The 57,671-nt window shown below is 63.7% G+C and carries 49 protein-coding genes and 1 pseudogene (1 of these 50 running past the window's edge); 26 read left to right on the top strand and 24 right to left on the bottom strand.

Annotated elements, in window-relative coordinates; translation table 11 throughout:
- Both H0241_RS32120 and H0241_RS32115 read right to left on the bottom strand, forming a co-directional pair.
- Nucleotides 1–285, bottom strand: partial view of an ACT domain-containing protein gene (locus H0241_RS32120; protein ID WP_181061778.1) — the 5' portion only. The gene continues 99 nt to the left of window position 1, outside the view; the window shows 285 of its 384 coding nt (coding positions 1–285); the start codon lies at nucleotides 283–285; its stop codon lies off the left edge, out of view.
- A gap of 28 nt (nucleotides 286–313) precedes the next feature.
- Nucleotides 314–778, bottom strand: coding sequence for a GNAT family N-acetyltransferase (locus H0241_RS32115; RefSeq protein ID WP_181061777.1), 465 nt, complete (start codon nucleotides 776–778; stop codon nucleotides 314–316).
- 359 nt (nucleotides 779–1,137) lie between these two features.
- Between H0241_RS32115 and H0241_RS32110 the strand changes: the two genes are divergently transcribed.
- The gene (locus H0241_RS32110; protein ID WP_181061775.1) at nucleotides 1,138–2,214 is read left to right on the top strand and encodes a YeiH family protein; all 1,077 of its coding nucleotides are present in this window, start codon (nucleotides 1,138–1,140) and stop codon (nucleotides 2,212–2,214) included.
- Here H0241_RS32110 and H0241_RS32105 read toward each other — a convergent pair.
- On the bottom strand, nucleotides 2,211–2,891 hold the full coding sequence (locus H0241_RS32105; protein WP_181061774.1) for a TetR/AcrR family transcriptional regulator: 681 nt from the start codon (nucleotides 2,889–2,891) through the stop codon (nucleotides 2,211–2,213). The genes H0241_RS32110 and H0241_RS32105 overlap by 4 nt on opposite strands.
- 85 nt (nucleotides 2,892–2,976) lie before the next feature.
- On the opposite strand from H0241_RS32105, the gene H0241_RS32100 reads away from it, so the two are divergent.
- Nucleotides 2,977–4,113, top strand: a complete 1,137-nt coding sequence (locus tag H0241_RS32100) for an FAD-dependent oxidoreductase (RefSeq protein WP_407941790.1) — start codon at nucleotides 2,977–2,979, stop codon at nucleotides 4,111–4,113.
- A 36-nt stretch (nucleotides 4,114–4,149) separates the two neighbouring features.
- Here the strand turns inward: H0241_RS32100 and H0241_RS32095 are convergent, their stop codons facing one another.
- Nucleotides 4,150–4,647 (bottom strand): GAF domain-containing protein, encoded by a 498-nt coding sequence (locus H0241_RS32095; RefSeq protein ID WP_181061771.1) that lies wholly within the window; start codon nucleotides 4,645–4,647, stop codon nucleotides 4,150–4,152.
- Nucleotides 4,648–4,828: 181 nt separating this feature from the next.
- Between H0241_RS32095 and H0241_RS32090 the strand changes: the two genes are divergently transcribed.
- The 6 genes from H0241_RS32090 to H0241_RS32065 all read left to right on the top strand — a co-directional run bounded on the left by H0241_RS32090 (nucleotide 4,829) and on the right by H0241_RS32065 (nucleotide 12,648).
- Nucleotides 4,829–5,725, top strand: coding sequence for a GlxA family transcriptional regulator (locus tag H0241_RS32090; protein ID WP_235984596.1), 897 nt, complete (start codon nucleotides 4,829–4,831; stop codon nucleotides 5,723–5,725).
- Between the two features lie 303 nt (nucleotides 5,726–6,028).
- On the top strand, nucleotides 6,029–7,333 hold the full coding sequence (locus H0241_RS32085) for a M24 family metallopeptidase (RefSeq protein WP_181061769.1): 1,305 nt from the start codon (nucleotides 6,029–6,031) through the stop codon (nucleotides 7,331–7,333).
- Nucleotides 7,334–8,011: an isochorismatase family protein gene (locus H0241_RS32080; protein WP_181061768.1), complete on the top strand. Its 678-nt coding sequence runs from the start codon at nucleotides 7,334–7,336 to the stop codon at nucleotides 8,009–8,011. It abuts the gene before it with no gap.
- A gap of 8 nt (nucleotides 8,012–8,019) precedes the next feature.
- Nucleotides 8,020–9,006, top strand: coding sequence for an alpha/beta hydrolase (locus H0241_RS32075; protein ID WP_181061767.1), 987 nt, complete (start codon nucleotides 8,020–8,022; stop codon nucleotides 9,004–9,006).
- Nucleotides 9,007–9,204: 198 nt separating this feature from the next.
- Entirely contained in the window at nucleotides 9,205–10,845 is a 1,641-nt protein-coding gene (locus H0241_RS32070) for an ABC transporter substrate-binding protein (protein WP_181061766.1), read from the top strand.
- A 117-nt stretch (nucleotides 10,846–10,962) separates the two neighbouring features.
- On the top strand, nucleotides 10,963–12,648 hold the full coding sequence (locus tag H0241_RS32065) for a tetratricopeptide repeat protein (protein WP_181061765.1): 1,686 nt from the start codon (nucleotides 10,963–10,965) through the stop codon (nucleotides 12,646–12,648).
- A 37-nt stretch (nucleotides 12,649–12,685) separates the two neighbouring features.
- Here H0241_RS32065 and H0241_RS32060 read toward each other — a convergent pair whose 3' ends face one another.
- Both H0241_RS32060 and H0241_RS32055 read right to left on the bottom strand, forming a co-directional pair.
- A complete protein-coding gene (locus tag H0241_RS32060; RefSeq protein ID WP_181061763.1) occupies nucleotides 12,686–13,558 on the bottom strand; it encodes a hypothetical protein in 873 nt (290 codons plus the stop codon).
- Between the two features lie 63 nt (nucleotides 13,559–13,621).
- Complete coding sequence (locus H0241_RS32055; protein WP_235984595.1) at nucleotides 13,622–14,302, bottom strand: hypothetical protein; 681 nt, start codon at nucleotides 14,300–14,302, stop codon at nucleotides 13,622–13,624.
- Nucleotides 14,303–14,330: 28 nt separating this feature from the next.
- Here H0241_RS32055 and H0241_RS32050 point away from each other — a divergent pair, with 28 nt between their 5' ends.
- From H0241_RS32050 to H0241_RS32010, 9 genes are read left to right on the top strand one after another with little or no spacing between them, the layout of a single operon-like run.
- The gene (locus H0241_RS32050) at nucleotides 14,331–14,558 is read left to right on the top strand and encodes a hypothetical protein (protein ID WP_181061783.1); all 228 of its coding nucleotides are present in this window, start codon (nucleotides 14,331–14,333) and stop codon (nucleotides 14,556–14,558) included.
- Nucleotides 14,555–15,187, top strand: a complete 633-nt coding sequence (locus H0241_RS32045) for a DUF4129 domain-containing protein (RefSeq protein ID WP_181061761.1) — start codon at nucleotides 14,555–14,557, stop codon at nucleotides 15,185–15,187. The genes H0241_RS32050 and H0241_RS32045 overlap by 4 nt, the downstream gene beginning before the upstream one ends.
- The gene (locus H0241_RS32040; RefSeq protein WP_181061760.1) at nucleotides 15,184–16,389 is read left to right on the top strand and encodes a DUF4350 domain-containing protein; all 1,206 of its coding nucleotides are present in this window, start codon (nucleotides 15,184–15,186) and stop codon (nucleotides 16,387–16,389) included. Before H0241_RS32045 ends, H0241_RS32040 begins: the two co-directional genes overlap by 4 nt.
- Complete coding sequence (locus tag H0241_RS32035; protein WP_181061759.1) at nucleotides 16,376–17,329, top strand: AAA family ATPase; 954 nt, start codon at nucleotides 16,376–16,378, stop codon at nucleotides 17,327–17,329. Before H0241_RS32040 ends, H0241_RS32035 begins: the two co-directional genes overlap by 14 nt.
- Nucleotides 17,326–18,636 carry a DUF58 domain-containing protein gene (locus H0241_RS32030; RefSeq protein ID WP_181061758.1) on the top strand — a complete coding sequence of 437 codons (1,311 nt, stop codon included), beginning with the start codon at nucleotides 17,326–17,328 and terminating at the stop codon, nucleotides 18,634–18,636. The genes H0241_RS32035 and H0241_RS32030 overlap by 4 nt, the downstream gene beginning before the upstream one ends.
- The gene (locus H0241_RS32025) at nucleotides 18,633–19,652 is read left to right on the top strand and encodes a stage II sporulation protein M (RefSeq protein WP_181061756.1); all 1,020 of its coding nucleotides are present in this window, start codon (nucleotides 18,633–18,635) and stop codon (nucleotides 19,650–19,652) included. The genes H0241_RS32030 and H0241_RS32025 overlap by 4 nt, the downstream gene beginning before the upstream one ends.
- Nucleotides 19,639–20,499 carry an RDD family protein gene (locus H0241_RS32020; RefSeq protein ID WP_181061755.1) on the top strand — a complete coding sequence of 287 codons (861 nt, stop codon included), beginning with the start codon at nucleotides 19,639–19,641 and terminating at the stop codon, nucleotides 20,497–20,499. The genes H0241_RS32025 and H0241_RS32020 overlap by 14 nt, the downstream gene beginning before the upstream one ends.
- A 26-nt stretch (nucleotides 20,500–20,525) precedes the next feature.
- Nucleotides 20,526–20,960, top strand: coding sequence for a hypothetical protein (locus tag H0241_RS32015; RefSeq protein ID WP_181061754.1), 435 nt, complete (start codon nucleotides 20,526–20,528; stop codon nucleotides 20,958–20,960).
- A gap of 54 nt (nucleotides 20,961–21,014) precedes the next feature.
- Complete coding sequence (locus H0241_RS32010) at nucleotides 21,015–21,254, top strand: hypothetical protein (RefSeq protein ID WP_210285152.1); 240 nt, start codon at nucleotides 21,015–21,017, stop codon at nucleotides 21,252–21,254.
- A 17-nt stretch (nucleotides 21,255–21,271) separates the two neighbouring features.
- Here the strand turns inward: H0241_RS32010 and H0241_RS32005 are convergent, their stop codons facing one another.
- On the bottom strand, nucleotides 21,272–21,958 hold the full coding sequence (locus tag H0241_RS32005) for a D-lyxose/D-mannose family sugar isomerase (protein ID WP_181061752.1): 687 nt from the start codon (nucleotides 21,956–21,958) through the stop codon (nucleotides 21,272–21,274).
- Nucleotides 21,959–22,100: 142 nt separating this feature from the next.
- On the opposite strand from H0241_RS32005, the gene H0241_RS32000 reads away from it, so the two are divergent.
- Nucleotides 22,101–23,159 (top strand): D-TA family PLP-dependent enzyme, encoded by a 1,059-nt coding sequence (locus tag H0241_RS32000; protein ID WP_181061751.1) that lies wholly within the window; start codon nucleotides 22,101–22,103, stop codon nucleotides 23,157–23,159.
- A 22-nt stretch (nucleotides 23,160–23,181) separates the two neighbouring features.
- On the opposite strand, the gene H0241_RS31995 is transcribed toward H0241_RS32000, so the two are convergent.
- From H0241_RS31995 to hutI, 8 genes are all read right to left on the bottom strand, one after another.
- The gene (locus H0241_RS31995) at nucleotides 23,182–23,934 is read right to left on the bottom strand and encodes a heme ABC transporter permease (RefSeq protein WP_181061750.1); all 753 of its coding nucleotides are present in this window, start codon (nucleotides 23,932–23,934) and stop codon (nucleotides 23,182–23,184) included.
- A 221-nt stretch (nucleotides 23,935–24,155) separates the two neighbouring features.
- Nucleotides 24,156–25,928 carry a glucan ABC transporter ATP-binding protein/ permease gene (locus H0241_RS31990; RefSeq protein WP_181061749.1) on the bottom strand — a complete coding sequence of 591 codons (1,773 nt, stop codon included), beginning with the start codon at nucleotides 25,926–25,928 and terminating at the stop codon, nucleotides 24,156–24,158.
- 343 nt (nucleotides 25,929–26,271) lie between these two features.
- Nucleotides 26,272–34,851: a GH36-type glycosyl hydrolase domain-containing protein gene (locus H0241_RS31985; protein WP_181061748.1), complete on the bottom strand. Its 8,580-nt coding sequence runs from the start codon at nucleotides 34,849–34,851 to the stop codon at nucleotides 26,272–26,274.
- A gap of 312 nt (nucleotides 34,852–35,163) precedes the next feature.
- Nucleotides 35,164–35,742, bottom strand: coding sequence for a HutD/Ves family protein (locus H0241_RS31980; protein WP_181061747.1), 579 nt, complete (start codon nucleotides 35,740–35,742; stop codon nucleotides 35,164–35,166).
- A gap of 12 nt (nucleotides 35,743–35,754) precedes the next feature.
- A complete protein-coding gene (hutU, locus tag H0241_RS31975; RefSeq protein WP_181061746.1) occupies nucleotides 35,755–37,425 on the bottom strand; it encodes a urocanate hydratase in 1,671 nt (556 codons plus the stop codon).
- Between the two features lie 28 nt (nucleotides 37,426–37,453).
- Nucleotides 37,454–38,266 (bottom strand): N-formylglutamate deformylase, encoded by an 813-nt coding sequence (hutG, locus tag H0241_RS31970; RefSeq protein WP_181061745.1) that lies wholly within the window; start codon nucleotides 38,264–38,266, stop codon nucleotides 37,454–37,456.
- Between the two features lie 3 nt (nucleotides 38,267–38,269).
- The gene (gene hutH / locus H0241_RS31965) at nucleotides 38,270–39,808 is read right to left on the bottom strand and encodes a histidine ammonia-lyase (protein WP_181061744.1); all 1,539 of its coding nucleotides are present in this window, start codon (nucleotides 39,806–39,808) and stop codon (nucleotides 38,270–38,272) included.
- Nucleotides 39,805–41,040, bottom strand: a complete 1,236-nt coding sequence (gene hutI, locus H0241_RS31960; protein ID WP_181061743.1) for an imidazolonepropionase — start codon at nucleotides 41,038–41,040, stop codon at nucleotides 39,805–39,807. Before hutI ends, hutH begins: the two co-directional genes overlap by 4 nt.
- 88 nt (nucleotides 41,041–41,128) lie before the next feature.
- Here hutI and H0241_RS31955 point away from each other — a divergent pair, with 88 nt between their 5' ends.
- Entirely contained in the window at nucleotides 41,129–42,481 is a 1,353-nt protein-coding gene (locus H0241_RS31955) for a formimidoylglutamate deiminase (RefSeq protein WP_181061742.1), read from the top strand.
- A complete protein-coding gene (gene hutC / locus H0241_RS31950) occupies nucleotides 42,478–43,218 on the top strand; it encodes a histidine utilization repressor (RefSeq protein ID WP_181061741.1) in 741 nt (246 codons plus the stop codon). Before H0241_RS31955 ends, hutC begins: the two co-directional genes overlap by 4 nt.
- A gap of 313 nt (nucleotides 43,219–43,531) precedes the next feature.
- Here the strand turns inward: hutC and H0241_RS31945 are convergent, their stop codons facing one another.
- Complete coding sequence (locus H0241_RS31945) at nucleotides 43,532–43,876, bottom strand: RidA family protein (RefSeq protein WP_142869644.1); 345 nt, start codon at nucleotides 43,874–43,876, stop codon at nucleotides 43,532–43,534.
- Nucleotides 43,877–44,118: 242 nt separating this feature from the next.
- Between H0241_RS31945 and zigA the strand changes: the two genes are divergently transcribed.
- From zigA to H0241_RS36510, 3 genes and pseudogenes are all read left to right on the top strand, one after another.
- Nucleotides 44,119–45,330: a zinc metallochaperone GTPase ZigA gene (gene zigA, locus H0241_RS31940; protein ID WP_181061740.1), complete on the top strand. Its 1,212-nt coding sequence runs from the start codon at nucleotides 44,119–44,121 to the stop codon at nucleotides 45,328–45,330.
- A 116-nt stretch (nucleotides 45,331–45,446) separates the two neighbouring features.
- Nucleotides 45,447–45,785 (top strand): TIGR01244 family sulfur transferase, encoded by a 339-nt coding sequence (locus tag H0241_RS31935; protein WP_181061739.1) that lies wholly within the window; start codon nucleotides 45,447–45,449, stop codon nucleotides 45,783–45,785.
- Nucleotides 45,786–45,833: 48 nt separating this feature from the next.
- Nucleotides 45,834–46,036, top strand: a pseudogene (locus tag H0241_RS36510) (precorrin-3B synthase); the annotation flags it as partial.
- On the opposite strand, the gene H0241_RS31930 reads toward H0241_RS36510, so the two are convergent.
- Nucleotides 46,011–46,478: an Lrp/AsnC family transcriptional regulator gene (locus H0241_RS31930; RefSeq protein ID WP_181061738.1), complete on the bottom strand. Its 468-nt coding sequence runs from the start codon at nucleotides 46,476–46,478 to the stop codon at nucleotides 46,011–46,013. The pseudogene H0241_RS36510 and the gene H0241_RS31930 overlap by 26 nt on opposite strands.
- 139 nt (nucleotides 46,479–46,617) lie before the next feature.
- On the opposite strand from H0241_RS31930, the gene hppD reads away from it, so the two are divergent.
- Nucleotides 46,618–47,733 (top strand): 4-hydroxyphenylpyruvate dioxygenase, encoded by a 1,116-nt coding sequence (gene hppD / locus H0241_RS31925; RefSeq protein ID WP_181061737.1) that lies wholly within the window; start codon nucleotides 46,618–46,620, stop codon nucleotides 47,731–47,733.
- Between the two features lie 77 nt (nucleotides 47,734–47,810).
- Here hppD and H0241_RS31920 read toward each other — a convergent pair whose 3' ends face one another.
- From H0241_RS31920 to hmgA, 5 genes are all read right to left on the bottom strand, one after another.
- Complete coding sequence (locus H0241_RS31920) at nucleotides 47,811–48,347, bottom strand: DinB family protein (RefSeq protein ID WP_181061736.1); 537 nt, start codon at nucleotides 48,345–48,347, stop codon at nucleotides 47,811–47,813.
- Nucleotides 48,344–48,640, bottom strand: coding sequence for a hypothetical protein (locus H0241_RS31915; RefSeq protein WP_181061735.1), 297 nt, complete (start codon nucleotides 48,638–48,640; stop codon nucleotides 48,344–48,346). Before H0241_RS31915 ends, H0241_RS31920 begins: the two co-directional genes overlap by 4 nt.
- Nucleotides 48,641–48,652: 12 nt before the next feature.
- A complete protein-coding gene (locus H0241_RS31910; RefSeq protein WP_181061734.1) occupies nucleotides 48,653–49,666 on the bottom strand; it encodes a fumarylacetoacetate hydrolase family protein in 1,014 nt (337 codons plus the stop codon).
- A gap of 390 nt (nucleotides 49,667–50,056) precedes the next feature.
- Nucleotides 50,057–50,914, bottom strand: coding sequence for an MBL fold metallo-hydrolase (locus H0241_RS31905; protein WP_181061782.1), 858 nt, complete (start codon nucleotides 50,912–50,914; stop codon nucleotides 50,057–50,059).
- A 10-nt stretch (nucleotides 50,915–50,924) separates the two neighbouring features.
- A complete protein-coding gene (hmgA, locus tag H0241_RS31900) occupies nucleotides 50,925–52,238 on the bottom strand; it encodes a homogentisate 1,2-dioxygenase (RefSeq protein WP_181061733.1) in 1,314 nt (437 codons plus the stop codon).
- Nucleotides 52,239–52,361: 123 nt separating this feature from the next.
- Here hmgA and H0241_RS31895 point away from each other — a divergent pair, with 123 nt between their 5' ends.
- The gene (locus H0241_RS31895; protein WP_181061732.1) at nucleotides 52,362–52,805 is read left to right on the top strand and encodes a MarR family winged helix-turn-helix transcriptional regulator; all 444 of its coding nucleotides are present in this window, start codon (nucleotides 52,362–52,364) and stop codon (nucleotides 52,803–52,805) included.
- A gap of 50 nt (nucleotides 52,806–52,855) precedes the next feature.
- On the opposite strand, the gene tdh is transcribed toward H0241_RS31895, so the two are convergent.
- Both tdh and H0241_RS31885 read right to left on the bottom strand, forming a co-directional pair.
- Entirely contained in the window at nucleotides 52,856–53,890 is a 1,035-nt protein-coding gene (tdh, locus tag H0241_RS31890) for an L-threonine 3-dehydrogenase (RefSeq protein WP_023672918.1), read from the bottom strand.
- Between the two features lie 45 nt (nucleotides 53,891–53,935).
- Complete coding sequence (locus tag H0241_RS31885) at nucleotides 53,936–55,123, bottom strand: glycine C-acetyltransferase (protein ID WP_181061731.1); 1,188 nt, start codon at nucleotides 55,121–55,123, stop codon at nucleotides 53,936–53,938.
- A gap of 312 nt (nucleotides 55,124–55,435) precedes the next feature.
- Between H0241_RS31885 and H0241_RS31880 the strand changes: the two genes are divergently transcribed.
- Nucleotides 55,436–57,502 carry a putative bifunctional diguanylate cyclase/phosphodiesterase gene (locus tag H0241_RS31880; protein WP_181061730.1) on the top strand — a complete coding sequence of 689 codons (2,067 nt, stop codon included), beginning with the start codon at nucleotides 55,436–55,438 and terminating at the stop codon, nucleotides 57,500–57,502.
- The last annotated feature ends 169 nt before the right edge of the window (nucleotides 57,503–57,671 follow it).

The raw sequence follows: 57,671 nt of genomic DNA, 5'->3' as shown, positions 1-57,671 counted from the left end.
GAAGATGCCCAGCTCGTTTTCCGACAGCGGCCGGATGACCGACAACACGATGCCGGTTTCGTCGAAAGCAAAGGGCCCCTGCAATTTGAAGGCGACCCAGTCGCCGTCGTGCTTGACCGTGCCCGGAACGCGATCCTGCAGGCACGTGATCGAAAGCTCGTCGTCGGTCCTGGTGATGCTGACGAAGCCCGGCCCGTCCGCCCAGCCGGGAATGCTGTCGCCGGCCCCGAGCCGCGAAATCGCGTACGGTCCGGGCAGTTGCTTCAATTTGACCCTGGCAGCCATCGTCGTATCCATGCCTCCGATTTGCCCGCTATCGCGTCAATCTCTTGCTCATATAGACGGTCACGCCGCCCATGAACGGCTCCTCCCGGTCGATCGTATAGCCATGCCTTTTGTACAACAACACATTGGCCGCGAAGGCGCCATTGGTCAGCAGGCGCAGCTCCGGGCGGCCTGCTTCGAGCGCCTTCTGCTCGGCCCGCTCCAGCAACAGCCGGCCAATGCCCCTGCCCTGCGCCTGCGGCGTGACGCAGACATTCTCGATCCAGAGGTGATCGTCCGTCGGCATGGTTTCGAGCATGCCGACCATGCGGTCGCCCTCGACGGCGAGATCGAATGGATGCTCAGCAACCGCCTTGTCGTAGTCGGCGCGCATCGGCAGCGGCTCGCGGCCGATCAGAGGCACCCATTTGGCATAAGCGGCGCGCACGATGTCCCCGATCGCGGCAGCGTCTGCGCGTTCGGCCGGCCGAAACCGGATGGAAGAATTGGTCATAGCGAGGCTCCAGACATGAAAACCCCGCCGGCAGATGTTGCGGCGGGGCGGGAAACGAACGAACCGGAAATTTTATTCGACCGGTCTTTGTCGTCGCGCAATCGCCTTGCCGCTCCGCATTGTGCAGAGGCGGCGTCGCTTGGCGATGGCGGGCGAGAAAACGAACATGACGCCACGCTGAAGCGGAAATCGCAGGGCGTCAAGCCGCGTCCCCGAGCCAGTGACGGTCTTTGCATGGCACAAACCCGATTGAGGCATCGCAATCGTTCGTAAAAATCGATCATTTCAACCAAAACAATTCGTTGGAAAGATTGGTTCTGGAATGGCATTCTCCCGGGGTACCTGCTTGGAGAATTGCATTGTCTTCCGCCACCCACATCGCGAACGACATTCCGAAAAGCCTGATACCGGCCGATCTGACCGCGAGCCGCAAGCGGCTCGATTCGGTGTGGAACGGCGTCATCCCCGGTATCGTGCTGGTGGCGATGATCACCGCCGTGGCCTTCTCGGCCCACAATGTCTCCGGCTTCGCGCTGTTCAGCCCGATGATCCTCGCCGTCGTCGCCGGCATGATCTATTCCAACGTGCTCGGCACGCCTGCCCACGCCAAGGCCGGCATCGCCTTCTCGCAAAAGCGCCTGCTGCGCTTTGCCATCGTGCTGCTCGGCTTCCAGCTGACGCTCGGCCAGGTCGTCTCGATCGGCGCCAGCGGCGTCGGCATCGTGGCGCTGACACTTGGCGCCACCTTCGTCTTCACCATCACGCTCGGCCGGCAGATCGGCGTCGACCGCAAGCTGGCGCAGCTGATTGCCGCCGGCACCTCGATCTGCGGCGCCTCGGCCATTGTCGCCACCAACATCGTCACCGATGCGCGCGACGAGGACGTCACCTACGCCGTTGCCTCGATCACGCTGTTCGGCACCGTCGCCATGCTCGGCTTCCCGCTGCTGGCGCCCGTGCTCGGCCTCGACCAGCACGCGTTCGGCCTGTGGGCCGGCGCCTCGATCCATGAGGTGGCGCAGGTCATCGGCGCCGGCTTCCAGAACGGCACCCAGTCCGGCGAGATCGCCACCGTCGCCAAGCTCACCCGCGTCGCCATGCTGGCGCCGATGGTCATCGCGCTCGGCCTGATGGCACGCCGCAAGACGAGCGGCGACCGGTCAAGCGATCAGTCGGCGGCGCGGCCGCCCATGCCGTGGTTCGTCGCCGCTTTCATCGCCGTCGTGGCGCTGAACAGCCTGGTCACCGTACCAGCCGAAGTGAAGTCGGCGATGGCGCTCACCACCACCATGATGCTGACCATGGGGCTCGCCGCCATGGGCCTGCAGGCCAACATTTCGCAGCTGCGCTCACGCGGCCTGCGACCGCTGGCGCTCGCCTTCTCGGCCTTCCTGTTCATCGGCTGCTTCAGCCTGATGCTGGTGAAGTTCGCCTAATTCTTATCGGCGGTCCCTGCGCCGGCCAGGATGAGGTCGATGCCCGCGAGGAATTGCGCGCGGTCGTCGTGATCGCGAAACCGTGACGCCATCTTGTGCAGGAACGGAAAGCCGGCGGGGTCGCGTTGCGTCCACCGTGCAATGATCGTTGCCAGGAACGCCGCACGATCCGTGCCGGGCGGCAGGAGGCGAGCGTTCGTGGCGTTCGCGGCGTTCTGCCCGGCGCAGCCCAAGATGTAATGCACCAAAGCGGACGCGACGTCTAACTGCGCCTGTTCAGCCACGCCGAGCGCATCGAGCTGGCTGCCGATGCTTTCGAAGATCTCACCCACCGCGGATTGCCACGGCGCGCGTGACAGCTGCGCGCCCGCCCAGGGGTGCGCCTCGATCGCGTCGAACAAGCCCAGCGCAATAGCCCGGATCGCCTCCCGCGGCTTCGCTTCGCGAACCAGCATGACACGGGCGATGACATCGTCGGTGGCCATCGCGAGCAGCTCGTTCTTGTCGGTGACGTGCCAGTAGATCGCCCCGGCCCCGGTTGCCAGGCGCGCCGCAAGCGCGCGGAAGGTCAGGGCGCCCTCGCCGCCCTTGTCGAGGATCTCGATCGCGGCCTCGACGATCCGCTCCTTCGAGAGCGCGTCCGTGCGCCGTTCTGTTCGTTGAGTCGTTTTTGCCATGGGCTCATCTTGACATTTATGGAACGACGTTCCAATTAGCGCGAATGGAACATCGTTCCAATCAATATTTCAGAGAAAGATGACGATGTCACCAGTCACCATCATCGGTGCGGGCCTGGGCGGCCTCACCCTCGCCCGCGTCCTCCACGTCCACGGCATAGCAGCGACGATCTATGAGGCGGAGCCCTCGGCCGAGGCCCGCACGCAAGGCGGACAGCTCGATATCCACGCAGACAGCGGACAGCTTGCGCTCGCCGCGGCCGGCCTCACCGACGCATTCCGCGCCATAATCCACCAGGGCGGCCAGGCGTCGCGCGTGCTCGACAAGCACGGTGCGGTGCTGCTCGACGAGCCCGACGACGGGACTGGCGGGCGTCCGGAAGTCCTGCGCGGTGATCTCAGGCGCATTCTCATCGACTCCTTGCCGGCGCAGACGATCCAGTGGGGAAAGAAGCTCACAACTGTCGCGTCGCTTGGCGCTAGCCGACACGAGCTGACATTCGCCGACGGATCGAGCGCGAGCACCGACCTCCTCGTCGGCGCGGACGGCGCCTGGTCGAAGGTCCGGGCGCTGCTGTCGGATGCCATGCCCGACTATACCGGCACCTCGTTTGTCGAAACCTATCTCCATGACGCCGACGAGAGGCACCCAGCGGCGGCCGAAGCGATGGGCGGCGGCGCGCTTTTCGCACTCGCCCCTGGTCAAGGCATATTCGGGCACCGCGAGGCGGGAGCCGTGCTCCACACCTATGTGGCACTCACCCGCTCCGCCGAATGGTTCGCCGGCATCGACTTCACCGACGCGGCGGCCACGAAGGCGCGGGTGGCAGCCGAATTCGACGGCTGGGCGCCGGCGCTCACCGCGCTGATCACCGATGGCGAAACCCCACCGGTGCTGCGCACGATCAACACGCTGCCGACCGATCATCGATGGGAGCGCGTGCCCGGTGTGACGCTGCTCGGCGATGCCGCCCATCTGGCGCCGCCGGCCGGCGAAGGCGCGAACCTGGCAATGTTCGACGGCGCCGAGCTCGGCAAGGCGATCGCCGCGTACCCCGACGATATCGAAGCGGCGCTCGCCGTCTACGAACAGGCGCTGTTCCCGCGCAGCCAAATGGCCGCTGCGGACGCACACCAGATGTTGCAACTTTTGCTGGACGACAACGCGCCGTTCGGGCTCGTCGACTTCTTCACCGGCGTGTTCGAAGAGAAGCGCGCATGATCCGTGCCGATCGGATGCCGGCGAAGGTCGGCTAGATCAATCCTCGAAGGAACTTGCCGCGACATAGATCGCGGCCAGCGCCTCGATGCCGGCCTGATCCTCCTTGTCGAAGCGGCCGGGCGTTGGGCTGTCGAGGTCGATCAGGCCGAAGACGCCGTCATTGTCTCGGAGCAGCACGACCAGCTCCGAGCGCGAGGCAGCGTCGCAGGCGATATGGCCGGCAAAGTCGTGCACATCCTTGACCAGCATCGACATTTCGAGATCGATCGCTGTGCCGCACACGCCCTTGCCGACGGCGATGCGCACGCAGGCCGGCTTGCCCTGGAACGGCCCGAGCACCAGCTCCTCGTCGGACGCCAAAAAATAGAAGCCGGCCCAATTGAGGTCGGGCACCATCTGGAAGATCAGCGCCGATGTGTTGGCGGCATTGGCGACCGAGTCGCTCTCGCCTTCCAGCAGCGCCTTCAGCTGGGTGGCCAGTTCGCGGTAGAAGGCAGGCTTGTCGGTGCTGTCGATGGTCTGAGCCGCAAACATGGTTGGTCTCCGTTGCCGGCGGACCAAGATGCCCGCTATATCCCTGTCTGCCACCAATGACGCGCCTGGGAAATACACAATTGTGAATACCTCAATTGCCAGCAGAAGACCGGACCGGGTGCAGCCTGCGGCGAGCGAAGGTCCCCTCACCTTCGCCGTACTGGTGTTTCCCGGCTTTCCGATGATGGCGTTCAGTTCGGTGATCGAGCCGTTGCGCGCGGCCAATGTGCTGGCCAAACGCGATTGTTATCGCTGGGTGATCGTCGGCGCCGACCAGGGCACGGTCGAGGCGTCCAATGGGGTTGTCATACAACCCGGCTTTTGCGCCGGCAATGCGCCCAAGGTCGACCGCATCGTCGTCTGCTCGGGCGGCAATGCGGACTTGCTTGTCGCCGACGACGCGGTTGCCTGGATGCGCAAGAGCCTGCGGGCCGGCGCTCATATCGGCGCGGTGGCCGATGCCGCTTTCTTCCTCGCCAGGGCCGGCCTGCTCGATGGTCATGCCTGCACGTTGCACTGGACCAGCCAGGCAGCCTTTACCGAGGCGTTTCCGGACATCGAGCTTCGGCGCGACCTCTATGTCATCGACCGCAAGCGCTTCACCTCGGCCGGCGGCGTCGGCAGCCTCGACATGATGCTGGAGATCATCACCAACGACTATGGCGGCGAGCTCGCGGCGGGCGTCGCCGAATGGTTCGTGCACAGCCCCTTGCGCTCCAGTGTCGACCGCAAGCTGATGCCGCTGCGCCTGCGCACCGGCGTCCAGAACGAACTGGTGCTGTCGGCCATCGCCATCATGGAGGATGCGGTCGAGGAGCGGCTTGGCATGACGGAACTGGCGACGAGGCTCGGCGTCTCCTCCGACAAGCTGGAGCGTAATTTCCGCAGCGAGCTCAGCATTTCACCCAACGGCTACTACCGGCGGCTCCGGCTACGGCGCGCCGCCGATCTTCTGGCGCATTCGACGCTGATGGTGCGCGACGTGGCGCTGGCTTGCGGGTTTGCCTCGATGTCGAGCTTTGCCCGGGCATTCCGCGAGGAGCATGGGCATGCGCCCAAGGCGATGCGGCGGCATTAATTTGCGAGATGCGGCGGGACAGCGCCCCCCTCTGTCCTGCCGGACATCCCCCACTTGGGGGGAGATCAGATGTCGCCTCGGCTTTCGCCAATCACAGACGTTGCAGGGGTGGGCGAGGCATAGAAGCTGCTAATCTCCCTCCTTGTGGGAGAGATGTCCGGCAGGACAGAGGGGGGCGCGAAGGAACGCTGCCCTGCGGCTTTCAATTGAAGCAGCCTGCGGCATTGCGCACTACATCTGCGGAATCCCGCACAGACTTTGCCTAGCACCGAACTATGTTCAGGCCTTCAGGAGGCGCACCCAATGAGCATCGTCGTATTCGACCCCGACAGCACCGAGGACGTGGACTTTAAAGACCGCATGCGCCACCCGGCCGCTGCCGACTCGGCCGGCGGCATGTGGCTGTCGGACACCGAGCCGTCCTTCATCGATGCCGATGCGCTGCGAAAAGGCCGCCTGGCAAAACTGCGGGCTTGGATGCGCGAGGCTGGCTACGGCGGCGTTGTGCTGTTCGACCCCTACAACCAGCGCTACGCCACCGGCTCGCGCAACATGTTCGGCTATTTCCTGCGTAACTCGACGCGCTATTTCTTCATCCCGACGGACGGGCCGATCGTGCTGTTCGAGTATCCGCAGAGCTACCATGTCTCCATGGTGCTCGACACGATCGACGAGGCGCGACCTTCCAAGCTCGTCTGGTCGTCGGTCTCCGGTCGTGACGACGAAACCGCCGGCCCCTTCGCCGACGAGATCGCCGAACTGTTGAAGAAGCATGGCGGCGGCTCGATGAAGCTTGGGCTCGACCGTTGCAGCCATCTGCAGGCGCTGGCGCTGGAAAAGCGCGGTTGCGAGGTCAGGGATTGCCAGGGTGAAATTCTGGCGGTGCGCGCCGTCAAGACGCCTGAGGAAGTCAGATGCCTGCAGGTGTCGATGGCCGGCGCCGAGGCCGCTGTCTATGCCGTGCGCGAGGCGATCAAGCCCGGCGTGTCCGAAAACGACCTGTTCGCCATCATGTATGGCGAGGTGATCCGGCAAGGTGGCGAGTTCATCGAGACGCGGCTGCTCACCTCGGGCCAGCGCACCAATCCGTGGTTCAACGAGGCCAGCGGCCGCAAGATCCGGCCAGGCGAACTTTTGGCGCTCGATACCGACACGATCGGCTGCTACGGCTACTATTCCGACTTCTCGCGCACCTTCCGCTGCGGGCCGGGCAAACCAACCGACTATCAAAAATCGCTGTACCGCATGGCGCACGACCAGGTTCAGCACAACATTTCGATCGTCAAGCCGGGCATGGCCTTCCGCGAGATCGCCGAACGAGCGTGGAAAATCCCGGACCGTTTCGTCGACCAGCGCTATACCTCCGTCATGCACGGCGTCGGCATGCATGGCGAGACGCCGTTCATTGCCCATGCCATGGATTACGAGACCTATGGCCGCGACGGTTTTGTCGTGCCCGGCATGGTGGTGAGCGTGGAAAGCTATATCGGCGAGAAAGGCGGCCGCGAGGGCGTCAAGCTGGAGGACGAAATCCTGATCACCGACACCGGCACCGAGCTGTTGTCGCGCTTTCCCTATGAGGATGAGTTTCTTGCAGGGGCTGCCTAGATGAAGGCACCGATCTCGATCAAACGCGGCACGGTGGCTGCGGTTTTCATCGACCTCCAGGAAGAGCACCGGCAGGACAGGCGCTATCTGGTCGAAGGCTATGGCGAGGTGCTGGCCAATGTCCAGCGCCTGCAGGCGGCGGCGCGGCGCAACTTCGTGCCGCTCTATCACTGGGCCTATATCGTCGATACCGCCAAGGCGCGGCCATTTCATCCGCTCGACGCCGACGGCAAGTCGGCCTTTTCCGACAAGAGCGATCCGCTGACGGAAATCTGTCATGAGGTGGCGCCGGCCAATGGCGAAGCGTTGCTGATCAAGGCAGAGGCCAGCGCCTTCCGTTCCGGGCCGGCGGCACGCGACCTCAAATCCAGCGGGATCGAATGGCTGATCGTCGCCGGCGTGTGGACCGAGGCCTGCATCGACGCCACCGTGAAGGACGCGGTGGCATCCGGCTTTCGCGTGCTGCTGGTCAAGGATGCCTGCGGCAGCGGCAGTGCCGCCATGCACCAGACCGCTATCCTCAACCTTGCCAACCGGCTCTATGGCGGCGCCGTCACCAACACGATAGACGCCTGCCGGCTGATGGCGGGCGACACCGTTGATGCATGGCAGGTCGAGGGCTCGGTGCCGCTGCGCTTCACCTTTGAAAACGCCGGCCGGCTCTACGACGAGCTCTGAGCGGAAAGATGGGCACGGTCCACAAGCTCAAGACAGCCAGAAGGGGAAAATACGCCACGAGGCTGGACCCGGCGATGTGGGATTATATCGACCTGGTCAACGACTGGTTCCCGCCCGAAATCGCCGAATTGCCGATCGCCGAGCAAAGGTCGGTCTACGACGCGATGTGCCGCGCCTTCCATCAGGGTTATCCCAAGGGCGTTTCAGCCAGCGACGGCATCATTGCCGCCGATGAAGGACACGTCATCCCGATCCGCTACTACCGGATGGCAGGCAAGCCCGTGCGCGCCATCATCGTCTACTATCATGGCGGCGGCTTTGTGCTTGGCGGGCTCGACAGCCATGACGACATCTGCGCCGAGATTTGCGCCGGCACCGGTTTCGACGTCGTCTCGGCCGACTACCGGTTGGCGCCGGAACATCCGCACCCGGCCGCCTTCGACGACGCGCTGACTGTCTTCGAATGGGCGGCGGTGACAACGGACCTGCCGATCGTGCTCGTCGGTGAAAGCGCCGGTGGCAACCTTGCGGCCGCGGTCGCGCATGCGTCACGCCGCCACTCGCGCCATGCGGTCGGCCAGGTGCTGATCTATCCCGGCCTCGGCGGCGACGAGGGTGCCGGCTCCTATGTCGAACATGCCAACGCGCCGCTGCTGGCGCTGCGCGACATCGAATTCTACAGGACCATCCGCTCAGGTCCGGCGCAGTCGCCCGACGACCCGACTTTTTCGCCACTGAGCGACAGCGACTTCTCCGGCCTGCCGCCGACGATCATCATCACCGCCGAGTGCGACCCGCTGTCGTCGGACGGCGAGACCTATCGCGACCGTATCGTTGCCGCGGGCGGCCGCGCCTGGTGGTACGAGGAGCCGCGGCTGGTGCACAGTTTTCTGCGCGCCCGCAAAAGCGTGGCGCGCGCCGGCGAGGCGTTCGTATGCACGCTTGCGGCCATCGCCGCCGTCGCCGTGCTCGGCAAGAACGATTGGCCGTATTGAGGCCGTTTCCTTCGCGTCGCCACGCCTGACGCGCCTGCCTCCGTTGCGGAACAGTGCACAAGAATCGCGGAAAGGAGAACATTTCCCTGCGTAAGCTCGCCCTATCATTGTCTGCTCAGGCAACGGCGCCCCGGCGATCGCATCTCCCTCCCAAACAGAAGCGGTTTGTCGGGGCGCCCAACTAAAGAGGGAACGACGATGAAATTCATGCTGACCGACCGCAATTTGCACCCGCAGGCGAAGCCCGTTGCCGACGACTTCAGAAAGGGCGGCGTCAACCGGCGCGAATATCTCGCCATCATGGCCGGCTTCGGCGTCAGTGCTCCCGGCGCGCTGGCTCTGGGTGGCCTCAGCACCTCGCCTGCCCGGGCCGAGGAGCCGAAGCACGGCGGCACCTTGCGCGTCGCCATGAACGTCAAGGGGTTCAAGGATCCGCGCACGTTCGACGGCGTCGAGATGTCCAATGTCGCGCGCCATTGCAACGAATATCTGGTGCGCTGGAACCGCGACTTCACCTTCGAACCGTGGCTACTCGAAAGTTGGGAAACCAGCGACGACGCCAAGACAATCACGCTGCATGTGCGCAAGGGCATCGCCTGGTCGAATGGCGATGCCTTCAACGCCGACGACGTGATCCACAATCTGACGCGCTGGTGCGACGCTTCCGTCGCCGGCAATTCGGTCGCCGCGCGCATGGGCGCGCTGGTCAATGCCGACACCAAGAAGCCGGTCGATGGCGGCATCGCGAAGGTCGACGACTTCACCGTAAAGCTCAATCTGCCGAAGCCCGACATTTCGCTGATCGCGGGGATGGCCGACTATCCGGCGCTGATCATGCACCGCTCCTATGAGGGCGGCGACGACCCGATGAAGGCGTTGGCGATCACCACCGGTCCCTGCGAACTGGTCAGCTGGAGTGCCGAGACAAGTGCTGAGGTGAAGCGCAAGGACAAGCCGTGGTGGAAGGGCGACTTCTATCTCGATGGCATCAAATGGGTCGACTACGGCTCCGATCCCAACGCCATGCTGTCGGCGTTCGAATCCGGCGAGATCGATACCGACCACGAGACCGCGTCCGACGCCGTCTCGCAGACCGAGCAGATGGGGTTGCAGAATTCCGAGATCGCCACCGGCTCGACCATCGTTGCCCGCTTCAATGTCGGCAACGCGCCCTATGACGACGTCAAGGTGCGCCGCGCCGGCCAGCTTGCCGTCGACAATTCCGCCGTGCTGGCGCTTGGCCTCGGCGGCCGCGGCAAGCCCGCCGACAACCACCATGTCGGCCCGATGCACCCTGAGTTTGCCGATATCGGCCCGGCCAAGCGTGACGTGGAGGCGGCGAAGAAGTTGCTGGCCGAGGCCGGCAAGGCCGAGCACGAGTTCGATCTCATCTCGGTCGACGTCGAATGGCAAAAGAGCACCGGCGACGCGATCGCCGCGCAGATGCGCGAAGCTGGCCTGAAGATCAAGCGGACCGTGCTTCCCGCTGCGACCTTCTGGAACGATTGGAGCAAATACCCCTTCTCCACCACCGAGTGGCTCGGACGCCCGCTTGGCGTCCAGGTGCTGGCGCTCGCCTACAAATCGGGTGCGGCCTGGAACGAAAGCGCCTATGCCAATCCGGAGTTTGACGCGCTTCTCGACAAGGCGCTGGCGACGCCGGATGCCGCCCAGCGCAAGGAGATCATGGCCAAGATCGAGCAGAATCTGCGCGATGCCGGGATCATCATCCAGCCCTACTGGCGCTCGGTCTACCGCACCTATCGCAAAGGCGTGCAAGGCTGCGAACAGCATCAGTCGCTGGAGCAGCACTTTGAGAAAGTGTGGCTGGAGAGCTGATCGCTCCCAGGATTGTTTCGGTCGGCGCGGGTCGCGCCGGCCGAATGCCATTTGCCATGCGCGTGAATTTTGGCACAGATTGCGCCTGACCGACTTTCGGCTCAGAGCGAATCAGGCATGGATCATTTCGACCTCGGCACCTATCGCCGCCCCATTTCCACATCCTCGGCCGGGACGCAGCGCTGGTTCGATATCGGGCTGAACTGGTGCTACAGCTTCAACCACGAGGAAGGCATAAAATGCTTCGAGAAGGCGCTGGAGACCGATCCTGATTGCGCCTTCGTGCATTGGGGCATCGCCTATGCCGCCGGGCCTTTCTACAACCTCACCTGGAAAGAGCACGGCAAGGACGAGGCGAACCGTGCAGCCAGGCGCTGCTTCGAGCATGTGCAGCGCGCGCGGGCTGGTTCTGCGAGCGCCAGCCCGGTAGAGCAGCGGCTGATCGATGCGCTCGCCGTCCGCTTCCAGCAGCCGCATGGAGTCGAGCCGGCGGAATTCGAACAATGGGACAATGCCTACGCCGCCGCGATGCGGCAGGTCTATCGCGACTTTCCCGACGATCATGACGTGATGGCGCTCACTGTCGAGGCGCTGATGATGCGCACCGTGCGGCGGCTGTGGGATTTGAAGACCGGCAGACCGGCGCCGAATTCGGACGTGCTCGAAGCGCTTGAAATCTGCGAGCGCTCGATCCGGCTGTCGGACGAAGCCGGCACTGTGCCGCATCCGGCGATCCTGCACCTGCACATCCATCTCCTGGAGATGTCGACGCAGCCGGAACGCGGCATACGCTCGGCCGATCTGCTCGGCACCATGTGCCCTGATGCCGGCCATATGAACCACATGCCGGGGCATATCCATGTTCTGTGCGGCGAGTACGAGAAGGCAAAGCTCGCCAGCGAAAAGGCGGTGCGCGCCAACGACCTCTACCTCGCCTATGCCGGTGAGACGACCTACTACCTGCTCGGCTGCTGCCACGATTTGCATCTGATGATGTTCACCTGCATGTTTCTTGGTCAGTACCAGCCGGCGCTGTGGGCGGCCGACAAGGTGCGCAGCCTGGTCGCGCGCGATGTGGTCGCCATCCAGGACCGGCCAAAGCTCACGCAGACCGTCGAAGGCTACCACGCGATGAAATCGCATGTGCAGGTGCGCTTCGGCCGCTGGCAGGAAATCATCGACGAGCCGATGGTGGGAGAGCCGGAACTCTATGTGCTGACATCAGCCATGCAGCACTATGCCAAGGGCGTCGCGCACGCGACGCTCAAGCAATTCGCGGCGGCCGAGCGCGAGCACGAAAATTTCCGCAGGCATGTCGAGAGCATCCCGCCCGAGCGGCGCTTCCTCAGCAACCCGACGCGGGCCTCGCTGGCCGTCGGCGCCGCCCTGCTCGATGGCGAGCTTGCCTACCACCAGGGCCGGCACGACGAGGCCTACGATCATCTGCGCCACGCGGTCGAGCTAGACGACAATCTGTCCTACACCGAGCCATGGGCATGGATGCACCCGCCGCGCCACGCGCTGGCGGCGCTGCTGCTCGACCAGGGCCACACCGAGGAGGCCGAGCAGGTCTATCGCGACGATCTGGGCATTAGCGGTAAGGTGCAGCGCTGCGCCCAGCACCCGGACAATGTCTGGGCGCTGCACGGGCTGGTCGAGTGCCTGAAACGGCGCGGCGAGAGCGTGGAGCTGCCGGAGCTACAGGCGAAGCTTGCCGCTGCGCTGGCGAAGGCGGACGTGGCGATCACGTCGTCATGCCTGTGCCGGACGAGCGTGCAAGCAGGGCCAAGCTGCTGTCATTGAGATGTGGCTGGCCCAGCCGGCCGGAGCGGCGTCTTCTTTACGAGAAAATCTCCGCCAGTTCGTCGACGCTGGTGCCTTCCTTGACCTGGCGCAGTTCGACATACGCGACGGCAACCGTCACCGACAGCATCGTCGAGAAGATTGTCGACACAAGACTGCTGCCGATCGCTCCGACAATGATCCCGGCACCTGTGATACCGCCGGTGCTGGCGATTGCCAGCCCGAAAAACAACGAGAACACCGCCTGGATCAGCATCGCCGCCACGCAAATGATCAGCAGCAGCCAGAATATCGACCAGCGGCTGCCCTTGGTCAGGGTTCGGCTGCGCGATATCGAGCCGAATACGCCAAGCCTCTCCTGAACCGCAATGGGCACGGAAACCGATACGGAAATCAGCCACACAAAAGCGGGGATCAACGCCAGGGCGAGCCCGATCAGCCACCCGACAGGGGGAATGAGCCAGGAGATGAAAACCATCACAAAAACAGCCACCACCAGGGTGATAATGACCAGAATGCCTATGCCGAGCGTGGGGAAGAAGCTGCGCAATGCTATCTGGATGCAGTCGCCGATGACGGGCCGCTTGCCGTTCAGATCCTCGATCGCTCCCCTCACCAGCGCAGCCTGCACCAGCAAGGCCAGCACAAAGATGATCAGAGAAGCAATCACCGATACCGCCGAATAGCTTTCCATGGCGGACGTTTCGAAGGCGTTTCCGCCGACGCGTACATTCACCATCGTGGCAACCCGGGACAGATTCCAGAGGTTGTACAGCAGTGCGGGCAGGGTCGAAAAAAGTCCGACAACCACTGCAAGGAAACCCAGATTGCGGCCGATGACCGCAAAGCTGTTGCTGAAAACCCTGCCGATGCGGAATTTTTCCGGTCGTTCCTGCGTCAGTGACGTCACGATGCCCCCTGCCCTGACACATGCCTTGACCCAATTGGGTCAAGGCAGTGCAAACATCTCGGCTTACGAGAATATCTCGGCCAGTTCGTCTACGCTGGTGCCTTCCCTGACCTGGCGCAGCTCGACATAGCTGACCGCGGCGGCGACCGACAGCAGCATCGCCATAACACTCTGCACCAGGCCAGCCACGATAACGGCGGCAATACCGTGGAAGAGATACACGAGCACGCCGACCGCCCCCTGGATGACCATGGCGATGATAATCAGGATCAGGAACAGGCCGAACAGCGACCAGCGGCTGCCCTTGGTCAGGGTGCGGCTGCGTGACATTGAACCAAAGACGCCGAGCCGCTCCTGGATCAGAACCGGTACCGAAACCGACCAGCCGAGCCACAGGATGATGCCGGGCACGACCAAGGCGATCATGGCCAGGCCCGACCCCAGGGCAACGAGGAAGCCTATCCCCAGGGTCGGCAGCAGAAACCGAATCGCGATCTGCAGACAGTCGCCAATGTTCGGGCGCTTGCCGTTAAGATCCTCGATCGTGGCGCGAACAAGCGCCGACTGAAGCAGCAGTCCGAAAATGGCGCTTATGAAAATGGCGACAAACGTGACCCAGGAATTGCGCAGCGCGAAGGTGGGATCGGCCGCAGCACCCGGATCGGCTTGAAGAAGCGCCTCCATCCGCGAGTTGGTCCAGAGCTGGATGATGATCGTGGGCAGTCCTGAAAACAGCACGGCCATTCCCACCGTCAGGCCGACATTGCGGCCGATGACCGAGAAGATGTTGTTGAAGACCCTGCCGATCTGGAATTTCTCAGGCCGTGCAAATGTTGCCGAAGTCATGATGCGCCCCCTGTTTCATCGCCGAATATTGTCCGGCGACCGCAGTAGTAAATTTGCCAAGATTGACGAGCCGCGTCTAGCCCACTTGCAAATGTTGCGCTGCATTGTCAGTGTCGGCGCGCGAACCGCAGGTTGCATGGGGGCGAAAAGGTGACTGCTGCACAGCCGGACGCTGCGCAAGCCGAATGGCTGGCCAAACTGCACAAGCAGTTGCTGTCGGACGATTCGATCCAGTTCGACCTGCCGGCCTTCAGGCCACCGGAGACGCCCGAGTGGCTGAAGCCGCTGGGCGAGTTCCTGAAATGGCTTGGCCCCTACATGATCTACCTGTTCTGGGGCGCGGTGATCACGGGTGCCGCGATCATCCTGTTGCTGATTTTCCTTGAGGTGAAAGGCGTCGCCTGGCGCCTGCCCTGGCGGCGCAAGAAGAGCGTGACCGAGGCGGAAGCGATATGGCGTCCCGACGTCGGTGCCGCGCAGATCCTGTTGTCGGAAGCCGATGCGCTGGCCGCCCGCGGCGACTATGACGAGGCGGTGCATCTCCTGCTTCGCCGCAGCGTCGCCGACATTGCCGGCCGCCTGCCCGACTTCCTGCGCCCGTCGCTGACCGCGCGCGACATCGCCAGCGCGGCTTCGATCCCGACGCGGGCGCGCAGCGCCTTCACCCAGATCGCACGCATTGTCGAGGCGGCGCTGTTCGCGCGCCGGCCGGTCGGGCCGGAAGGCTGGCAGGAGGCGCGCGGCGCCTATGAGCGATTCGTGTTCAGGGATGCCTGGGTGTGAGTGCTTCGACCGCCGACATCGCCCAGCAGGAACCGTTCAGCCGAAGGACGCTGTTCTGGGGCATTTTCGCCAGCCTGCTCGCGGCGGCGGGCTTCTTCCTGTTGTCCACCTATGCCCCCGACTTCCGTCAGCCCAGCGTCGGCGGCGCGACACCCTTGTCGAAGAGCGGCATTGGCTATGCCGGCCTGGCGGAATGGCTGAAGCTGACCGGCGAAGCGCCTGATATGGCGCGGTCCGACAGTGACCTCGAGACCGAAATGCTGCTGGTCGTCACCATTTCGCCCGACAGCGACCCGGATGCGCTCGCCAACATCATCAAGCTTCGCAAGGGCCTGGATACGCTGTTCGTGCTTCCAAAATGGGCGACCTTGCCGCTGTTCCAGCATGAGGGCTGGGAGATGAAGATCCAGCGGCTGCCGGACGTCGTGGTGAACGACTGGCTCGGCCGCATCGCCAAGGCGAAGCTCGGTGAAGGCGAGACGACGGTCAAGCAACTCGACGTCGCTGGTCAGACGGTCAATGTACCCGACCGGTTGCAGTGGGTGGCCGACGAAACTCCGCTGATTGCCGCCGGCAACGGCAAGGCCGTGCTGACCGAAGTGGAAGACGAGCGGTTCTATATCCTGACCGACCCCGATCTCATCAACAATGCTGGCTTAAAGGATCCCGACAAGGCGGCTGCGGCGCTCAAGCTGATCGAGTTCCTGCAGTCCGAAGAGGGTCCGGTGATGTTCGACCTGACGCTGCATGGCATGGGACGGAAATACGATCTCGCCAAGCTTCTGGTCGAGCCGCCCTTCCTGGCGTTGACGCTGACCATCCTGGCGGCGGCGGCACTTGCCTTCCTGCATGGCCTTGGCCGGTTCGGACCGCCGCGTGCCGATCAGCGCGCCATCGCCTTCGGCAAGCGCGCACTGGTCGACACCACGGCGATGCTGTTGCGTCGCGCCGGCCGGCTGGAGGAACTGGGCGACCGTTATGGTGCGCTGGCACGCGTACGCGCCGGCGCGCTGCTCGGCGCGCCGCATGGATTGCAGGGCGAAGCGCTCGACCGCTGGCTCGATTCCCGCGATAAGGACGAACCCGGCGGATTCACGACCCGCCTGCAGGCCGCCGACGCGGCAAAGACCCTGACACAAATGCATGAGGCAGCCGAAAAGCTGCACGACTGGACGGCAAGGAGGCTCGGTGAACGTCGATGATGTAAAGGCCCTGGCGACTCAGATCAGGGAAGAGGTGGCCAAGGCCATCACCGGGCAACATGATACGGTCGATCTGATGCTGACGGCATTGTTCGCCGGCGGGCATATTCTGCTCGAGGGGCCGCCGGGCACGGCCAAGACGATGACGGCGCGCTGCTTCGCCCAGGCGCTGGGCGTCGTCTATGGCCGTATCCAGTTCACGCCGGACCTGATGCCCGGCGACATAGTCGGCTCCAACATCTACAATTTCCAGTCCGGGCAATTCACGCTGACGCGCGGCCCGATCTTCTGCGACCTGTTGCTTGCCGACGAAATCAACCGCACGCCGCCCAAGACGCAGGCCGCCCTTCTGGAGGCGATGCAAGAGCATGCCGTCACCTTCGATGGCACCACCCATTCGCTCGGCCAGAATTTCATGGTGGTGGCGACGCAGAACCCGATCGAACATCAGGGCGTCTATCCCCTGCCCGAGGCGCAGCTCGACCGTTTCCTGTTCAAGCACCGGGTGAGCTACCCCGGCCCCGAAGAGGAAAAGGCGATCATCCATCATGGCGGCGGCACCGCCTCGCACGATATCAAGCAATACGGCATCACCGCCCAGGCCGACCGCAAGACGCTGGAAAAGGCGTTGGCGACCGTCGGCGAGGTCATGCTGGTCGACGATGTCGTCGACTATATCGCAAGGCTGGTGCGGGCGACGCGCGCCAGCCCCGACCTCGAAGTCGGCGCCAGCCCGCGTGCGGGCGCCATGCTGGCCAGGGCGTCGCGCGCCCGCGCAGCCCTCGACGGGCGTGCCTATGTCATCCCCGACGACGTCAAGGCGCTTGCGGTGCCGGCGCTGCGCCATCGCGTGATCCTTTCGCCGGCGGCGCAGATCGACGGCCGCCTGGTCGAGCAGATCGTGACCGACTTGGTCGACCAGACGGAAGCGCCACGTTGATCTATCCGAGCGGCCGGGCAGTCTGGGCAGGTGCGGCAGGTGCAATACCGGCCTTCCTGATCGCGCTCGCGCTGCCGTCGCTTTGGTATCTCGGCCTGCTGTGGATCTGCGTGCTACTTGCTTTCCTGGCCGTGGACGCGGCCGCCGGGCGCGGACGGGCTTCCCTGGACGCCAGCATCCAGGCGCCGCCGCAGGTCAGCGTCGGCGGCCAGTTCACCGTCAATGTCACCGCCAGGCTCAGCGGGCGTCCGCGCGCCGTGCAGGCGCGTCTTGGCCATGATGAGCGGCTGGAGCCGCTGGGCGGCACCGGCGGCGCATTGACTGCCAAGGCCGGCGGCGCATCGCTCGACCTCAAATTCCAGGCGCTGCGGCGCGGCATTGCCAGGTTCGATCGCCTGTGGGTGCGCTGGCGCGGGCCGTTCGGGCTGGTCTGGAACCAGGTCGTGCTGCCGATGGACAGCAAGGTCGCGGTGCTGCCCGACGTCAGCAGCGCCCGCGACGAAGCAATCACGCTGCTGCAGCGCCAGTCGCTGCCCGACGGCCATGCGCAGCGGCGCGCCGGCCAGGGCCGCGAATTCGAGGCGCTCAAGGATTACCAGCCCGGCATGGGCCGGCGGATGATCGACTGGAAGCGCAGTGCCCGTCACGGCAGGCTTCTGGCGCGCGAGTTCCGCATCGAGGAGAACAACAACATCGTGCTCGCCATCGATAGCGGCCGGCTGATGTGCGAACCCGTCGACGGCGTGCCGAAGGTCGACCGCGCCGTCACCGCCGCCTTGCTGTCGGCGTTCATTGCGCTGAAGGGCGGCGACATGGTCAGCCTGTTCGGCTTCGATGCGCGGCCGCGCGTTTCCAGCGGCGCCGTGCGCGGCTCGGCGAGCTTCGCCATGATCCAGAAGCGGGCGGCGGAGATCGACTATTCCACCGAGGAGACCAATTTCACCCTGGCGCTGACGACGCTGGCGGCGCGGCTCGACCGGCGCTCGCTGGTGATCATCTTCACCGATTTCGTCGATCCGATCAGCGCCGAGCTGATGCTGCGCACCGTCGGCCGGCTCACCGAACGGCATCTGGTGCTGTTCATGATGATGAAGGATGTCGAGCTGGAGACACTGGCCGACATGCCGCCGGAGACACCAGAGGATGTGGCGCGCTCGGTCGTCGCCGGCGGGCTGCTGCGCGAAAGGCAGGTCGTCATCGGCAGGCTGCGGCTGCTCGGCGCGCATGTCATCGAAGCCGACCACCAGAGGCTGGGGCCAGCGCTGGTCGAGCGCTATCTCGAGCTCAAGCGGGAGGATCTGTTGTGAACGCGCTTGTCGGCAAGGATGCCGTGCGCCAGTCGCTGGCGAGCTTCCGTTCGGAGCGCGAGGCCGACTGGAAGGCGTTCGAGGCGCTGCTCGCCCGGGTCGAGAAACGCGCGCCGCGCACGCTGTCGGAAGACGAGCTTTTGTCGCTGCCGCTGCTCTACCGCTCGGCGCTGTCGTCGCTCTCGGTGGCGCGGGCGACGTCGCTCGACAATGCGCTGGTCGGCTATCTCGAGGCGCTGTGCCTACGCGGCTATTTCTATCTCTATGGCGCGCGCCGCAGCTTGCGGCAGCGCATCGGCGATTTCTTCCTGCACGACTGGCCGCATGCCATTCGCGATTTGTGGCGCGAGACCGTGCTGTCGGTTGTTCTGACGTTTGTCGGTCTCGGCGCCGGCTACTGGCTGGTGGCGAAAGACAAGGGCTGGTTCGACGCCATCATTCCGCCGAGTCTGGCAGGCGGACGCAACCCGGACGCCTCAGCCGAAGTGCTGCGGCAGGTGCTTTATGATGGCGCCGACAGCAATTTCCTGTCGGGCTTCGCCGCCTATCTGTTCACGCACAATGTCCAGGTGGCGATCCTGGCCTTCGCGCTCGGGTTTGCTTTCGCCGTGCCGAGCGTGCTGCTCATCCTGATGAATGGCTGCCTGCTCGGCGCGATGTTCCAGATCTACGTCGCCAAGGGGCTTGGCCTGGAACTGGGCGGATGGCTGTCCATCCACGGCACCACCGAGATGTTCGCGATCGCGCTGGCGGGCGCCGCCGGCATGCGCATCGGCACGCGCATCGCCTTCCCCGGCGAACTGACCCGGATGACGGCGGCGGCCGATGCCGGACGCGTGGCCGCCACCACCATGGTCGGGGTGACGATCATGCTTTTGTGTGCCGGCCTGCTCGAAGGCATCGGCAGGCAGGTGATTACCAGCGATCTCACACGCTATGCCATTGGCGGCGGCATGCTGACGCTGTGGCTCTGCTATTTCTATCTGTTCAGGGTGGTGCGGCATGGCGACCGCTAGGCGCGCTGCCGTCTCGACGATACGGCCGCTGATCACGCCGGAAGGCGTCGATCTCCGGATCAAGCTCGCCGATGCCGGCACCCGCGCCGCCGCCTTCCTGCTCGACTTTGTCATCATCATCGTCGCGGCAATTGTGATCTCGATCATCGCGCTGTTCGGGCTGGCCGGCCTCAACGGCGAAGGCGCGCAGCCGCTGTTCATTGTCTGGATCATCCTGATCTTCTTCCTGCGCAACGCCTATTTCATCGTCTTCGAGGCCGGCCGCCGCGCCGCCACGCCCGGCAAGCGGATGCTCAGCATCCGGGTGGCGTCACGCAGCGGCGCCGGCCTTTCGGTCGATCAGGTCATCGCCCGCAATCTGATGCGCGAGATCGAGATCTTCCTGCCGCTGTCGATCATCCTCGGCCGCAGCGAGATGGGGCTCGCCGACACGCTGTCGACGATCTTCGGGCTGGTCTGGGCGCTGCTGTTTGCCTTGTTTCCGCTGTTCAACCGCGACCGCATGCGGATCGGCGACCTTTTGGCCGGAACATGGGTGGTCGAAGCGCCGAAGCTGGCGCTGGTCGAAGACCTGTCGCAACGCCAGAACGCACGCGCCTTCCGCTTCACCCAGGCGCAGCTCGACGCCTATGGCATTGCCGAATTGCACAAGCTGGAAGAGGTGCTGCGCCGCGACGACTATTTCGCGCTGAAAGCCGTGGCCGAAACGATCGGGCGCAAGATCGGCATGATGATCGAGCCGGTCGATTCCAGGGCCTTCCTCACCGCCTATTATGGCGAGCTGCGCGCACAGCTAGAACGCAAGCTTCTGCTGGGCACCCGCAAGGCGGATAAGTATCAGCGGTGAGCTGTGCCTCAGATGGGAGTCGATACATGAGACATTGCTTCCTGAACATAGTTGATAAAAGGGTGTTTGCAATTCCGATGGCTACCACCCGCGACGGCTGGGAGAAGTTCGCAGGTCCCGTCATCATGATTGGCGAGCTACCTTCGATCTCCGACAAAGAGATCGGCTTAGCAACACTGAACGCGCTTGGTGCTTATGCCAGCGATGTGCCAGACGACATCGCACACACGGTCGTTCTTGACAGATCTGCTTCGCGCTTCGGCTTCAAGTCATACAACTCCCTCCGTTGGAAATCCCGTCAGATGTCGGTCGACCAGGGAAGTGACGACAAATTCACGCTTACCCCTTATGCCAAAGTCAACAGAGAGAGTGCCATTCCGCTGGACACGATTTTGTCCTCAACAGGTGCGCCAGAGGATCTCGGGCGCGCTGTTCGAGAGTGCATTTCGCTTTGCCGTTAACAGCGTTAATCGGCCACTATGAACACATCTCCGTCGGAACTCGAACTTCAGGAAATGGAAGCGCGCGCTGCCGCCGCCCAACCCGGCCCATGGAAATCATGGGTCGAGGGCTGGGATTTTCTGAGCGGATCGAATTTCATTCAAACCGGTGAAGGCGCGGATCGCGGCGACGATATCGAAATGGGCGGCGCCACGGCCGAAGACCAGGATTTCATTGCCGCGGCACGGCAGGACATCCCTCGCCTGATCGCCGAGGTACGTAGATTGCGCGCACTTCTCAATCGAACGAAGTAGAGCAGCGAGAGCAGCGCCTACCCCACCCACTTCTCATAGTCGGACACCAGAAGGTGCACCGGCGCGACGTCCTCGTCGATGTTGGAGAAGCGGCCGATCGGCTCGCGGAAGACATTGTCGGTCAAATCGTCATTGACGGTCGAGACCTCGCCGATCAGCACATCCTTGCCCTCGGCCCAGAAGGCGTGCCAGACGCCGGGCATAAGGGTGACGCTCTGGCCTGGGTCGAGCTTCAGGAGCCCGCCCGCCGGCAGCCTGTGGATGGTGCCGTCGACCGGCACCGACACCTCGGCCTTCGGATCGATGCCGCCGTCGCGGTCGTGCATGAACAGTTCGAGCACCAGCTTGCCGCCGCCGCGGTTGATGATGTCCTCGGCCTTGATGTTGTGGCGGTGCATCGGCGACAACTGGTCCTTGCGCGAGATCATGATCTTCTCGGCATAGAGCATGCCCATGCCCTTCTTCATGTCAGCGTAAACGCCGTTGCGAACAGTGAACAGGAACAGGCCGAGTTCGTCGAATTTCTCCTGGCCGTAATCGGTGATGTCCCAGCCGAGACGCGAGCTGAAAATGGCCGCGGAGTCAGCCTTGCGCGCCTTCATCTCTTCCGGCGACCAGTAGGCGAAGGGCGGCATGATGTAGCCGAACGAGCGGATGAAAGCATCGGCATCGCGGATGATGTCATTGACGGTGGAGCGTTTCATGGTCGTGATCCCTTGGCGTCGCGTTCCTGCCTAAAGCGCATAGCCGAACAGCGTTGCGGTGTCGACGCAAACTGCACGCTGGCCCATGACATCGCGGCCGATCGGGGCCATAAGTCCAGCCAAATTTCCCAAGGTGACATTCATGCAAGGCATAGACGACCTCGATACGCCGGCGATCCTGATCGACGCGGCCCGCGCCGAAGCCAACATCATGAAGGCGCAGGCGCATGCCGACCGCCACGGGCTGAAACTCAGGCCGCACATCAAGACGCACAAGCTGCCTTACTGGGCGAAGAAGCAGGTCGCAGCGGGTGCGGTCGGCATCACCTGCCAGAAGATCGGCGAAGCCGAAGTAATGGCCGATGCCGGGCTCTCCGATATTTTCCTGCCCTACAACATTTTAGGCCGCGCCAAGCTGGAGCGCCTCAAGGCGCTGCATGGTCGCATTACCCTGTCGGTGACGGCGGACAGCCGCGAAACGCTGGAGGGGCTCGTCGCCACCTTCACCGATGCCGGGCACCCCCTGCCCGTTCTGGTCGAATGCGACACCGGCATGGGCCGTTGCGGCGTGCAGAGCGTCGCCGAGGCGCTGGCGCTGGCGAAAGTGATCGACCAGGCCAAAGGCCTTCGCTTCGGCGGGCTGATGACCTATCCGGCCGCCGGCCGAGCAGCGGAAGCCGAGGCGTGGCTGGTTGGCGCCAAGCAGACGCTCACGGCGTCGGGTCTCGCCTGTGATTGTATCTCCAGCGGCGGTACGCCGGACATGTGGCGTTCCGGCGAGGACAGCGTCGTCACCGAATACCGCCCCGGCACCTACATCTATCTCGACCGCTACCAGGTCGCCAAAGGCGTCGGCACGCTCGACGATTGCGCGCTGACGGTTCTCGCCACCGTGGTCAGCCACCCGACGCCGGCCCGCGCCATTCTGGACAGCGGCAGCAAGGCGCTGTCCAGCGACACGCTGGGATTGCCCGAGTTTGGCGAGCTGCTCGGCATGCCCGGCGCCCGCGTCACCGGCCTGAGCGAGGAGCACGGCACGGTCACGCTTGGAAACGGCGCGAGCCTTCGCATCGGCGAGCGCGTGCGCGTGGTGCCGGACCATTGCTGCGTGGTGACCAACCTGTTCGATCAGGTGCATCTGATCGATGGCGACAAGGTGCTGGAGACGCTGCCGGTGGTGGCGCGGGGGCGGATGGGCTGAAGCTGGGCGCTTGTGGCGCGCGTCAGTTAGCCTGCCGTGCAGCCACCCTGCGCATGGCGATCACCCGGCGGCGGCGGATTTCGGTGCGCATCGCCGTCAGATGCAGGGCGAAGAACAGCACGGTGAAGCCTAGCGCCATCACCAGCAGCGGCCACAGCAGGCTGGGATCGATGGTCGGTCCGCCGAGCCGGAACACTGAAGCCGGCTGGTGCAGCGTGTTCCACCAGTCGACCGAGAATTTGATGATCGGGATGTTGATGAAGCCGACCAGCGTGATGATGGCGGCAGCCCAGGCGGCGCGGCTGGCGTCATCCAGCGCACGCGTCAGCGCGATGATGCCAAGATACATAAGAAAGAGCACGAACACAGACGTCAGGCGCGCATCCCACACCCACCAGGTGCCCCACATCGGCTTGCCCCAGATGGAGCCAGTGATCAGCGCAAGCGCGGTAAAAGTGGCGCCGATCGGGGCTGCCGATTTCAGCGCGACGTCGGCCAGCGGATGGCGCCAGACCAGCGTGCCGAGTGCGGCGACCGCCATCACCGTGTAGCACATCATGGCGAGCCAGGCGAAAGGCACGTGGATGTACATGATGCGCACCGTGATGCCCTGCTGGAAATCCTCAGGCGCGGCAAAGCTCATATAGAGGCCGACGGCGAGCAGGATCGCGGCGACCGACGCCAGCCACGGCACCAGCCTGTCGGCCAGCCCGACAAAGCGTGTCGGGTTGGCGAGGTCGGTCCAGCCGGTGAGGCGTGAAGAGGTGTCGCTCATGCGGTCTAAATAGACCGGCGGCGGCTGTTGGGCAATCGAGCGGTTGTCGCAGTTCTTCCTTCTCCCCTTGTGGGAGAAGGTGGATCGGCGCGATAGCGCCGAGACGGATGAGGGGTGGTTCCATCGGAGTGAGGCGTTAGCGTTCCCTGGAACACCCCTCATCCGACCTCGCTTCGCGAGGCCACCTTCTCCCAAAAGGGGAGAAGGTGAAGACCTTAAGCTTACGCCGCTTCGATGGTTACCGTGCGGCTGAGGCGGCGGACTTCCTCGTCGTTGAGCAGGCCGCCGGCGCGCAGCAGGCTGGCGAAACGGCCGTTGCGCAGCGACAGTTCGGCAAAGCCGCCCATCTCGACCACCTTGCCCTTGTCCATGAACACGACCAGATCGGCGTCGCGGACGGTGGTCAGGCGGTGGGCAATGATGAAGGTGGTGCGGTTGCGCCTCAATTCGTCGATGGCTTCCTTGACGCGGTCCTCGGTTTCGACGTCGAGCGCGCTGGTCGCCTCGTCGAGCACCAGGATCGGCGCATCCTTGAGCACGGCGCGGGCAATGGCGATACGCTGGCGCTCGCCGCCCGAAAGCTGGCCGCCGCGCTCACCGACGACGGTGTCGTAGCCTTCGCTCTTGGCCAGGATGAAATCCTGGGCAGCGGCAGCGTCGGCGGCGGCATGCACTTCGTCATAGGTCGCCTCGGCGCGGCCGACGCGGATGTTGTCCTCGATCGAGCGGTTGAGCAGGCCGGCATCCTGAAACACGGTGGCGATCGAATGGCGCAGCGACTTGCGGGTCACGCTGCGGGTGTCGATGCCGTCGATCAGGATACGGCCGTGGGACGGCGAGAAGACGCGCTGCAACAGGTTGATCAACGTCGTCTTGCCGGCGCCGGTCGGGCCGACGATGGCAACGGTCTGGCCGGCCTGGACTTCGAACGACACGTCGTCGATGCCCTGCCCTGAATTGCCGAACTCGAAGCCGACATTCTCGAAACGGACATGGCCGGTGACGTTGGTGAGGTCGCGCAAGCCGTCCGGCTCGGCGGCGTCGGCGGCCGAATCCTCAAGATGGTAGAAGTCTTCCAGCTTGGCGCGGGCTTCCGAAATCTGGTTGGCGAAAGCCGACATCTGGTCGAGGCGAGCGATCAGCAGCGTGGCAAAGCCGGTGAAGGCGATGACGTCGCCGATCTTGAGCTGGCCGTGGGTGACGAGATAAGCGCCGATCAGCAGCACGACCATCATCGAAATGGTCGACGACAGGCGGTGCAGCGCATTGGCCATCGCCCACCAGTCGAGCACCGGGTTCTGCGCATCGAGCAGGTTCTTGACATAGCGGCGCAGCGTATCGGCCTCGTGGCCGAGACGGTTGTAGCTCTGCAGCACGGCGACGTTGCTGACCGAGTCGGTCACATGCGCGAACACCTTGTGATAGTGGCGCTCGACGGCGGCCTGGCCTTCCTTGGTGCGCTTCATCACCAGCCGGCCGATGCCGACATAGAGAACGCCAAGGCCCATCAGCACCAGCGACATGCGCAGGTCCATGCTGATCGCGGTCGGGATGAGCAGCGCCAGCGCAACGGCCGTCGACAGATGCTGGCGCATGAATTCAAGCCACAGGCTGAACAGCGTCTCGACGGCGCGCAGCAGCGTGTGCAGCGCGTTGGAGGTGCCGCGCTGATGGTGCCAGGCGAGCGGCATGGTGATCACGCGCTCGAACGACTGGCACAGCACTTCGCTGCGGCGCTTATGGGCGAAACGGTCGGCACCACGCGCCACCAGCACGAAGGCGATGATGTTGAAGGCGCCGAGACCGGCCCACAGCGCCAGCGTCGAGAACACCGAACCCTTATCGGAGATGGCGTCGATCACCCGGCCGAACATGATCGGCTCGAGGATTGCGATGATGGCAAGCGCGACATTCGCACCGCAGATCAACGCAACGCGTTTCCTGTCGGCTGCGAGATAACCCAGCGCTCTCCAGTAGATTTGCAGAAGTGACACTTCAGCTACTCCGCCAAACATTCATTGTGCAGTGCACCATTTCTAGACACGTACCGGTTAACGGGTCGCAAAACAATGCCCGTCTAGCTCTTCCGTTCCCATTCTGCGAACAAAAGATGACGACGTTGCGAAATCTGTCGTGATCACCTAACGGTTTGAGATAAAAGGTGAAATGTCAGCCTTGCGGCAAAATCATGGCAGTGATCCAGCGCTGCCACATTTTTAATCACCCACGACCGGCGACGCCAATACATAAGAAGCAGGGCTGCTTTGCGCCACGCGCATGCCCAAATAAAAACGCGCGCCCCGAAAGGGGCGCGCGTTTGGCTTCAAGCTCTTGATTTTACGCAGGTATCTTGACGACCACTTCGGTCTTGTCGCCGGCTTTCGGCTCAAAGCCGGAAGACTTTGTCTTGGTTCCATTGACTTCGAGCGAGATGGTCTTGGCCTTTTTGTCGCGGATGACGCGAACCTTGACTTCGGCCCCCAGCATCTTGAGCGTTGCCGAATAGCCGTCCCAGTGGCTGGGCAGTTTGGGCCGGAACGTGATCTGCTTGCCGCGCCGCTCAATGCCCAGAATGCCTTCGACCGCCGCGCGGTAAAGCCATCCGGCCGAGCCGGTGTACCAGGTCCAGCCGCCGCGACCGCCCTTGCCTTCACCGGAATAGATGTCGGCGGCGACGACGTAGGGCTCGACGCGGTAGTGCTCGGCCGACGCATCGTCGAGCGCATGGTTGACCGGGTTCAGCATCGAGAAGCAGCGATAGGCATCGTCGGTGCGGCCCATTTCGGCGAGCGCAATGACGAACCAGGTCGCCGCATGGGTGTACTGGCCGCCATTCTCGCGCACGCCCGGTGGGTAGCTCTTGATGTAGCCGGGGTCCTTTTCCGTGTTCTGGAAGGCCGGAGTGAACAGCTTGACGATCTTGAGCTTGTCGTCGACGAGCAGGTTCGTTGCCTGCTGCATCGCCGTGGTCGAGCGCGCCGGGTCGCCCTCGCCGGAGAGCACGCTCCACGACTGGGCAATGGAGTCGATCTTGCACTCGTCCGAATTGTGCGAGCCGAGCGGCGTGCCGTCATCGTAGCTGCCACGCCGGTACCACTGGCCATCCCAGGCGGTGCTTTCCAGCGCCCGCTTCAGCACGTCGGCGTGCTTCAGCCAGGCCTGCGCCCGCTTGGTGTCGCTTTGCCCCTTGGCGACGGCGGCAAAGTCGCCCAGCGTCTTCAAAAGGAACCAGCCGAGCCAGACACTCTCGCCCTTGCCGGCTTCGCCGACGCGGTTCATGCCGTCATTCCAGTCGCCGCCGAGGATCAGCGGCAGCCCGGCCGGGCTGCTGCGCTTGACCGCAAGGTCGAGCGCCCGCGCACAATGGTCGTAGAGCGAGGCATGCGTCTTGGAGATTTCCGGCGTGAAGAAGGCGTCGTGCTCGCCCTCGCCGAGCACCTGCCCGTCGATGAAAGGCAACTGCTCCTTGAGGATCCCTGCATCGCCGGTCACCTCGATATAGCGGTTGGTGGCATGCGCCAGCCAGACCACATCGTCGGAGATCATGGTGCGCACGCCGGCATCGGTGCGCGGCAACCACCAATGCTGGACGTCGCCTTCAGGGAACTGCCGGCGCGCCGCGTTGAGTATCTGGTCCCGCGCGAGCTTCGGATCATGCGCCAGCAGGGCCAGCGTGTCCTGCAACTGGTCGCGGAAGCCGAAGGCGCCGCTTGCCTGGTAGAAGGCCGAGCGGGCGCGGATGCGACAGGCCAGGCTCTGATAGGGCAGCCAGTGATTGACCATGGCGTCGAGCGCCTTGTCTGGCGTCTCGACCTGGATGGTGTCGAGGAAGCCGCGCCAGACACGTTCATTGTCGGCCAGCCGTTGGTCGAAATCCTTGCCCGAATGGGTCTGCACCAACGCGCTCGCCTCGGCGGGTGTGGCGGCGTCGCCGAGCAGCCAGACGAGCGTGACGTCGCCGCCGGCGGGGATGTCGATGTCGCTGGCGACAGCAGCACACGGATCATCGCCGGCTTCGATGCGACCCGACAGGCCGGCGCCGCTGACGACGGCGTGCGGGAAGGCGCTGGTGCCTTGCCTGCCGATGAACTCGCCGCGATCGGCTGTCACCGAATGCACCGGACCGGTGGCGGCCAGGAAGGCCACCCGGTCGCCGAAATCGAGCCCGTACGGGTTTTGCGCCATGAGCGCGCCGGTCGCCGCATCCCGTGACGGGATGATGGTCGCAGCCGTGCTCGAGCGATGGCTGCCGAGAACCCATTCGGCATAGGCATAGACGCGCAGCCGCGCCGACACCGCGCCCGAGTTCTGGATGCGCAGCCGCGTGATCTTCACCGGATCGACGGGATCGACGACATGCGTCAGATCCATCGACAGCGGGCCCCGCTTCGACCGGAAGGTCGAGAAGCCCTGGCCGTGCCATGTCTCGTAGGTCATCGAGGGATCGCGCACGACGGCGGCGAGCGGCGAGAACGCCTTGCCGCTGGCGTGGTCATAGATGTAGACGCCCTCTCCCGGCCGATTGGTGACCGGATCGTTCGACCATGGCGTCAACTGGTAGTCGCGGCTGTTGCGGCTCCAGGTGAAGGCAGCCCCCTCCGCAGAGACGTGGAAGCCGAACGAGGCGTTGGAGACGACGTTGATCCAGGGCTGCGGCGTCGTGCGCCGGCCGGCGAGACGGGTGACATAGTGACGGCCATCGCCTTCGAAACCGCCGAAGCCGTTCCACTGGCTAAGGCCGCTGCCGTCGGCACCGCTGTCAGACGCAGCATGATATGCGGGCGCCGTCGGCACTGGCAGAGACGGTTCGCGCAGGGTCGCAGTGCCCGTCGGCAGCAAGGCGTCGCGAGCCTGCAGCGCTGCCGCCTCGGCGCGCTCGATCTGGTCGAAGATGGTGCCGTTGCGGGTGTGCAGCACGACGCGGGCAACCGCCAGCAGCGTCTTGTAGGTTGCCTCGTCCATCAGGTCGCGGCGCACGGCGAAGATGTGCTGGCGCGGCCCGAGTTCCTTGCCGCGCAGGCGGCTGTTTTCGCACAGCGTCTCGACCGCGCGCTGCAGGTCCTGCACGTACGAAGAAGCCTGTTCGTTGACGACGACGAAGTCGATCATCATGCCGCGGGCGCGCATATACTCCTGGAAGCGCAGCGCCTGGGCGACAATCTCCAGATCGGCGACGTCGCCAATGCGGACCAGGAAAATCGGGAAATCGCCGGAGATGCTGGTCGGCCACAGGCTGGACTGCTTGCCCAGCCCCGAAGCGATGGATTCGGCCGGCAGGCGCAGGAACGGATCGGGATAGATCAGGAAGCGCGCCAGCTTCTGCACATTGGCGGCGTCGGTCAGGCTGAGGCCGAGATGCCTTGTCTGCACTTGGCTACGCGTCCAGGCCAGCATTGCCTGGCGGGCGAAGCTTTCGGGATGGTCGAGCCTGGCGATGGCCTCGTCCAACTCGGCGCGGTTGGCGCCGACGGTGGTCCAGAAGGTCAGCGAGATCTTCTTGTTGGCCGGCACCCGCACCTGCCGGCGCAGGGCCGCGACCGGGTCGAGCGTGAAGCCATGATGGCCGCCGAGCTTGGCGCCGGGATCGAAAGCAGCCGCCTCGGTAATGGTGCGGCCACGGCCGATAAAGGCGCGGCGGTCGGTCTCGGCCTCGGCATCGCGCGCCGATCCGGAGGGATCGGTGACGAAATGCACCATGGTGAGGTCGGGCTCGTTCTTGTCGCGCTTGCGCCTAGTGGCGAAGATGGCGCCGTTGTTGGCTGATATCTCGGTCTCGATGAACATTTTCGAGAACGCGGGATGGGCATTGTCCGAGGCCTCATTGCCCAGCACCAGCTCGGCAAAGGAGGTGACCTCGATATGCCGGTCGGTAGCGCCGTCATTGTAGAGCGTGACGCGGCGTCCCTCGCCATTGCCTTCCGAGATGACGATGCACTCGACCTCGGAACGCAGCGAGCCGACTGTTTTGACGAAGCTCGCCTTGTCGTCGGAAAACAGCGTCTGCACTCTCTCGCCAGTCGCCTGCTTCGGCTCCGCGGTCGCCGACCACCAGTCGCCGCTGCCGGCATCCCTGAGGAAGATGTAGGAGCCGAGTCGGTCCTCGGTCGGGTCCGGCTGCCAGCGGGTGACGGCGAGTTCGCCCCAGCGGCTGTAGCCGGAGCCGGTCGCCGAGACCATGACGGAATATCGGCCGTTGGACATGACGCTGGTGGCGCGCAGCGCCTTCAGCGGATCGAGGATGATGCGGGAATCCGGGCTCTCGACCTCTGTCTCGTCCTTCGAGCGCTCGTCGGCTTCGGTCCTGACGGTGGCGGTCGGGATATCGCGCGGCGCCCTCTCCTGCAGCAGCAATTCGGCTGATTCAATCACTGGATCGCTGTGGAAACGGTCGCGCAGCCGGCCTTCGAAGATGGCGTCTGCAACGGCGGCAATCGACATGCCGGAGTGGTGGGCCATGTAGTTCAGCACGATGGCATGGTCGGTGCCTTCAGGCACACGCTGCGGCGTGAAATCGACGGCGTCGTAATAGCCGTGACGGCCCATCGCGCCGATCGAGCGCAGCCTGACCAGATTTTGCACGGACTCGCGCGGCGTGAACTGCGCTGCGAGGATCGTGGCATAAGGGGCGATCACCGTGTTCTGGCCAAGGCCACGCTTCAGTCCAAGGCCTGGCACGCCGAAATTCGTATATTGATAGGTCAGTTCGCGGTCACGGGCATTGTAGGCCGCTTCCGAAATGCCCCATGGCACGTTCTTCGAACGCGCATACTGGATCTGGCGCTTGATGATCAGCTTGCTGGTCTGGTTGAGGATCGAGCCCTGCGGCTCCTTCATCACCAGCGGCGGCATCAGGTACTCGAACATCGAGCCCGACCAGGACATCAGCGCGCCCTGGAAGCCGATCTCGACGATGGGGCGCCCGAGCCGGAACCAGTGCTCGGTCGGCAGATCGCCCTTAGCGATGGCGAACAGGCTGGTCAGCCGCGCCTCGGAGGCCAGCAGATCGTAGCAGCTCTCGTCAAGCTGGTGTTCCTCGACGCGGTAGCCGATCGACAGAAGCTTGCGCTCCTGCCGCATCAGGAAGGAGAAATCCATCTCGAAAGCATAGCGGCGGCAGCGCTCGCGCAGCGCCAAAAGCTTGGCGCGCAAGGTTTCGACGGCGTTCTCGTCGCTGTGCGAGTCATGCACATGCGCCTCGCAGGTCGCTTCCAGCCGCGCCGCCCAGTCGGCAATGACGTCGCTGCGCTGCGATCCCGCCTCGGTGTGGATGGCGGTGGCGAGCTTGCGGATCTCGCCGGCAAGCACGGCCAGATTGATGGTGCGGATCGACGCCATCTCCGGCTGCGCCTTGATGGTCATGACGGCGCGCCGCATGCCGTCGAGGCGGTCGGCCAGACGCTGGCGCAACGGCCTGAGCTGGCGGCGGTCGTCAGGCAATTCCTCAAGGCTCTCGTCGAGGATCGTCACCGTGTCGAGGACGCCTTCGAAATCGCCTTGCAGATGGACGGACGGCGCTTCGGCCCATTCGGCGCAGGCAGCCGCGACCGCGACCAGATGTCCGGCGAGATTGCCGCTGTCGACGGCCGAAATGTAGAGCGGATAAAGCGGCTTGAGCGTCGTTGTGTCGTACCAGTTGAAGAGATGGCCACGGTTGCGCGGCATGCTCTCGATGGTGGTCATTGTCGCGTCGATGCGGGTGATGGCGTCGGAGAGGGCAATCCAGCCGAAATCGCGCGCCGACACCACCGATAGGAGATAGACGCCGATATTGGTCGGCGATGTCCGCGGCGCCACCACCGGCGCCGGGCTTTCCTGAAAATTGTCGGGCGGCAGATTGTGGTGCTCAGCCGTGACGAAGGTCTCGAAATAATGCCAGGTGCGCCGCGCCACGGTGCGCAGCGCATGGATGTCGGCCTGCGATATGCGCAAGCGGTCCTCGGTCTCGGCCGAGCGGCTGATCCAGCAGGCGACGGCCGGCGAGCCGATCCAGAACAAAGCAAAGAAGAAGGCGACGAAAGCGCCGGTGGAATCGGCCAGCACGGGGATAGCGAGACCGACGACGCCGATGATCACGGCGCCATACATCATGCTGTAGTAGGAGCCGAGATCGTTGTCGCCGCCCTTGTGCGCCTGCGACGCCGTGCGCCATTCCAAGAGGTTCTGGCGGCTGACGAACAGGCGGTAAAGCGTGCGCACGATGGCATCGCCCATCATCCAGGCGTTGTGCGCCATCAACAGCACCTTGAGCGCCACAAGTGCCGTGCCGAAGACGGTGTCGCGCGCCAGCGCGGAGAAATGGCCGCGCGGCGTCTGGTCGCCGCTCTTGGGCAGGATGGCGTTGACGACATCGAAGGTCGGCGCCATGAACAGCGAGAGGATCAGCAACGCCTGCCACTGCGCGGCCTGCGTGAACGGCAGCAGCGTCCAGCCGGCAATCGCCGCCATTACCCAGAAGATCGGGGTCAGCGATCGGCGCAGATTGTCGACCATTTTCCAGCGCGACAATGCCGGCACGCCGGAGCGCGGCGAGAAGATGAAGCGCAGCAGCTGCCAGTCGCCGCGCGCCCAGCGGTGGTGGCGCGAGGCGTCGACCGAATAACGGGTCGGGTAGTCCTCGACCAGCTCGACGTCGGTGACGAGCGCGGCGCGAGCCAGCGCACCTTCGAGCAAATCGTGGCTGAGGATGGTGTTTTCCTCGATGCGGCCCTTCAGCGCCGCCTCGAAGGCGTCGACATGGTAGAGGCCCTTGCCGGTGAACGAGCCGTCGCTGAAGACGTCCTGGTAGAGATCCGATACGGCAAAGACGTAAGGGTCAAGACCGCTGTTGGACGAGAAGACACGCTGGAAGAAAGAGGCGTCGTCGCCGCTGGTGAGCGAGGCGGTGATGCGCGGCTGCAGGATGGTGTAGCCGGCGGTGACGACACGCTTTGCCACGTCGAAATGCGGACGGTTGAGCGGATGGGAGAGCTTGCCGACCAGCGATGACACGGCGTCGCGCGTGGTGCGCGTGTCGGCGTCGAGCGTCATAACGTAGAGGACCTTTTCCGGCAGCGGCACGTCGAGCGGCAGGAAGGTGGTATCGCTGTCGCCGCGCAGGAGAAGGTTCAGCTCGTGCAGCTTGCCGCGTTTGCGCTCCCAGCCCATCCAGGCGCCCTGCGCCTGGTTATAGAGCCGGCGGCGATGCAGGATGTAAAAGCGCGGCGCGCCCTCGGAGGGATAGCGGGCATTGAGCCTGGCGATCTCGTCGCGCGCATATTGCAGGATCTCGATGTCGGCGGCGTCGATCTCGGTCTTGGAATCCGGCCAGTCGGAGAGCAGCGCAAAATGGATCTCTTCCGCCGTATTGGCGAGGTGATGGACCTCGATGTTGCGGATGTTTTCCTCGACATCGTCGCGCGAACCGATCAGCGAAGGCACCACGACCAGCGTGCGCGCCGTGGCCGGAATGCCGTGCTTGTAGTCATAGCCGACAAGCCGCGTCGGCTTCAGGAACAGCGAGACGACGGTGTTGAAGAAGGCGAGCGCACCTTCGCTGGCCGGCACCGCAAACAGCGCCAGCATCAGCGTGATCGAGGGAACGGACAGGCCCAGATGGGCAAGCGCGTTGCCGGAGAGAACCAGCAGCAGCACCGTCAGCAGGAAGACCGGCACCACGATGCCGAGCCAGCCGGTGGCGGTGAAGGCGCGCTTGAAGGTCACATAGAAAGGCGGCCGGTAGCCGATCGCCTTTTCCAGGTCCGGCCGGCGCGGCCCGACCAGGAAGAATCCGACATCGGTATGCACTGCCGGATCGGCGGCTTCATCCGGCACGCCGGAGGCATCGGTGACGCCGGGCACATGGCCGGCCAGTTCGATCGCCTTTTCGGCGACGCGGAATTCGGAAAGGTCGGAGCGGCGCGCCAGCTGCTCGATCGACGTGCGGTACTGGTCGCGCGAAAAGAAATCGAGCGCGGCGAAATCGGTGCGCTCGCGCAAAAGCGTGTCGATGCGGCTGACGCCCTCGAACCACACCGTCCAGTCGACGTCGTTGATGAGGCGCAGGCCGCGGATGATGTTGCCGGTGGTGACATTGCCGCTGGACAGCGTGCGATGCTCGGAGATGATGATTTCCTCGGCGTCGGAGCCGGTCTTCTCGAGTTCGACCTCCAGCCATTCCAGCGCCCTGCCGGCATTCTGCGAGCCGTCGCGCAGGCGGTAGAGCAACTGGGTGGCGAAGGTGGTGTCCTGGGCATGCGCGCCATAGCTGGACAGGATCTTCTGGCGGTCGGCATTGTCGTCGGTCGCCAGCACCCGGTCGGCAACCTCGTTGGCGATATGGCGCATCTGCCTGGTGCGGTCGACGCGCACGGCGATGCGGCGCAGGTTTTCAATCAGCACGAAGCGCAGCAGCGACGGCAGCGCCCAGAGTTCGCCGATCTTCAGTGGCTCGACCGACTGAAAACCCTCGACGATGGATTTGAACATGGTCGCCGAGACCGAACTGTCGGAATGGGCGACATAGCTCCAGGCCAGCGCCAGCGCGCGCGGCACCGCGGCGCCATCGGACAGTTTCAGGGTCGGCAATTGCCGGTAGAAACGGCGCGGCAGGTCGCGCTTGACCTGAAAAATGGTCTCCTCGACCAGATAATTGTTGTCGAGCAGCCATTGCGCAGCCGGCGTAATGGTTTCGCCCTTGGCCTGGGCGGCATTGGTCGAGCGGTAGACTTCGAGGATCCTTTTGGCGCTGTCGCGGATGCGGGCCTGGAAATCGAACGGCATCAGGCCGAACAGGTCCTTGATGTCGCCCTTGGCGAGGCTTTCGCCCAGCGCGCGCAGCCGCTCTTCGGGCAGGAAATTGGAGCGTATCGGCTCTTCGGTGATGACCGGGAAGCTGGCGCTGGTCTTTTCGATATGGGCAGGATTTGTCTGGATATTCATTGAAAATTCCGCATGGGGGACGCGAAGCGGCGTCACCGCCACGGCAATGTCCCTAAAACCGATTCAAATGCAATTGGTTGCATAATTACACTGGCCGAAAGTTTTGCTCCGCACCACGCCAGGGGCGTTATCCCTTCGACATTTTAAGGAGGGGCTTTCGACAACTCAAGGACGAGCGCCCCTGCCCTCCCGTCCACCTTGGAACGACGGAAGGATTCAGGCTTTTTCGTGATCCAGGCAACAGCTTACGCCAGATTTCTCCGGCGTGCGATCATGTTTGGCAACAGGCGTTAATCGTTGCTGGTAACGAGGCTAACCCAGGGTGGCGATCCGGATCACGAACACGGTCGTCGGCCGCGCCGGTTCCACGTGCAATAGCGCGACTTCCGGGCCAATCAGGAGCGTGTCGCGCGGTCCCAAGTCTAAAGGTGTCGAGCCGGTCACGCCGACCTCGCCGTCGAGCGGCAGGATCAGGGTCGTTGCGGTCGTCGGCCGGATATCGGTCGGCGCCGAAACCTGCAGGCGCTCGACCGTGTGCGTTGCCCGCCCGCGGCGGGTCATGACGTTGAGGTCTGTGATCGGACCCGAGATCAGCGCGGCCGTGGTCGCCACATCGGCCGGGAAGGAAAGCGGAGCGGAGGCTCCGGTCAGCCGCGCCGGCGGCCGGCCGGCAATGTCGAGGACGATGCCCTCGCCTTCCAGCACGGCAAGCGTGCGGTCGACGCCGGCAAAGCCGGAGAACGGGCCACCGCCTTCGACGCGCGCCATCGAGACGCGCCAGTCGAAATCGTCGAGCCCGGCGCCGTCAGGCGAAACGGTGATTTCGGTCGTCGTGCCGCCGCCATTCTTCCACGGCATGACGCGGTAGTCGGCGGCACGAAGGATGCGCATCGTTTCAGCCAATCAGCCCAAAATGCCGGGCAGATTGAGCTGGTGCTCTTTGGCGCATTCAATGGCGATGTCGTAGCCGGCATCGGCGTGGCGCATGACGCCGGTCGCCGGATCGTTCCACAACACACGCTCCAGGCGCCTTGCGGCGTCCGCCGTGCCGTCGGCGACGATGACCATGCCGGAATGCTGCGAAAAACCCATCCCGACGCCGCCGCCATGATGCAGCGACACCCAGGTGGCGCCCGACGCAGTGTTGAGCAGCGCGTTGAGCAACGGCCAGTCGGAGACGGCGTCGGAGCCGTCCTTCATCGCTTCCGTCTCGCGGTTGGGCGAAGCGACCGAGCCGGAATCGAGGTGGTCGCGGCCGATGACGACAGGCGCCTTGAGCTCGCCCTTGGCGACCATCTCGTTGAAGGCGAGGCCGAGCCGGTGGCGATCGCCGAGGCCGACCCAGCAGATACGCGCCGGCAGGCCCTGGAAGGCAATGCGCTCGCGCGCCATGTCCAGCCAGTTGTGCAGATGGGTGTTGCCGGGCGTGAGTTCGCGCACCTTGGCGTCGGTCTTGTAGATATCCTCGGGATCGCCCGAGAGCGCGGCCCAGCGGAACGGGCCAATGCCGCGGCAGAACAGCGGCCGAATATAGGCCGGCACGAAGCCCGGGAAGGCAAAGGCGTTTTCGAAACCCTCGTCCTTGGCGACCTGCCGGATGTTGTTGCCATAGTCGAGCGTCGGCACGCCGGCGTTCCAGAAGTCCACCATCGCCTCGACATGCTCGCGCATCGACGCGCGAGCGGCTTTCTCGACAGCTTTGGGGTCGCTGACGCGCTTTTCGCGCCACTTAGCCATGGTCCAGCCTTTCGGCAGATAGCCGTTGATCGGGTCATGCGCCGAGGTCTGGTCGGTGACCATGTCGGGGCGAATGCCGCGCAGGAACATTTCCGGCACGATCTCGGCCGCATTGCCGAGCAGGCCGACCGACTTCGCTTCGCCGGCCTTGGTCCAGCGCTCGATCATTTCCATCGCTTCGTCGAGCGTCTCGGCCTTCTCGTCGACATAGCGGGTGCGCAAGCGGAAATCGATCGAATCCGGATTGCATTCGATGGCGAGGCAGCAGGCGCCGGCCATGACGGCCGCCAGAGGCTGGGCACCGCCCATGCCGCCGAGACCGCCGGTCAGGATCCATTTGCCCCTAAGGTTGCCATTGTAGTGCTGGCGGCCGGCCTCGACGAAGGTCTCGTAAGTGCCCTGCACGATGCCTTGCGTGCCGATATAGATCCACGAGCCGGCCGTCATCTGGCCGTACATCATCAGGCCCTTCTTATCGAGCTCGTTGAATTTGTCCCAAGTCGCCCAGTGCGGCACGATGTTGGAGTTGGCGATCAGCACGCGCGGCGCATCGGCATGGGTGCGGAAGACGCCGACCGGCTTGCCGGACTGGACCAGCAGCGTCTCGTCCTCATTGAGCGTCTTCAGCGAGGCGACGATGCTGTCGAAATCGTTCCAGGTGCGCGCGGCGCGGCCGATGCCGCCATAGACGACGAGTTCATTGGGGTTCTCGGCGACATCCGGATCGAGGTTGTTCATCAGCATGCGCAACGGCGCTTCGGTCGTCCAGTATTTGGCGTTGAGCTTGTCGCCGCGGGGGGCACGCACTTCGCGGATGTTATGGCGAGGATTGTTCATCACTGTCCCTTTCGAGTAAGGCGGCGCGTCAGCGCCCGGCCCAGTCAATGGCGGTTTGGAGGATTTTCGTCAGAGTGGCGCGCATCGGTGCGGCGAACGCGGCGTCGTAGGGTACCGGCCAGTTGTCCGGTTCGCCCTTGCCTTCGGGCTCGCGCAGATAGCCACGATCGGCAAGTTCCATCTGCAGCGCATGGTAGCCGCCTTGCGGATTGCCGAAGTAGCGCGTGATCCAGCCGCCCTTGAAACGGCCGTTGATGACATTGCTTTGACCGCTTTCGGTCATGATCTGGCCGACCAGAGCCTGCAGCGCCGGGTCGGCGGTCTGGCCGTCATTGGTGCCGAGATTGAACACCGGAAGCGTGCCATAGAACAGGCGCGGCAGCACCGAGCGGATCGAGTGGCAATCGTAGATGACGATTTTTTCGTGCAGGCCGCGAAGCCTGACGGCCTGGGCTGCCAGCATTTCATGGTAGGGCACGAAATACGCTATGCGGCGCTGGTCAATCTCCGCCGGAGTCGGTTCGGCGCCGGGCAAATAGAGCGGATCGCCGTCAAACGTCTCGGTCGGGCACAGCGTGGTCGTCGTCTGCCCGGGATAGAGCGAGGCGCCGGAGGGATCGCGGTTGACGTCGATGACCGTGCGCGAGATCGACGTGTGCACGACCGTCGCGCCAAGGCCGGCGGCGAAATCATAGAGCTGGTCGATCCACCAGTCGCAGTCGCGGCGGCCGAGCCAGGGCGAGACCAGCCGGCTGTCGAGGCCGGCGAGATCGATGCCGGTATGCGGGATCGACACCAATAGGGGTGCCGTGCCTTCCGTCACTGTCAGCCAATCGGTCATGTCTCAGGCTCCCGAGATCGAAGGCAGTGTCACCGCGCCGGCAGCCTTGATGGCAGCGCCGCTGCGCACCATGGCGATCGCCTTTTCCATGTCGGGGTGGAAATGCCGGTCGGTGTCGAGGTGCGGCACCTCGGCGCGGACCAGCTTGCGCACGGCTTCCAGTGCCGCACTCGATGCCAACGGCGCGTGGAAATCGCAACCCTGCGCGGCGGCCAGCAGTTCGATGCCGATGACAGCTGTCGCATTCTCGACCATGCTGATCAGCCGGCGCGCGCCATGTGCGGCCATCGAGACATGGTCTTCCTGGTTGGCCGAGGTCGGGATGGAATCGACGCTCGCGGGATAGGCCTTTTGCTTGTTCTCGGAGACCAGCGCCGCCGCCGTCACCTGCGGGATCATGAAGCCCGAATTCAGGCCGGGCTTCGGCGTCAAAAAGGCCGGCATGCCGGAGAGCGCTGGATCAACCAGCATGGCAATGCGGCGTTCCGACAGCGAGCCGATCTCGCAGACGGCGAGCGCGATCATGTCGGCGGCGAAGGCCACCGGCTCGGCGTGGAAATTGCCGCCGGAAAGCGCGGTGTCGTCCTCGGCGAAGATCAGAGGATTGTCGGTGACGCCATTGGCCTCAGTGCCGAGCGTGTCGGCGGCCTGGCGCAGCACGGTGAGTGCCGCCCCCATCACCTGCGGCTGGCAGCGCAGGCAGTATGGGTCTTGCACGCGCTCGTCGCCGACGCGGTGCGATTCCCGGATGGCGCTGCCGGCCATCAGATTGCGCAGCGCTTGCGCCGTCTCGATCTGGCCGGGGTGTTTCCTCAACAGATGGATGCGCGGATCGAAGGGGGCGTCCGAACCCTTGGCGGCATCGGTCGACAACGCACCGGCGACCAGCGCCGACTGGTAGAGCACTTCGGCCTCGAACAAAGCGGCCAGTGCGTAGGCGGTGGAGAACTGCGTGCCGTTGAGCAGCGCCAGGCCTTCCTTGGCCCCAAGCGTCACCGGCTCCAGCCCGTGCGAGACGAAGGCGACCTTGGCCGGGAAGCGGCCATGCGGGGTAAAGCATTCGCCGACGCCGATCATCACCGCCGTCATGTGCGACAGCGGCGCGAGATCGCCTGAGGCGCCGACCGAGCCTTGCGCCGGCACCACCGGGATGACGTCGTTGGCGAGCATCGCTTCCAGCAACTCGATGGTTTGCGGCCGCACGCCCGACGCGCCCTGCGCCAGGCTGGCGAGCTTCAGCGCCATCATCAGCCGGACGACCGCGACCGGCATCGGCTCACCGACACCGGCGGCATGCGACAAAACGATGTTGCGCTGGAGCGTCTCAAGGTCGGCCGCGGGGATGCGAACGCTGGCCAGTTTGCCGAAGCCGGTGTTGATGCCATAGACCGGCTCGCCCTTGGCGACGATGCGGGCGACCGCTTCGGCGCTGGCCTTGATCTTGGGACGGCAGGCAGCGTCGAGCTTCGGTACGGCGCCACGGTAAATGGCGCGCCAGTCGGCCAGCGTCGCATTGCCGGGCTTCAGGTTGAGTTCGGTCATTGTCCTCTCCAGATGCGGGCATGAAGCGGGTTGAAGCCCATGCGGTAGACGAGTTCGGCCGGGCGCTCGATGTCCCAGATCGCCAGGTCAGCGGATTTTCCTGCCTCCAGCGTGCCGGTCTGGCCGAGCAGCCCGAGCGCGCGCGCGGCCTCGCGGGTGACGCCGGCCAGGCATTCCTCGACGGTCAGGCCAAACAGCGTCGCTGCCATGTTCATGGTCAGCAACAGCGAAGTCAGTGGCGAAGTGCCTGGATTGTTGTCGGTTGCGACCGCCATTTTGACGCCGTGCTGGCGAAACAGGCCGATCGGCGGCTTCTTGGTCTCGCGAATGAAATAGTAGGCGCCGGGCAGGATAGTCGCCACCGTGCCGGCCTTGGCCATGGCCGCAGCACCGGCGTCATCGGTGTATTCGAGATGGTCGGCCGACAGCGCGCCGTAACGGGCGGCGAGTTCGGCGCCGTGCAAATTGGACAGCTGGTCGGCATGGAGTTTGACCGGCAGGCCGAGCGTCTTGGCCCTATCGAACACGCGCGCGATCTGTTCCGGCGAAAAGGCGATGCCCTCGCAGAACCCGTCGACGGCGTCCGCCAAGCCTTCGGCGGCGATGGCGGGCAGGATCGTGTTGGCGACCAGATCGACAAAAGCGTCCTTGTCGCCCTCGGCCTCAGGCGGCAGCGCATGCGCGCCGAGGAAGGTGGTGCGGACCGTCACCGGACGCTCTTTGTCCAGGCGCCGGGCGGCGCGCAGCGATTTTTGCTCGTTTTCAAGATCGAGCCCGTAGCCCGATTTCACCTCTACCGTGGTGACGCCTTCCGCCATCAGCGCATCGAGGCGCGGCAGCGTCTGCGCAACCAGTTCGTCCTCGCTGGCGGCGCGCAAGGATTTGACCGACGAGACGATGCCACCGCCGGCCCTAGCGACCTCTTCATAGGTCGCGCCGGCCAGCCGCATTTCGAATTCGTTGGCGCGGTTGCCGGCATGGACGAGATGGGTGTGGCAGTCGATCAGGCCGGGCGTGATCCAGCGGCCTTCGCAGTCGGTGGTCTCGGCGCCCTGAGCCAGAGCTGGCGGCATGTCGGCTTCCGGGCCGGCATAGACGATGAGACCGTCGCGGGCGGCAATTGCGCCCCTTTCGACGATGCCCAGTCCGGCTTCGCCTTCGGCCATGGTCGCCAGGCGCGCATTGCGCCAAAGGTGAAGGCCCCCTGCCCGGCTTTTGTCTTGTGCCGCCATTATCTTTTTCCGTTGATTGGATGACGATTATGTATATACATATTGAAACGCACTGCAAGTGCTATGTTCAGGGAAGACGGAGAAAAACGTGACGGCGATCTTTGCGGAACAGGCCCTGCTGGCCGATGGCTGGCACGACAAGGTGCGGATTTCGTTGACCGACGGTCGCATCACCACCGTAGAGCCAGGCTCGTCGCCGCAAGCCGATGACGAGCGACACGCTATTGTTGTTCCAGGCATGCCGAACCTGCACAGCCATGCCTTCCAGCGCGGCATGGCCGGGCTTGCGGAACTGCGCGGCCCCTCAGCCGACAGCTTCTGGAGCTGGCGCGAGGTGATGTACCGCTTCGCGCTGTCGATGACGCCGGACCAGGTCGAGGCGGTCGCCGCGCAGCTTTATGTCGAGATGCTGGAGGCCGGGTTCTCGCGCGTCGGCGAGTTCCATTATCTCCACCATGACCGCGACGGAAAACCCTATGCCAACCTTGCCGAGATGGCTGAGCGGATCGCCGCCGCCGCCGGCGAAACCGGCATCGGCTTGACACTATTGCCGGTGTTCTATGCGCATTCTTCTTTCGGCGGCGCCGCTCCGAACGAAGGCCAGCGGCGATTCATCAACGATGTGAATCGCTTCGGACGCTTGCTTGAGAAATGCCGCGAATCCGTTCGCGCGTTGAATCAGGCTGTCGTCGGCGTTGCCCCGCACAGCCTGCGCGCCGCGACGCCGGAGGAACTCACCGCGGTTGCCGCCATGGCGCCGGACGGGCCGATCCACATCCATGTCGCCGAGCAGGTAAAGGAAGTCGAGGACTGCCTGGCGTGGTCCGGCGCGCGGCCGGTCGAATGGCTGCTCGCCAATGCCGGGATCGACAAGCGCTGGTGCCTGATCCATGCCACCCACATGACCGAGGCCGAAACAACCGGCATGGCGAAAAGCGGCGCCATTGCCGGCCTGTGCCCGATCACCGAGGCCAATCTCGGCGACGGCACCTTTGCCGCGCCGCTGTTCATCGACCATGGCGGTCGCTTCGGCGTCGGTTCCGATTCCAATGTGCTGATCGGCCTGCCGGACGAATTGCGCCAACTCGAATATTCGCAGCGCCTGGCGCACCGCGCCCGCAATGTGCTGGCGGTGGCCGGCGGCTCGACCGGGCGCGCTTTGTTCGACGCCGCGCTCGATGGCGGCAGCGTGGCGCTCGGCGCCGGCCCGTCTCGGATCGCCGTCGGCGCGGCCGCCGATTTCGTCTCGCTCGACAAAAACCATCCCTCGCTGGCCGGCAAGAGCGGCGATGCCATCCTCGACGCCTGGATCTTTGCCAATGGCGGCAAGGTCGACTGCGTCTGGGTGCATGGCAAAAAGCAGGTCAGCAACGGCCAGCATGCCAGGCGCGAGGCCATAGCCGAGCGCTTTCGCCAGGTCATGACGGCGCTTTCGGCATGAACATGACCGAGACAGCGGCGGTGGAAGGCGGCGGTTCGCTGCACCAGCGCATCCTGTCCGACATCAGCGAGAAAATCCTGTCCGGCGCCTGGGCGCCCGGCTTCCGCATCCCGTTCGAACATGAACTGACGGCCGAGTACAATTGCTCGCGCATGACGGTGAACAAGGCGCTGTCGCAGCTGGCCAAGGCCGGGCTGATCGAGCGCCGCCGCCGCTCGGGCAGTTTTGTCCGCCAGCCGCAGTCGCAGGCGGCGGTGCTGGAAATCCACGACATCAGGATCGAGGTCGAGGCGCTCGGGCTAGCCTATCGCTATGAGCGCGTGGCGCGGCAGAAAAGGCGCAGCAGCGCCGAGGATCGTGGCTTGCTGGAACTTGGCGCCGCTGGACAGGTGCTGGCGCTGGAATGCCGGCATTTCGCCGGCAAGCGGCCATTTGCGCATGAGCAGCGGCTGATCAATCTCGCCGCCGTCGCGGAAGCCGGCGACGAAGAATTTCTCGACATCGCGCCCGGCCCCTGGCTGATCGGCCGCGTGCCATGGAGCGAGGCCGAGCACCGCATCCGCGCGGGAGGTGCGGACAGGCATATTGCCGAAGCGCTTGATATCGCAACCGGCGCACCGTGCCTGGTGGTCGAGCGCCGAACCTGGAGCGCCGAACACCCGGTGACGCAAGTGCGGTTTACTTATGCCGCGGAGAGCCACACGTTGGTGGCAAGGTTCAGGCCTTCGCAGGGGTAGCTGATCTCCCCCCTTGTGGGGGAGATGGCCGGCAGGCCAGAGGGAGGCGCCACAGAGCGCCAACTTATCGCTATCGTCATCCTAGGGCGGAGCAAGGAGCGAAGCGACGAGCGAAGACCCTAGGATCCATGCCGTGACGCTAAGGCGTTGCAATGTTTACAGAATTCTTCTCCGCCGCATTCCTTGTCAAGGTCACGGCATGGATCCTCGGGTCAAGCCCGAGGATGACGAAAGCGGTGTGCGGCGGGACAGCGCCCCCTCTGCCTTGCCAGGCATCTCCCCCACAAGGGGGGAGATCAGCAGCTTCAACGCCTCAGATCGCAGCCGTAATAATAATCTCGACCACATATTCCGGGCCGGCGAGCTTGGCTTCGCCGGTGGCGCGGGCGGGCGTGTTGCCTTGCGGGACCCACTTGTCCCATTCCTTGTTCATCTCGGCGAAAGTGCCCATGTCGGCCAGCCAGATGATCGCCTGCAGGATCTTGGTCTTGTCGGTGCCGGCCTTGGCCAGCAATTCGTCGATGGTGGCGAGGATCGACTTGGTCTGCTCGCCGACGCTGGCGCCGGGCGTTCCGACCTGGCCGGCGAGGTAGACGGTGTTGCCGTGGATGACGATCTGGCTCATGCGCGGGCCAACATCGATGCGACGAATGCTCATGGGAGTTTCCTTCCTGTTGTCGGAGGGGGCCTGTTTAGGGTTGCTACCGGCTTCGGGCAAGGCCGGCTGAACGAAACCGCTTGAGCCAACACACGGCGAGTTGGACCGGCTGCGCCGCCATTTCACCAAGCCCCTATATTGACGTATGTAATATTATAACATACCAGATCGGCTCTGCCCTCAGCCGCGTGGATCGCACAACGCCCCCAAAATGCATCCGCGCCGAACCTTCGGATACAGACATGCTCCAAACCTCCAAAACCAAACGCCTTCCTGTCACCGTGCTCTCCGGCTTTCTCGGCGCCGGCAAGACCACGCTTTTGAACCATATCTTGTCGAACCGCGAAGGCCGCCGCGTCGCCGTCATCGTCAACGACATGAGCGAGATCAACATCGATGCCGAACTGGTGCGCGACGGCGCCGATCTTTCGCGCACCGATGAGCGATTGGTGGAGATGTCGAATGGCTGCATCTGCTGCACGCTGCGCGACGACCTTTTGAAGGAGGTTCGCGCACTGGCCGAACAGAGCCGCTTCGATTACCTGCTGATCGAATCCACAGGGATTTCCGAGCCGCTGCCGGTCGCCGCGACCTTCGATTTCCGCGACGAGAATGGCGACAGCCTGTCCGACGTCGCCCGCCTCGATACGATGGTGACGGTGGTCGACGCGCTCAATTTGCTCAAGGATTATTCCTCTTCCGATTTCCTGAAACAGCGCGGACAGTCGCTGGGCGAACAGGACAGTCGCGCGCTGGTCGACCTTCTGGTCGAGCAGATCGAGTTCGCCGATATCGTGGTGCTGAACAAGATCGGCGCGGCGAGTGAACACCAACGAGACATGGCGCGGCTGATCGTACGGGCGCTCAATCCCGATGCCGAGATCGTCGAAGCCGATTTCGGCAAGGTGCCGCTCGACAAGGTGCTCGCTACCGGCCGCTTCGATTTCGACAAGGCGCAGCAGAACCCGCTCTGGTTCAAGGAGCTCAACGGCTTTCGCGATCATATTCCGGAGACGGAGGAATATGGCATCCGCTCCTTCGTCTACCGGGCGCGAAAACCGTTCGAGCCGATGAAGTTCCAGGCGTTCATCGATCGCGCCTGGCCGGGCGTGGTGCGCGCGAAGGGCTTCTTCTGGCTGGCGACACGGCCGCATCATGTCGGCGAAATGAGCCATGCCGGCGCGCTGGTCAGAACCGAAAAGCGCGGCCTGTGGTGGGCCGCCGTGCCGCAGGAGCGCTGGCCCGACCATGCTGAATGGCGTGAAAGCATGGCTCCCTATCTCGATCCGGTCTGGGGTGACCGGCGCCAGGAGATGGTTTTCATCGGCTGCGAACCGATGGATGAGGCGAAAATCCGCGCCGAATTGGATGACTGCCTGATTGAGGCGGAGGACTTCCGGCCCGAACTGTGGCGCGGACTGCCCGACCCGTTCCCGAACTGGACAAATGGCTGAGCTGGATTTTGCTCGCGAAATGTCTATTTGCGCAAAAGGATTTCCTTCTGCGCGGATTGCCGACCTCGTGCGAGAGTGGCAAGACTTGCGCCAACCAGATTGTGAGGATGAGAGCCATGGAATATCGCGAAATCAGCGAGGACTATTCGGTCTCGGCCCAGATCCAGCCCGAAGATGCCGCCGCCATCAAGGCCGCCGGCTTCAAGAGCGTGATCTGCAACCGGCCGGATGACGAGCAGCCCGGCCAACCCTCGGCCGACAACGTCAAGGCGGCGGTCGAGGCGGCGGGGCTCGCCTTCCGCTACATCCCGGTGATCAGCGGCCAGATCACGGCCGAGAATGTCGAGGACCAGGCCGAAGCGCTCGACGCGCTCGAAGGCCCGATCTTCGCCTATTGCCGCTCGGGCGCCCGCTGCACCAATCTCTATGGGCTGATCCAGCAGTCCAAGGGGTGAAGCGTTTAAAGCGATTGTGCAGCCAGTTCCATAAGTTGGCGATCCTTCGCGCCCCCCTCTGTCCTGCCGGACATCTCCCCCACAGGTGGGGAGATTAGCAGCTTCGCCAATGGCGCTTTCCCTGCAGCGTTAGCGATTGGCGAAAGCCCGCGTGACATCTGATCTCCCCCCTTGTGGGGGAGATGTCCGGCAGGACAGAGGGGGGCGCTGTCCCGCCGACGCATCCTAGATCGGCAGCGCGCCGGTTTCCTTCAGCGTCTCCAGCACGATCGCCGTCTTCACATGCTGCACGGATTCGTGCGGCAGGAGAACGCCGTTGACGAATTCCGACAGTGATTTGAGGTCCGGCGTCACCACCTTCAAGATATAATCCATCTCACCAGTGAGCGCGTGCGCCTCCTGCACTTCCGGCAACCGTGCCAGCAGTTCGCCGAAGCGCCTGGCGTTGTCGCGGTTGTGGGTGGCCAAGGTCACCGAGATGACATTGACCAGCGAAAAGCCGAGCTTGTCGCGGTCGAGCACGGCGCGATAGCCCTTGATGTAGCCGTCCTCTTCCAGCCGCTGCCGGCGCCGCGAGCATTGCGAAGCTGACAGGTTCACGCGTTCCGAGAGATCGTTGTTGGTGAGCCGCGCGTCGCCCTGCAATAGAGCCATTATCTTGCGGTCGAATTGATCGATGCGCGCGTCATCCATGGATTTGTCTCCAATCATGCACGAATTGCGCATGATATGATCATTTCAAGCGTTTGAATGCAAGCACCGTGCGGCCGCTTTGCGCTATGATTGGTTATCTCGTGGTCCGATGCGGCCACCATCCGTTTGGAGGAATGCCATGGGTCCCTTCCCGCACGACGCCCCGCCCGCCAAGATCAGCAAGGAAAACCCCGCAGGCACCGACGGTTTCGAATTCGTCGAATTCGCACATCCGGAGCCGCGGAAGCTTGCCGAACTGTTCACCCGCATGGGCTATGTCGCGGTGGCCAAGCACCGCACGAAAGACATCACCGTCTGGCGCCAGGGCGACATCAACTATGTCGTCAATGCCGAGCCGGGCTCGCATGCGATGAAATTCGCCGACAAGCATGGTCCCTGCGCCGCCTCAATGGCCTGGCGGGTTGTCGATGCAAAGCACACGTTCGACCATGCGGTGTCGAAAGGCGCGACGCCCTATGAAGGCGACGATAAGGCGCTCGACGTGCCGGCCATTGTCGGCATTGGCGGCTCGCTGCTCTATTTCATCGATGCCTATGGCAAGAAGGGCTCGGCCTATGACGCCGAGTTCAAGTGGCTGGGCGAACGCGATCCGCGGCCGCAAGGCGTCGGCTTCTATTTCCTCGACCACCTCACCCACAATGTCTATCGCGGTCAGATGGACAAATGGTGGGATTTTTACCGCGAACTGTTCGGCTTCAAGCAGATCCATTTCTTCGACATTGACGGCAAGATCACCGGCCTTGTCAGCCGCGCCATCACCTCGCCGTGCGGCAAGATCCGTATTCCGCTGAACGAGTCCAAGGACGACACCAGCCAGATCGCCGAATATCTGAAGAAATACAATGGCGAGGGCATCCAGCACATCGCTGTCGGCACCGACGAAATCTACGCCGCCACCGACAAGCTTGCCGACAACGGGCTGAAATTCATGCCCGGTCCGCCGGAGACCTATTACGACATGTCGTATGACCGCGTGAGCGGCCATGACGAACCGATCGAGCGGATGAAAAAGCACGGCATCCTGATCGACGGCGAAGGCGTGGTCGACGGTGGCATGACCAAGATCCTGCTGCAGATTTTTTCCAAAACCGTGATCGGCCCGATCTTCTTCGAATTCATCCAGAGGAAGGGCGACGAAGGTTTTGGCGAAGGCAATTTCCGCGCTCTGTTCGAATCGATCGAGCAGGACCAGATCAAGCGCGGCGTGATCAAGGTGGACGGCAAGGCGGCGTAACGCCAAATTGCAGGCATCAAGCTGCCCTCACCTGCCTGCCGGCAATGAGGGGCGGCGCCAATGTCTGGGATGGTCGATCACAACCCCAGCCGCGCGACCTCTGCCTGTCTGAGCTTCAAATCATAATCGAGCAGAAACTCGTCCAGCTGCGGCGGCGCGACCGAGGTGCCGGAGAGCATGGCGTGCACCTGGCCACGATGGTGGATGTCGTGCAGGAAGACGTGACCGAGGATGTCGCTGATCTTTTCCGGGATCATGCCGTCCTCGCGCCGGTCGGTGATGACGCGGCGGTCGAGATCATCCTCCGACAGCCCTTCACAAAAGACAATCAAGCGTCGATCAGCCGCGACCTGGGCGGCAAACAGCGCCTGCGGTTCATCGAACGGCACGTAATCGTCATAAGCGGCAGCGCCGACGCCGCCCTCTTCCAGGAAATCGAGATAGAGATGATCGACCGCGAGGATGTGGTTGAGCGTCACCTTGATCGACGGGAAGAAGCTGGTGCGTTCGGCTTCGAATTCGCCGGGCTTGAGCTGCAGCACGGCACGATAGAGCCGGTCGTTCGACCAGAGATTGTTGCCGGCCATGCGGCGCAGATGGTCCAGCAGGGTCATGAGTTCATTCGTCTAACCAGGCCAATGCCCGCCCACATGACCGCGAATCCGGCGAGAACGATCAATAAAAGCCGGTTCATGCGCCGCCGCATGGCCTGCGTCTCCTCGTCACGCGCCACACTCGTGTTGGTGATTGTGTGGAACATCATCGCCTTGCGCGGGTAGCCGCTGCGGTTGGTCAAATCGGGCGAGCGCGCTTCGATGCGGTAGCTCAGCCGGATCGCCTGGATGAACACCGCCAGAATCCCAAGCGCCCAGACGCCGCACAGCAGATAGAACGCCTCGCCCGTCATGCCGTTATCCCCCTATCCCTGGTATTTCTCGACCTTCTGCTCGATGGCGCCGAAGATCGAGTTTCCACTTTTATTCTTCATCTCGATACGCACCGTGTCGCCAAAGCGCAGGAATGGCGTTTTGGGTTCACCTGACTCAATGGTCTCGATCATGCGCAATTCGGCAATGCAGGAATAGCCGGCGCCGCCTGCCGACACCGGCTTGCCCGGCCCGCCATCCAGCTTGTTGGAGACGGTGCCCGAACCGATGATGGTGCCGGCGACCAGCGGCCGTGTTTTTGCGGCATGGGCAATCAGCGCCGGGAAATCGAAGGTCATGTCGACGCCGGCATTGGCGCGGCCAAACGCTTTGCCGTTGAGGTCGGCGAGCAGCGGCAGGCTGACCTTGCCGCCATCCCAGGCGTCGCCGAGTTCGTCCGGCGTCACCGCGACCGGCGAGAAGGCCGAGGACGGTTTTGACTGGTAGAAGCCGAACCCCTTGGCCAGTTCCGACCCGGTCAGCGCGCGCAGCGTTACGTCATTGACCAGCATGACCAGCCGGATCGCAGAGCGCGCCTCATCGAGGCTGGCGCCCATCAGCACATCATCGACGATGACAGCAACCTCCGCCTCCATGTCGATGCCATAGGCTTCGTCCGCCATACGGATCGGCTCGCGCGGGGCGATGAAAGAATCCGAGCCGCCCTGGTAGATCAGCGGATCGGTCCAGAAACTTGCCGGCATCTCGGCGCCGCGGGCTTTGCGCACCAGTTCGACATGGTTCACATAGGCCGAACCGTCGGCCCATTGATAGGCGCGCGGCAGCGGCGAATGGGCGTCATGCTCATGGAAGCGAGCCGACGGCAAAGCGTTGTTCTCCAGCGATTCGGCGATGGTCGCCAGATGCGGCGAAATCCGCTGCCAGTCGTCGAGCGCCGCCTGCAACGTGCGGGCCAAGAACGAGGCGTCGGTGAAGCGCGTCAGGTCGCGCGAGACGACGACGAGCTTTCCGTCGCGCGTCCCGTCCTTCAATGTGGCAAGCTTCATGCGTCCTCCCAGTGGTTATTCGTAGTATTGCGGTTATTCGTAATATTTGCCGGCATAGAGAACTCTGGCTGCGGCTTTCCAGGGATTTTCGTCCGCAAGGAATGCCGGATCCCCGCGTCGACTCTCGTCGGTCCAGGTCACGGCCCAGGCGACAGCCGATTCGAGAAAAAGTGGCTATCGAGCCGTTGTACCAGCCATTCCAGCCGGAGTCGTAGGGTCCGGGCCTCGCAGCTTCCTTGCGGTCGGCGTCCTCCCGGTCCTTGCGAAGCGCATCGACGAAACGCACAAAAGACGGCAAGTCCTTCACTTCCTGGAGAGCAGAGGAAAGCAGCGTCGAGGATGTCTCCTCGGATTTACGCACCTCGTCCCAAAACTCGTCGTCGGCCATCGTTACTCCCGAAACCCCACAACAAGGCCGTCGCGGGCAATCGTCAAGTCACCCGTCCACGATTTCCTGACAGCAGCCTCCCAGTCGGCCTCGCCGATCTCGGGATCATCGGCCGGAATAAGGTGGTTGAGCACCAGCCTCTTCACCCTGGCATCGCTGGCGATGCGCCCGGCCTCCTCGGCAAAGGAGTGGCTGGCGAGCAGATGCTCCTTGAGCCGCGCACCATTGCCGGTCCTGGCAACCAGCCGCTCGATGCCCTCCTCCAGTATGGCCTCATGAACGAGAATGTCGGCATCTCTGGCAAAATTGGCGAGCGGCGGAAAGAAGGCGGTGTCGGCTGAGAACACGATGCTTTTGCCGGCATGGTCGAAGCGCAGCGCGAAACAGTCGGTGACCGGCGGATGGTCGACGCGCAGCGCCGAGACCTTCAGGCCGCGCTGTTCGAAAATCTCGCCTTCGCCGAATTCGACGATCGAAACCAGCTCGCGAATGTCCGGCCGGCCCTCGTCGACGATGCGGATTTCGATGTCGAACTCCATCGCCTGACAGAAGCGCCGCCAATAGTGGCCGGTGCCGGGCGGTCCGAACAGCGTCACCGGACTGGCGAAACCGGCCGTCCAGGCGGTGTGCAGCAACGGTCCCAGCTCCAGCACATGGTCGGAATGAAGATGGGTGATGAAGATCAGGTCGAGCGTCTTGAGGCTGATGCCGGCATCGACCAGGCCACGCGTGACGCCCAGCCCGCAATCGACGACGATGGTTCGGCCGCCGAGCTCCAGCAGCGACGAACTCGGCCAAGGCCCGCCCGGCCGCAGCGCCGGGCCGCCCTTGGAGCCGAGACACACCAGCCGGTCGCTCATCGGGCTGATCTCAAGACCAGTCGCCCTCCGGCGTGCCATTGAAGCGCTTCTTCAGATCGGACCAGCAGTCGATGTAATTGTCCTGTCTTGTTTCGAGTTCAGCGCCGTAGCGGGTCAGCATTTGCGGGAATCGGGTCTCGAACATGAACGCCATCGTGTTGTCGAGCTTGACCGGTTTCAGCTCGACACGCGAGGCCTTTTCGAAGCCAGGCGCGTCTGGGCCGTGGGCCAGCATCAGATTGTGCAGGCTGATGCCGCCGGGCACGAAGCCTTCTTCCTTGGCGTCATACTGGCCGTGGATCAGGCCCATGAACTCGCTCATGATGTTGCGGTGGTACCAGGGCGGCCGGAACGTGTCCTCCGCCACCAGCCAGCGCGGCGGGAAGATGACGAAGTCGATGTTGGCGGTGCCCTCCTCGCCGCTCGGCGCCGTCAGCACGGTGAAGATCGACGGATCCGGATGGTCGAACAGGATGGCGCCGACCGGCGAAAACGTCGCCAGATCATATTTGTAGGGCGCATAGTTGCCGTGCCACGCCACCACGTCGAGCGGCGAATGGCCGATCTCGGTGACATGGAAATTGCCGCACCATTTCACCGTCAGCCGGCATGGCGTCTCCTTCTCCTCGAACCAGGCGCAAGGCGTCTTGAAATCGCGTGGGTTGGCGAGGCAATTGGCGCCGATCGGGCCGCGATCCGGCATGGTAAGCTTGGCGCCATAGTTTTCACAGACATAACCGCGCACTTCGGCGTCAACCAGTTCGACCTTGAACACCAGCCCGCGCGGCAGCACGGCGATCTCGCCTGGCCTGAGCTCGATGACGCCCATCTCGGTGACGAAGCGCAAGGCGCCAACCTGCGGCACGATCAGCAACTCGCCGTCGGCGTTGAAGAAATGGTCGTCGACCATCGAGCGGTTGGCGACATAGACATGCGCGGCCATGCCGCTCTGCCCGAGTACATCGCCGGCAGTGGTTATGCTGCGCATGCCGGCGATGAAATCGGTCGGCTCCTTCGGCATCGGCACCGGGTTCCAGCGGTACTGGCCAAGCGCCAGCTCGTGGTCGCCGACATTGGGAGCAGTCTTCCACAAGGGATAGCTCGCCGCCTTGAAGCGGCCGGTGTGTTTTACGCTCGGCCGGATGCGGTAGAGCCACGAGCGCTCATTGGTGCCGCGCGGTGCAGTGAAGGGCGAGCCCGACAGCTGCTCGGCATAGAGCCCGTAGGCCGGCCGCTGCGGCGAGTTGCGTCCCTGCGGCAGCGAGCCCAGCAGCGTTTCGGTTTCAAAATCGTTGCCGAAGCCCGGCATGTAGGAAAAGGCCATCCGATCCTCCCTGATCCCGAATATCGCGAAGCGCTGCTTGCCGGGATGTTGACCAAACTGGTTTCATTTGTAACCATTGAAAATGTAACTATCAACGGCTGATGCCGCATCCACGGTGCGCAGATGGAAATCCTCGAACTCGAAAGCTTCCTACCCTACCGGCTCTACCGGCTGGCCGATTCCGTCAGCCGCGAATTCTCGAAAATCTACAGCGACCGCCTGGGCTTGACCCGGCCGGAATGGCGCACGCTTTCCGGACTTGGGCAGCGCGGCACGATGACCGCAACGGCGCTCGGCGAACAGTCGGCGATGCACAAGACAAAGGTTTCGCGCGCAGTGGCCGAGCTTGAGCGAAGGCGCTGGCTGACCAGAACGCCTAACGAGAACGACCGGCGCGTTGAGCACTTGGCGCTGACGAAGGCCGGGCTGGCTGCTTATCGCGAGATGGTGCCGCTGGCCAAAGCATTTGAGCGAGAGTTGCTGGCGAGGCTGAGTGTGGAGGAACGGGCGGCGATTGTCAGCGGGGTGGCGGCGCTGGAGAGGGCGTTGGAAGGAAAGAGCCGATAGGCTGGCGGGACAGAGGGGGGCGCGAAGGATCGCGGCGTCCCTCTTTCTTCCTACCAATCCATCACCACCTTGCCCGAACTGCCGCTCCGCATCGCGTCAAACCCCGTCTGGAAATCGTCGATCCCAATGCGGTGCGTAATCAGACCCGAAACATCGAGCGGGCCCTGCACCAGGGCGATCATCTTGTACCAGGTCTCGAACATCTCGCGGCCGTAGATGCCCTTGAGATGCAGCATCTTGAAGATGACCTTGTTCCAGTCGATCTCGAAGCCGGTCGGCGCGATGCCCAGAATGGCGATCTTGCCGCCATTGTTCATGGTGTCGATCATGTCGCGGAAGGCGGGCGCGGCGCCTGACATTTCGAGGCCGACGTCAAACCCTTCGGTCATGCCGAGGGCCGGCATGACGTCGCGCAGTTTTTCCTTCGACGCATCGACGACGTGCTGGACGCCAAGTTTTTTGGCCAGCGCCAGCCGCACCGGGTTGATGTCGGTAATGACGACTTTGCGTGCGCCGACACATTGCGCCACCAGCGCGCCCATGATGCCGATCGGCCCGGCACCGGTAACCAGCACGTCCTCGCCGACAAGGTCGAAAGACAAAGCGGTGTGGACGGCATTGCCCAGCGGATCGAAGATCGCGGCGATCTCGTCGGGCACATCGTCGGGGATCGGCACGACATTGTGCTGCGGGATCGCCAGATATTCGCCAAAGGCGCCGGGACGGTTGACGCCGACGCCGAGCGTGTTGCGGCAGAGATGCCCTCGCCCAGCGCGGCAGTTGCGGCAATGGCCGCAGACGATGTGACCTTCGCCGGAAACGCGCTGGCCGACCTTGTATTCGGTGACCGCGGCGCCAAAGTCGGCAACCGTGCCGACGAATTCATGGCCGGTCACCATCGGCACCGGCACGGTCTTTTGCGCCCACTGGTCCCAATTGTAGATGTGGACATCGGTGCCGCAGATCGCCGTCTTCTTGACCTTGATCAGCACATCGTTGGGGCCGATCTCCGGCACCGGCACCTCTTCCATCCAGATGCCCGGTTCGGCCTTGGCCTTCACCAGCGCCTTCATCATGTTCGACATTCTTTTGTCCCTTGAATCCTTTGATCCGGTATCGCTTTGGGCGGCTCAGGAAATGACGCCCAATTCCTTGCCGACCGCTGCGAATGCCGCCACGGCGCGGTCGATATCGGCGCTGGAGTGCGCCGCCGACATCTGCGTGCGGATGCGTGCCTGACCCTTCGGCACCACCGGAAAGGAAAAGCCGATGACATAGATGCCGCGCTTCAGCATGCGCGCCGCCATCTCCTGCGCCAGGCTGGCATCGCCCAGCATCACCGGGATGATCGGGTGATCGGCCCCGGCCAGCGTGAAGCCGAGCTTGCCCATTTCGGACCTGAACCGCGCCGCATTGGCATATAGACGCTCGCGCAAGGCGTCGCCATTCCGGATCAGTTCGAACACCTTGATCGAGGCGCCGGCGATCGCCGGCATCAGCGTGTTGGAAAACAGATAGGGCCGCGAGCGCTGGCGCAGCCAGTCGACCACCTGGCTTTTACCAGAGGTATAGCCGCCCGAGGCGCCGCCGAGCGCCTTGCCGAGCGTGCCGGTGATGATGTCGACCCTGCCCTCGACGCCGCAATGTTCGGCCGAGCCGCGGCCTTGTCTGCCGACGAAGCCGACGGCATGGCTGTCGTCGACCATAACCATGGCGTCGTACTTTTCAGCGAGATCGCAGACGCCCTTCAGATTGGCGATGATGCCGTCCATGGAAAACACGCCGTCGGTGGCGATCAGCCGGAAGCGGCAGTCCCTGGCTTCCTTCAGCCGCGCTTCGAGGTCGGCCATGTCGTTGTTGGCGTAGCGGAAGCGCTTGGCCTTCGACAGCCGCACACCGTCGATGATCGAGGCATGGTTCAACGCATCGGAGATGATTGCATCCTCTTCGCCAAGCAGCGTTTCGAACAGGCCGCCATTGGCGTCGAAGCAGGAGCCATAGAGAATGGTGTCGTCCAGGCCGAGGAAAGAAGAAATCGTGGCTTCGAGTTGCTTGTGCTCTTCCTGCGTGCCGCAGATGAAACGCACCGAGGCCATTCCGTAGCCGTAGCGGTCGAGCGCGCCTTTGGCTGCGGTGCGCAATTCTGGGCTGTCGGCGAGGCCGAGATAGTTGTTGGCACAGAAGTTCAGCACCTTGTCGCCGCCGACTTCGATCTCAGCCGACTGGGTCGAAGTGATCACCCGCTCGGATTTGTAGAGCCCCGCGGATTTCAGCCCTTGCAGTTCATTGTCGATATGGGTGAGGAAAGCCGCGCTCATGATCAGACCCTGTTGCGATTGGCGGCGACTGTCGCGCCCCCTGAATGAAAAATCCACCGCAAATGCGACCGCTTCGGTGGCGCGGCAAGCTCAACCTTGGCGCGATCCGGTCGCCTGGCCAGCATGCTGGAAGTAGCAGGCGAACGAAAAATGCCATGCCGCGAAAGAACATGATAACCATTTCAGCAGCTTTCGTTCACTGCTGAAGCAACAATTCCGCCGGTTTCGAGACCTGTTAACCCTTTCAAGCCAATGGTCTTCTCGCCATGAATCCGTGGCGGAAATCCATTCGACCGAGGGGTCACCTAGAATATGTCGCAGCAGCCGGCGCAAACCGTCTCGGGCAAACTCATCCTGCTGATCAAGACCGGCTACTGGCTGGCGTTGCTGATCATCGCGGCCATGGTGATGGCCTCCTTCATCCTGCTGCAGCAGATGATGGCGGCGCAACAGCACAATCACACTTTGCTCGATATCGTCAGCACCCAGAAGGCGCTGTCGCAGCGCATCGTCTTCCTGGCAAGTGCAACCGGTTCCGCCTCGCGCGACAAGCAGTCGGCCCTGGTTGGGGCGCTCAAGCAAGCGACCACCGAGTTCGAGACGAATTACGACCTGCTGCTCGAGCAGACGGGAGCCGATCCCCAGTCGCCGGCACGGTCCGACCCAAAATCGATCGAAAGCGTGCTGTTCGCCAAGCCGTTCCACCTCGACTATTTCTCGGTCGGGCTTGTCGCCAACGGCCAAAGGCTGATCTCGTCCTTCGAATCCCAGCTCGCCGCCAATGGCGCCTACAAGGGCGGCGGCGAGCGCGTCAATCTCGACGCCTCGGTCGCCAACGCGACGCTGTCGGGTTATGCAGCCCTTGGCCAGCGCATCAGCGCTTTTGCCGACGAACAGTCGGAAAAGCTCCTCGATCTTCACCGCACTTTGTTCTACGCAACGATCGGCGTCATCGTGCTGGTCGCGCTTTTCATCTTCCGGCCGATGTCGAAGGCCATCCTGCGCAAGACGCATGAGCTTATCGACGCCCGCAACTCGATGGCTTTTATCGCCGTGCATGACGGGCTGACCGGCCTGCACAACCGCACCTTCCTGACCGACCACTTCGAAACGCTGATCAAGGGGGCGCATCGCCGGCGCGAAAGGCTGGCGGTGATCCAGCTCGATCTCGACCGTTTCAAGCAGATCAACGACACGCTCGGCCACGCCGCCGGCGACTATGTGCTGGTCGTGACCGCGCAGCGCATGCGCGATTCCTGCCGCGCGTCGGATCTGTGCGCACGTCTCGGCGGCGACGAATTCGTGATGATCCTCAATGGCGCCGGCGGCACCGAGGACATCAACATGCTGGCCAGGCGCATCATCGAGCAGATCAACGAGCCGATCATGTTCCAGGGCACGACCATCCTTCCGGGCGCCAGCGCCGGCATTGCCGTCTACCCCATCGACGCCGACAATGCGGCGGATCTGCTCGTCCATGCCGACCTCGCGCTCTACTCGGCCAAGAAGCTTGGCGGCGGCAGCTTCTCGTTCTTCTCCGAGGAACTCAGGCGCGAACTCGATCACCGCAAGCAACTTGAGCACGACATCAAGGTCGCCATTTCGGAGAGCGCCTTCCAGGTTTATTTCCAGCCGCAGGTGTCGCTGACCAATGGCACGATCAGCGGTATCGAGGCACTGGTGCGCTGGAAACATGCCGAACGCGGCATGATCTCGCCGGGCGAGTTCATTCCGGTCGCCGAAAAATGCGGCTTCATGCCCGAGATCGGCCGCATCGTCTTTGCCAAGGCGATCGAGCAAGCCGCGGAATGGGACCGCGCCGGGATTGCCTTCGGGCGGCTTGCCGTCAACGTATCCGGCACCGAGCTGCGCGAACCCGACTTCGACCGCTTCCTGTTCGCCACGCTGGAGAAGGCTGGGCTGGCCCCGGACAAACTGTCGCTGGAAATTGTCGAATCCGTCATTCTCGACGACGAGAAGACCGGCATCGCGGCCAAGCTGCGCCACATCCGCGCCGCCGGCGTCCATCTCGAGCTCGACGATTTCGGCACCGGCTATGCCTCGCTCAGCCATGTCAATCCAAACGAGATCGACCGGCTGAAGATCGACCGCCGCTTCGTCCAGAACATCAATGAGAATGGCGACAACAGCAAGATCGTGCGCGCCATCACCGAGCTGGCGCGCGGCCTCGGCATCTCGATCGTCGCCGAGGGTGCGGAAACCGAGGCCGAGCTCGATTCGCTGATGGCGATCGGCTGCGACCAGGTGCAGGGCTATTCCATCGCCTTCCCGATGCCGCAGGACAAGGCGCGCGAATGGCTCCTGGCGCGCAGCCTGAAGAAAGCCAAACTTAAGGTTCTGCAGGGCAACCTGGCATAGGATATGTTGATATTCAGGTGAGGCCGGCCTGCAAACGGAGGCCTCCTGCGCTTCCGGTGCTCATATGTGGACGGCCCCCCGCTTGCAAGGATGGTTGAGATAGTTTGATCGGGTCTCTTGCGCTCATATGTCCGGCCTTTTGCGCGCGGATCTGAGAGCGCTGGCCAAG

It is taken from the genome of Mesorhizobium neociceri, from assembly GCF_013520985.1.
In the GTDB taxonomy this organism is placed as follows: Bacteria; Pseudomonadota; Alphaproteobacteria; order Rhizobiales; family Rhizobiaceae; genus Mesorhizobium; species Mesorhizobium neociceri.
The sequence above is the reverse complement of the archived record's forward strand: the minus strand, read 5'-3'. Positions and strand labels throughout refer to the sequence as shown.

Bases quoted from the DNA above. Each gene is read 5' to 3' on its own strand.
- H0241_RS32115 (WP_181061777.1), bottom strand. From the start codon at position 778: ATGACCAATTCTTCCATCCGGTTTCGGCCGGCCGAACGCGCAGACGCT.
- H0241_RS32105 (WP_181061774.1), bottom strand. From the start codon at position 2,891: ATGGCAAAAACGACTCAACGAACAGAACGGCGCACGGACGCGCTCTCG.
- H0241_RS32100 (WP_407941790.1), top strand. From the start codon at position 2,977: ATGTCACCAGTCACCATCATCGGTGCGGGCCTGGGCGGCCTCACCCTC.
- H0241_RS32095 (WP_181061771.1), bottom strand. From the start codon at position 4,647: ATGTTTGCGGCTCAGACCATCGACAGCACCGACAAGCCTGCCTTCTAC.
- H0241_RS32090 (WP_235984596.1), top strand. From the start codon at position 4,829: ATGATGGCGTTCAGTTCGGTGATCGAGCCGTTGCGCGCGGCCAATGTG.
- H0241_RS32085 (WP_181061769.1), top strand. From the start codon at position 6,029: ATGAGCATCGTCGTATTCGACCCCGACAGCACCGAGGACGTGGACTTT.
- H0241_RS32080 (WP_181061768.1), top strand. From the start codon at position 7,334: ATGAAGGCACCGATCTCGATCAAACGCGGCACGGTGGCTGCGGTTTTC.
- H0241_RS32075 (WP_181061767.1), top strand. From the start codon at position 8,020: ATGGGCACGGTCCACAAGCTCAAGACAGCCAGAAGGGGAAAATACGCC.
- H0241_RS32070 (WP_181061766.1), top strand. From the start codon at position 9,205: ATGAAATTCATGCTGACCGACCGCAATTTGCACCCGCAGGCGAAGCCC.
- H0241_RS32065 (WP_181061765.1), top strand. From the start codon at position 10,963: ATGGATCATTTCGACCTCGGCACCTATCGCCGCCCCATTTCCACATCC.
- H0241_RS32055 (WP_235984595.1), bottom strand. From the start codon at position 14,302: ATGGCCGTGCTGTTTTCAGGACTGCCCACGATCATCATCCAGCTCTGG.
- H0241_RS32050 (WP_181061783.1), top strand. From the start codon at position 14,331: ATGACCGAGAAGATGTTGTTGAAGACCCTGCCGATCTGGAATTTCTCA.
- H0241_RS32020 (WP_181061755.1), top strand. From the start codon at position 19,639: ATGGCGACCGCTAGGCGCGCTGCCGTCTCGACGATACGGCCGCTGATC.
- H0241_RS32015 (WP_181061754.1), top strand. From the start codon at position 20,526: ATGAGACATTGCTTCCTGAACATAGTTGATAAAAGGGTGTTTGCAATT.
- H0241_RS32010 (WP_210285152.1), top strand. From the start codon at position 21,015: ATGGAAGCGCGCGCTGCCGCCGCCCAACCCGGCCCATGGAAATCATGG.
- H0241_RS32005 (WP_181061752.1), bottom strand. From the start codon at position 21,958: ATGAAACGCTCCACCGTCAATGACATCATCCGCGATGCCGATGCTTTC.
- H0241_RS32000 (WP_181061751.1), top strand. From the start codon at position 22,101: ATGCAAGGCATAGACGACCTCGATACGCCGGCGATCCTGATCGACGCG.
- H0241_RS31995 (WP_181061750.1), bottom strand. From the start codon at position 23,934: ATGAGCGACACCTCTTCACGCCTCACCGGCTGGACCGACCTCGCCAAC.
- H0241_RS31985 (WP_181061748.1), bottom strand. From the start codon at position 34,851: ATGAATATCCAGACAAATCCTGCCCATATCGAAAAGACCAGCGCCAGC.
- H0241_RS31980 (WP_181061747.1), bottom strand. From the start codon at position 35,742: ATGCGCATCCTTCGTGCCGCCGACTACCGCGTCATGCCGTGGAAGAAT.
- hutU (WP_181061746.1), bottom strand. From the start codon at position 37,425: ATGAACAATCCTCGCCATAACATCCGCGAAGTGCGTGCCCCCCGCGGC.
- hutG (WP_181061745.1), bottom strand. From the start codon at position 38,266: ATGACCGATTGGCTGACAGTGACGGAAGGCACGGCACCCCTATTGGTG.
- hutH (WP_181061744.1), bottom strand. From the start codon at position 39,808: ATGACCGAACTCAACCTGAAGCCCGGCAATGCGACGCTGGCCGACTGG.
- hutI (WP_181061743.1), bottom strand. From the start codon at position 41,040: ATGGCGGCACAAGACAAAAGCCGGGCAGGGGGCCTTCACCTTTGGCGC.
- hutC (WP_181061741.1), top strand. From the start codon at position 42,478: ATGAACATGACCGAGACAGCGGCGGTGGAAGGCGGCGGTTCGCTGCAC.
- H0241_RS31945 (WP_142869644.1), bottom strand. From the start codon at position 43,876: ATGAGCATTCGTCGCATCGATGTTGGCCCGCGCATGAGCCAGATCGTC.
- zigA (WP_181061740.1), top strand. From the start codon at position 44,119: ATGCTCCAAACCTCCAAAACCAAACGCCTTCCTGTCACCGTGCTCTCC.
- H0241_RS31935 (WP_181061739.1), top strand. From the start codon at position 45,447: ATGGAATATCGCGAAATCAGCGAGGACTATTCGGTCTCGGCCCAGATC.
- H0241_RS31930 (WP_181061738.1), bottom strand. From the start codon at position 46,478: ATGGATGACGCGCGCATCGATCAATTCGACCGCAAGATAATGGCTCTA.
- hppD (WP_181061737.1), top strand. From the start codon at position 46,618: ATGGGTCCCTTCCCGCACGACGCCCCGCCCGCCAAGATCAGCAAGGAA.
- H0241_RS31920 (WP_181061736.1), bottom strand. From the start codon at position 48,347: ATGACCCTGCTGGACCATCTGCGCCGCATGGCCGGCAACAATCTCTGG.
- H0241_RS31915 (WP_181061735.1), bottom strand. From the start codon at position 48,640: ATGACGGGCGAGGCGTTCTATCTGCTGTGCGGCGTCTGGGCGCTTGGG.
- H0241_RS31910 (WP_181061734.1), bottom strand. From the start codon at position 49,666: ATGAAGCTTGCCACATTGAAGGACGGGACGCGCGACGGAAAGCTCGTC.
- H0241_RS31905 (WP_181061782.1), bottom strand. From the start codon at position 50,914: ATGAGCGACCGGCTGGTGTGTCTCGGCTCCAAGGGCGGCCCGGCGCTG.
- hmgA (WP_181061733.1), bottom strand. From the start codon at position 52,238: ATGGCCTTTTCCTACATGCCGGGCTTCGGCAACGATTTTGAAACCGAA.
- H0241_RS31895 (WP_181061732.1), top strand. From the start codon at position 52,362: ATGGAAATCCTCGAACTCGAAAGCTTCCTACCCTACCGGCTCTACCGG.
- tdh (WP_023672918.1), bottom strand. From the start codon at position 53,890: ATGTCGAACATGATGAAGGCGCTGGTGAAGGCCAAGGCCGAACCGGGC.
- H0241_RS31885 (WP_181061731.1), bottom strand. From the start codon at position 55,123: ATGAGCGCGGCTTTCCTCACCCATATCGACAATGAACTGCAAGGGCTG.
- H0241_RS31880 (WP_181061730.1), top strand. From the start codon at position 55,436: ATGTCGCAGCAGCCGGCGCAAACCGTCTCGGGCAAACTCATCCTGCTG.